Below are 56025 nucleotides of genomic sequence, written 5' to 3'. Positions count from 1 at the left end.
ATCCCGCAAAACTCGATCTTCACTGGACAGATAGTTGGCGAAGAATTGTATACGTTCGGACGTTCCACCTATGCCTGGTTTCCAGTGAACACCGTGACTTTGCAGGATTTCAACGAACTGTGACCGTTCCGCCGACATCAGGAACAGCTTTCTCCAGCCTTTGGACAGTTTACGCCCGGCCTGATCCTGACTTTCAGCACCGTAGACAAACAAGACTGTCCGATCTGGATCTGACAGAAACATCTTTCGCGTTGTTGAATCGACCAGAAACGGGATCTCGGGCAAGTTCTCTACCTGCTCTTTCGTCCCTTTGAGAACCTCGGCAAGTATGTATCTGAATGCGTTGTCAGGCGACGGGCGCGCCAGAACAATTACATCTGCTGAAAGCAGACGATCCCCAAGCGATGCTTCAGGCAACGAGATACAAACGACACAGGCATCAGCGGGGCGCGGATCCAGAATTCGCGCCAACAACATGGCTACAACAAAAATGGCCTTCAAACCGCTTTGCATCAGCGTAAGGATAGCGCGACAAAGCGTTTACGGCGACAAATTTGAATCCGAGAAGCGCTTAGGTCCGTTTTATGGAACTTCGCAACAAAACCGTGATGGTTGGCTACATCAGATCGTTTTCGACGTCCTCGGCTGAAATGCCCAGCGCATCCAGTCCGTTTTCGAGATGATCCGACAGGTGCGGTGTTCCGATCAGGTAATCGGCGCAAGGGGTCGAAGCCTCGGATTTAGCCGTTGCTATGGCCTCGGCCAAATCTTCGGCGAAAAAGCTCTCGCGGCCGATCCACATGATCGCCACCAGTTCGGCCTGTTCGTCTTCGCTCATCCGGTCGACAAAGGCTCGAAGTTCACCTTCGGCCCGATTTAATTCGCGCCCCATCATGGCGACCTGGGCAACTTTTCTTGCCGAGATTTCCAACATGCGTTCAAACTCCTCTGTCCGCGATTTCAGTTTATCACAAACAGCTAAGCAGATGCGCGTCTTTGATCTCACTCAAACAAATCGGGGCATCGCATACATCTTAACGATGGGATCGTGAAACAGGCTGTTTGGGAACCGGGGCCTTCCTGAAAGGCCGAAACTTCGCCTTTTTCATCCAAAGCCGCAGGCCCTGCCACAAGATCAAAGCAAATGCGCGCCTGGCTCCAAAAGGACGACGTATAAGCGACCAGAGAATTGTGCGGTTTGAAAGTTCGGACCTCGATCCTGTCAGGGTTGCGATCAGCCCCCCCCGCGCACGACCGTAGTCGATCCACACACCGATGCGGTCGGAGCGATAGTCAAAGCGGAACGTATATGTGCCCTCGATCTTCTGAAACGGGGATACATGCATCAGTTTATCGGCGATGATGCGGTCTGTTGGCAAAATGGGCGACATGTCGGGATTACAGCAAAGATAGCTATGTCGCGTTCCGTAGGTGTTGGTGACCTCAGCAAGCACTGCGTAAAGCTGATCATCACTGTCAAAGCAGAACCAGAAACTGACCGGATTGAAAACGTATCCAAATACACGGGGCTGCGTCAGCAACTCGATACGGTCAGGTTGGGGAAATGCGAGTTCATCAAAACACTCACGCAACCATTTTGCAGCGCGCCCATGCTTTGGATCGCCTCCGTGATCCCGGGTCCGCCATCCCATGATGTTTGCGCGATCCAGTGAAAACAGAGACGGGGTTGCAGGTCGATCCTCCGGATCCAGCAGGATGTAGTCGATGGAATAGCGAAATGCGTTTTCGATATTGCCTTTGCGTCCATGGTAGGTATGCGCCGCGATATGCTGGACGCGGTCCAGTCGCGAACCATAGTCATGAAAGCGTTTGGGGTTGCCGATGACGGCACCCTCTGCATGTGTGCTTTCAAACTGTTCAAATGGCATTCTTTTCTCCGCAACACCTTACGGTGCACTACGAAGAATATCGCAATCCGGATTAAAATTCGCATTCAAAGTGATCCGGCTTGGGCAAGGCCCCGTAATGCGGTTATGTTTACCGAGATTGACATCGCGACCATGGATGAACCTGCGGCGGATTCAGTGCCTCCGCAACCTTGGCGCACAAATAAACGCATCAAGGGTAAACCGGTGAACGGAACAAAAAAGAGTTGCGACACCAGAGCCGAGTGGGTGAACCACATCAAACGCATAAGGGACGCTCAGGATCAGGCGGCCTTTGCCGAGCTGTTTCAGCACTTCGCCCCACGCGTCAAGGCGTTTCTGATCCGGTCCGGATCTGACGCGACAACGGCTGAGGAATGTGCGCAAGAGGTCATGGCCACACTGTGGCACAAGGCGCACTTATTCGACCCAAGCCGTGCAACGGTCGCCACCTGGGTGTTCACGATTGCGCGGAACAAACGAATAGACGTGATCCGAAAACAAAGACGCCCGGAACCGGAAGAACTGGACTGGGGTCCGGAAGCGGAACCGGAACAGGATGACGTAATCGCATTGCAGCAGGAAACTGCACAGCTTCGAACGGCCATTCTGGCTTTGCCCGAAGCGCAAAGAGAACTGATCGAAAAGGCATATTTCGGAGACCTGAGTCACCGGGAAATTGCCTCTCAGACGGGGCTACCGCTGGGAACGATCAAATCACGAATTAGGCTGGCGCTGGATCGCTTGCGCCACGCGATGAACTGAGATGACGACGATGAGCAAGAGTATAAAACATCACCTCACAGATGACCTGTTGATGGCCTACGCTGCCGGCAATCTGCCCGAGGCGTTTGACCTGATGGTTGCCACGCATCTGTCGCTCTGCGACCACTGCCGCGCACGGGCTGAAAGCTTTGAGGCCGTGGGTGGACAGGTTCTGGAAGATCAGGCCCAGACGGCGCAGATGGGATCGGACGCGCTTGCGGCAACGATGGCTTTGATCTCGCAAGGTGCTCCAACACCCAAACCTGCGCATAAGAAATGTGCAGTGCTGCCCGCTCCATTGCAGGACTATGTCGGCGGAGATGTGAACGACATTCGGTGGCGACCGGTTGGTATGGGCGTCAAACAAGCGATCCTGCCAACGACCAATGAGGCAACTGCCCGGTTGCTGTTCATACCTGCGGGCGCAGCCGTACCGGATCACAGTCATCGCGGGATCGAGATGACCATGGTTCTGCAGGGCGCGTTCTCGGATGAGGTTGATCATTTCGCACGAGGTGATGTCGAGATTGCGGATCAGGATCTGGAGCATATGCCCGTCGCTGATATCTCAGAAGACTGCATCTGTCTGGCAGTGACTGACGCGCCGTTGAAGTTCACCAAACTCATGCCGCGTTTGTTCCAGCCATTCCTTCGGATCTGAGTTTCTCGGAAATTTGAATAAACGCCCGAAAACCGGCGTCGCAATGGCGTCGGATTCGGGTAACCTCCGGGCATGAGATTTGATCTGCCCGATGACGATACGCTTTACTCTGCCCTGATGACGCGCGATCCCTCGTGGGATGGGCGCGCTTACGTGGGCGTTACCTCGACCGGTGTGTTTTGCCGACTGACCTGTCCGGCCCGCAAACCGAAACGTGAGAACTGCCAGTTCTTTGCGAACATCGCAGACTGCCTGAATGCGGGGTTTAGAGCCTGCAAACGCTGCTGCCCGATGGCACCTGCCGCTCAGTCTGACCCGGCCATTTCATCGCTTCTGGCGAAACTCGAGTCCGATCCTACCCGTCGCTGGCGCGAAGCTGACATCGTTGCAATGGGTCATGACCCTTCTACCATCCGCCGTGCCTTTAAACGCCATTTCGGCACCACCTTCCTGGACATGGCACGACAAGCTCGGTTGCAGGCAGGTTTGACCACTCTGGCACAGGGTGGAAAAGTCATCGATGCGCAGCTTGAGGCGGGATTTGACTCTCCGGCAGCCTTTCGCGTGGCTTTCGCAAAGCTGCTGGGTTTGCCGCCCGGTGCTTTCAAAGCCAATGCGATGCTGCGGGCTGATTGGTTCGACACGCCTTTGGGTGCGATGATTGCGATCAGCGATCCGGGTCACCTTCACCTGCTTGAATTTGCCGATCGCAAAGCGCTGCCTTCCGAGCTGAAACGGATCCACGAGGCCTGCAAAGGGTCACTGGGTTTTGGCCGTTTCGCACCAACCGACCAGGCCGAAGCGCAGCTAGAGGCGTTTTTTCAGGGCCGCTCAGCCCAGTTCGATCTACCACTTGCACTGCACGGCACTGAATTCACCAAAGCGGTATGGCGCATTCTGCAAACACTGCCTGCTGGGACCACGCAGTCTTATTCGGATATCGCGCGCCGCCTTGGACGACCTGATGCGGTTCGGGCTGTCGCGCGCGCAAACGGGGCAAATCAGATTGCGATCATTATCCCCTGTCACCGTGTTCTGGGGGCTGACGGTACGCTGACCGGGTATGGCGGCGGCCTTTGGCGCAAACAAAAACTCATCGAACTGGAACGGCACTACGCCCCGAAAGAAAGGCATCCTGCATGACTCAATCCGACAAGGCGCGCAATTTCGCAGCGCTGCATCAGCCTGGAAAACCGCTGATCCTTTACAACGCTTGGGATGCAGGCAGTGCGCAAGCCATCAGCAAAGCCGGCGCTTTGGCTATTGCAACGGGCAGTTGGTCACTGGCAGCGGCACAGGGTTACAAGGATGGCCAGGACATGCCGCTTTCTTTTGCCACGCAAATCCTCGAACGCATGGTTGGTTCGGTAGATCTGCCCGTCAGCTTTGACTTTGAGGCTGGTTTTGCAGAGGACCTCGACACGCTGGCTAACAATATTGAACAGGTCATTTCCGCGGGCGCGATTGGGGTCAATTTCGAGGACCGTTTGATTGGTGAAGTCGGATTGCGCTCTGCATCAGATCAGGCCGATCGCATTGCAACCTTGCGTCGTGTGGCCGACGCTAAGGGCATCCCACTATTCATCAATGCCCGAACCGATGTTTTCTTCCAGGGCAGCAAACCCGAAGAGCATGCTGATCTAATGAAGGAGGCACAGACCCGCGCCCAGTCCTATGCGGATGCAGGAGCAAACGGGATATTCGTCCCCGGACTGATCACACCCGAACTGATCGGCAATTTCTGTGCAGAAGCCCCATTGCCGGTCAATATCATGCAGATCGGGCAGGCTCCGGATCACGCCACTCTTGCTGATCTCGGCGTCGCGCGGATCAGCCATGGACCTGCGCCTTATCTGGCAGCCATGGCAAATGTCACCAATGCGGCGACCGCTGCACTAAAGGTCTAATCCGGGCATTTAGTTCGAAATCAGCCCTCGGTTTTACCCAGCGGAACCACGTTCGGGTGTTCATCCGGGGCAAGCTCTTCGAAATCGAAATTGTCCAGACGCTGAGCGCGGCGGCCAGCTTTTTCCGCGCTGATCTTGATCTCTGAAATATCCTTGGCCGCCTGTCCAAAGTGCCGATCAAGATTGCTGACACGATCACCGAGACGGTCAACATCCTTGTGCAACATCCCCAACTCCTTGCGGATTGCACCCGCCTGCTCCCGCATTCTTGCATCCTTGAGGATCGCGCGCATCGTATTCAGGGTTGCCATGCAAGTGGTGGGTGAAACGATCCAGACGCGTTTGGCAAAGCTCTCCTGAACCAGTTCCGGAAACTTGGCATGCAGCTCGGCATAGACCGCCTCGGATGGCAAAAACATCAACGCACCATCGGCTGTTTCCCCATCAAGGATATATTTCTCCGAGATATCGGTGATGTGCTTGCGAACGGTGCTGCGAAACATCTGAACCGCTGCTTTCAGCTCCATGTCATTTGTGGACCCGATCAGTGCTTCATACGCCTCAAGCGGGAACTTACTGTCGATCACGATAGGCCCGGGCGGGTTTGGAAGATGGATCAGACAGTCGGCGCGACGGCCATTTGACAGTGTCGCCTGAAGCGAGAAACTGTCTGTCGGCAAAGCCTTGGACACGATGTCGTTCAGCTGGATTTCGCCAAACGCACCACGGGTCTGTTTGTTGGACAGGATATCCTGCAGGGACAACACGTCGCCTGACAGCTTGGTGATGTTGTCCTGCGCTTTGTCGATGGCGGCCAGTCGCTCCTGCAACTGCGTCAAAGAAGTAGCGGTCTGCTTCGAGGATCCATGCAGGGATTCCTTCATCCGTTCCTGCATCTCGGCCAGCGCGCGCGCCGATTTCATCGCGTTGTCTGCCAAACGATCATTCATCTGCTGCTGCACCGAGGACAGCCGCGACTCGACGGTCTGGATCACCTGCACATGTGCATTGGCTTGTGTATCTGAAACCTGCTGCAACCCACCGCGCAACTGATCTTGTCCCTGACCCAATTGCTGAACGTGCTGTCCCAGATGTGCCATCTGCCGTGCCAGAGGCTCGGCCATTCGCGCAGACCTGTTGGCCGCGCGCAGGGATAGAAACAACAACATCAGAATCAGCAGCAGCGCACCGGCCCCGATCAGAACCGCCATGACCACCGGGTCATTCAAACTATACTGGTTGCCTGCAATCTCGATCATGTCAGCTCATTTGTTCTTGTTTTGTTTTACCCTTCATACCCGGGTAAGGAAATTGGATCAACTACGCCCGAACAGCCGTTCGATATCGCTCAGTTTCAATTCCACATATGTAGGTCGTCCGTGGTTGCATTGACCGGAATGGGGCGTTGCCTCCATTTCGCGCAACAGGGCGTTCATTTCTTCGGCTCGCATCCGGCGACCCGAACGTACCGAGCCATGGCAAGCCACCCGGCTGAGGATCGCCTCGATCCGGGCCTGCACCGTCTGGCTTTCACCCTGATCGGCAAGTTCATCGAGGATATCCAGAACCATTGCGCGCGCATCAACTTCGCCCAGGATGGCAGGAGTTTCGCGCACTGCCACCGCGCCGCCTCCAAATGGTTCGATGGTCAATCCTAGGCGGGTCAGGTCAGCCGTGACTGCCATCAGCCGCGCGCAATCGCCTTCGGACAGCTCGACAATTTCTGGGATCAGCAACGCCTGCGCTGCGACTCCATTCTCAGCCATCTGAGTTTTGAGCTTTTCATAGACCAGCCGTTCATGGGCTGCGTGCTGATCAACGATCACCATGCCGTCTGCGGTCTGGGCAATGATATAGTTTTCATGAACCTGCCCACGTGCTGCACCAAGCGGCAGATCGCTGGCCGTAGGTTCGTGCACCTCAGCGATCGGGTCGGGGGCAGGAACCGGTTCGATCACTCTGCCGCTGTAGTCATTCGACAATTCGGCAAATCCCGGAGACTGCGCCTGAAACGCGACCTGTCGAGCTGCGGGCGAAGGGCGATCCATCTGATACACCCGCGCCGGACCGGGGGAGGCTGGTTCGGGCCGCATCGCCCCGAGCGTTGCATTGGCGACGGTCGAAGACGCGCGGTGGCCCGCATCCGCCAATGCGTGCCGCAGGGCTGAAACGATCAATCCACGCGCAAGCCCGGGATCGCGAAATCTGACCTCGGATTTGGCAGGATGGACATTCACATCTACCAGAGTCGGATCACAATCGATGAACAAGGCGGCAGCCGGATGGCGGTCCCGGCTGAGGAAATCGAAATAGGCCGCGCGCAAAGCTCCGGTCAGCATTTTGTCCCGGACAGGCCGCCCGTTCACAAACAGGTACTGTGCCACTGCCGCGCCACGCGAATAGGTTGGCAATGCAGCATAGCCATAGAGGCGAATGCCCTCGCGCGTGGCGTCGATCTGCAAGGCATTCTCGGCGAATTCGCGGCCCAGCACACGGGCTAGCCGGGCGTGCAGCGCATCAAACAGGTCTCCATTCTCGCGATCGGCCCGAAAGACGACGCGCCCTTCTCCTCCGCCCGAGACATCGCGCAGGGTAAAGGTGACAGAGGGTTCCGCCATGGCCAGACGCTTGACTGTATCCGAAATCGCCTGCGCTTCGGCCCGATCCGTACGCATGAATTTCAAACGGGCGGGTGTGGCAAAGAACAGATCGCGCAGCTCAACCACCGTTCCGCTGCGAAGGGCGGCTGGTTTCACCGCTTCCATCTTGCCACCTGCCACGCGGATTGAGGCGGCTTCGCCCCCAGCAGCGCGACTTGTGATCGTTAGTCGACCGACGGCACCCAGCGATGGCAAGGCCTCACCACGAAATCCGAAAGTGTGAATGTTCAGAAGGTCCGAGCCATCGATCTTGGAGGTTGCATGACGCGACAAGGCCAGCGGCAAATCTGCTGCTGAGATCCCACATCCATCATCGGTTACGCGGATCAGGGTTTTGCCGCCATCGGCGATATCGATGGCGATTCTGGTCGCGCCGGCATCTATGGCATTTTCCACCAGTTCCTTGACGGCGGATGCCGGGCGCTCCACGACTTCACCGGCAGCGATACGGTTGATTGCCGCATCGTCGAGTTGCCGGATTACCGGTCGATTTTCGCTGATATTGGGGTTCGCCTGCACCATACCGCTAGACCTAGCACGACCCGACGCGATTCTGCCACCGGTTTGAGGATTGTATTTTAGCGGGAGGGGGGCGTCCGGATGATTGCGGCAGGCTAACAAATCGTAGGCTCACAGTTCCGCAATCATCCGAACGATCCGAAGTGAGTGGTGGTCGTTCATTAACAATTGAACTAGTTATAACACGAGCAGATCGACAAATCTCGTTAAGCTTTCACCGCAGTTCAAACTTGGCAATTATCGGCCTATCTCCGCAGAGACGGGGTGGCAAGAAAGCGCCACGTCAAGCCCCGGATGGGGCGCCAGCGCGGGTTCGACACGGACCAAATACCGCCGCTGTTGCCAGAATAAGCCCGGACATCGTAGCGATCATTCCCGCAGCGCTCACTGCATCGGCCCCGCCCAGCCACAAGGGTCCATAGCCCGCCAGTACATAACCCGACACGGCCGAGACAATGGCAAACACAACGCTCCACGCAATCTGCGCCTCAAGCCTGTTGGTCATCATGCGCGCAGCCGCAGGCGGACAAATGAACATGGCGATCACGATGATCGAGCCCACAGCATCAAAGGCGGCAACTGCAGCAATGGCCGCGACGATAACCAAAGCCATGCCCAACGCTCCCGTCCGGATCCCGATGGTGCGGGCAAAGCCCTCGTCAAAGGTTGATATCTTGAGTGGTCGCCAGAACAGCCAAGTGAATAGGATTACCCCTGCAAGCGTCAACGCAATTCGGGGCAGTTCTGGCGGAAGGCCCGCCAGCGCCTCTAGGTCCCATAAAGAGGGCCAGCCCGTTGCATCCAGCCAGATCAGGCTTTCGAGGTTACCGTATAACGCATGTTCCACGTCCAGATGGACGGTCGAGGTATCGGTTTGCTCCAGCAGCAGGACCCCTGCCGCAAACATTGTGGTGAATACAACACCCATCGCCGCCCCCGGTTCGATCTGACCCAGCCTTCGAATGGCTTCGATCAGAACGACGGCAACCACAGCGGCCCCTGCAGCGCCCAGCATCATGGGCCAGGTTGAAATTGCGCCGGTCAGCAGGAACGCAACGACAATACCAGGTAGCACCACATGACTGATCGCATCCCCGATCAGCGCCTGCTTGCGCAGCACCAGAAAGTTGCCGGGCAAAGCGCAGGCAATTGCCGCAAATGTCCCGATCAGCATCGGCGTGAGAGACAGCGGGACAAATTCTTCTCCGCTCATGGCCGAACCTCCTGCGGGCCACCAATGCGGCGGTCGATTTCCGTGATCTGGTCTTGGGTCAGAACAGTCTCGATATCGCGTAGACCGTCATAGAGCGCAGCGGTGGCTTCATGGGCCTGATCAGCGCGCACGATCTCCCAGCGTTTTTCGTCGCGCAGCGCTTTGGCCGCGCGCGCTTTTCCGGTATCGGTCGCAACACCATCGGCGCGAACCATCCCCTCACGCCGCAAAAGGCGCAGGGTCAAAGGCTCATAGATCTTCTGGCCTTGTGCGAGTGCCAACAACCCTTGCCGGATATGAACCCGGCGTTGAAACCGCAAATGGCGCAGAACCGCAGCCAATACGCCACGAACGGGGGCAAAGAACAGCGACAGGGCAAAGAAGGCAAAACTGACCAGAACGATGATCGGGCCGGTCGGCAAATTCGGTGCCGAAGCCGACAACGCCGCCCCAATATATCCAGCAAGGCCGCCAGCCAGACCAGAAAGCAGCACAACGCGATCCGCGCGCTGGGTCCAGAAGCGTGCCGTCACGGGTGGAATGATCAAAAGCGCCACGATCAGGATCAGACCTACAATCTTCAGGCCAACCACCGTCACAGCCATGACCAGCCCCATCATGGCAAGGTCGATGCGATGCACGGGCAAACCGCGAGCGGCAGCATATTCTGGATCAAAGGCCACCATCATCATGGGGCGTCGGATGATCATCACCAAAACCAGCGTAGCTGCGCCACCAAATGCGATGATCAGTGCATCAGCCCAAAGCATGCCCGCAGTCGATCCCAACAGGAAACCTTCTAGGCCGGCCTGACGGCCCACGCCCATTGTCTGGATCACTGTCAGAAGCACGATACCTAAACCAAAGAACACCGACAGGATCGCGCCTATCGCGGCATCTTCTGCCAAACGCGTATGGCGGGTGAGCCAGTTCATCGCAACCAGACCAATCCAGGCCGAGATTGCAGAGCCAGCCAGCAACCCGAGCAGATTGCGCCCGTCACCCCCCAGTGCGACCAGGATCATGAAGGCGATACACACACCCGGCAACGTCGCGTGGCTGATGGCATCGCTGACCAGAGCCCGCTTGCGCAGGAAAAGAAATGTACCCGTCACGCCAGCAGAAATACCAAGCAACGTGGCACCAACCGCCACCAGCGTGGCGTTATAGCCAAGCTGCAGCGTCAGAGCATCCCAAAGCATGATTTACCCCAATGCGCGTGAAATCTGATCGATCTGCGCCGTAGCCAGACGACCACCATAGGCAGCTTGCAGGGTCTCGGCAGTAAAGGCCTCGGCCACCGGACCTTCGGCTACCTTACGGGTATTGATCAGGAATACATGGTCAAAATAGTCGGTAACGGTTGCCAGGTCGTGATGTACGACGACCACGGTTTTACCCGCCTCTTTAAGCGACTTCAGAACAGCAATAATGGCTTTTTCGGTTGCCGCATCAACACCGGCAAACGGTTCATCCAGCAGGTACAGGTCCGCATCCTGTGCCAATGCACGCGCCAGAAAGACACGCTGCTGCTGACCACCTGAGAGTTGGCCGATCTGACGATCAGCAAAATCGCGCATTCCGACCCGGTTCAGGCAATCCATTGCCCGCGACATGTGGCGCGCGCGGATACGGCCCAACAAGCCCAACTCTCGCGACAATCCCATCAACACCACGTCAATAACACGGGTTGGGAAATCCCAGTCGACACTGGCGCGTTGTGGAACATAGGCAATACGGGCGCGCTGATCATTCAACGGCTTTCCGTAGACTGTCACCTGTCCGGACAACGGCGCGACTACTCCCAATGCTGCCTTGAGCATGGTTGACTTACCCGCCCCATTCGGGCCGATGATTGCGGTCATCGCACCGGGCTCTACAGTCATATCAACCGAGAACACCGCCGGTTTTTGCCCATATGAAACGGTCAGGCCGCGAATGGCGAGCGGGCTGCTTTCCACGCTCCGCTCTTCCACCGACACACCCTGATCAGCCGCAAGCTCCAACATGGTCTCAGAACCCCGCCGACAATTTGCCGTTCATGCCGCGCTCTGGCACATCTGCGCCCAGCGCACCTGCAATCACGGTAATGTTGTGATCCAGCATGCCTACGTAAGTGCCTTCGTATGATCCCGGCTCGCCCATGGCATCTGAATACAGCTCTCCACCGACGCCGACCTCATGACCTTTGGACGCAGCCCCTTCGATCAGGGCGCGCATTGAGCGGTCAGAGACAGAGCTTTCGACAAACACAGCTGTCAGTTGCTGGTCCACCAGCGTATCGACCAACTCGCCGATCCGGTTCAGGCCAGCCTCGGACTGGGTTGAAATACCCTGAATACCCAGAACCTCATAACCGTATTCCTCGCCAAAATATCCAAACGCATCGTGCGCGGTGACCAGTACACGGCTGTTTTCCGGCACCGCAGCCAGAACTTGTTTTCCGTAGGCATCCAATTGATCGATTTCTGCGAGAAATGCCTCGGTATTGGCGGCAAAGGTTTCGGCTGCTTCGGGGCGGGCTTCGGTTAGTGCTTCCTGTACCTGAACCACCACATCTTTCCACAAAACCGGGCTCATCCACAGGTGCGGATCGTATTTGTCTGCGTAATCGTCATGCGCACGCAACTTGGATTTATCGACACCGTCTGCCACGGCGACCACGTTCCGTTTGCGATCAAGATCATGAAAGAACTCTTCCATCTGCGCTTCCAGATATAGACCATGCCACAGCACCAGATCGGCGCGGGTCATCGCCACGATATCGCTGCGGGTCTGACGATAGGCGTGCGGATCGACACCTGGCCCCATCAGGCCTTTGACCTCAACTTGATCACCACCCACCTGACGCGCGGCATCAGCGATCATACCCGTTGTGGCAACTACCTTCAGAGGTGCTTCAGCCCACGCCGCCAAAGGCATAGCCGCGGCAAACGCGATTACTGCAAGAAAACTGCGACGAATCATTTCCGACCCCATTTTGGTATCCACTTGAGAATGAATATGCGAACCATTCGCAACTAAGTCAACGCTATTGAGAATTATTCGCAAGAAAACCTATTATATTTGTCCAAATGGTCAAAAAATGTGACCTGAAGAATGTTACACATCTTCCATTTGGCCGCGTCCCGTGCGATTTTGGCGCAAACCTCCCAAAGGATGTGAAGATGGAAACGCAGAGCTCAGAAAGCCCCGTGCGCACCGCGCATCTGCCGCAAGTGACCGAGCCCAGAAACCCCGGCATGGACCTCGATCTGGACTGGGTACGCGCAGTGCAGGTCAATACCTCGGCCATAGAACGGCGCGCCGCGACCTTGCCCGGCCGTCGGTCGGTGAAGAAAGAGTATCAGGCCGCGTGGCTGCTGAAGGCGATCACGATGATCGACCTGACCACACTGTCAGGTGACGACACGGTTGGCCGCGTTCGCCGCCTTTGCGCCAAAGCCCGGCAACCCGTGGCGCTTTCGGTTCTGCAGGCGCTGGACATGCCGCCGATCACCACAGGGGCCGTTTGCGTCTATCACGACATGATCGAAACCGCCGTGGGCGCCTTGCACGGCACCGGCATTCCGGTTGCGGCCGTGTCGACGGGCTTTCCGGCAGGCCTGTCTCCGTTCCACCTGCGCGTGGCAGAGATCGAAGAAAGCGTTAAGGCCGGGGCCGAAGAGATCGACATCGTCATATCGCGCCGTCACGTCCTGTCAGGCGACTGGCAGGCTTTGTATGAAGAAATGAAGGCCTTCCGCGTCGCCTGCGGCGATGCCCATGTCAAAGCCATCCTCGCCACCGGAGAACTGGGCAGCCTGCGTAATGTCGCGCGTGCTTCACTGGTTTGCATGATGGCGGGCGCTGATTTCATCAAGACTTCGACCGGTAAGGAAAGCGTCAACGCCACCCTGCCCGTATCGCTGGTGATGATCCGCGCGATCCGCGACTACTATGACCGCACTGGCTATCGGGTCGGTTACAAGCCCGCAGGCGGTATCTCGAAGGCCAAAGATGCGCTTGTCTACCTGTCGCTGATCAAGGACGAACTGGGCGATCGCTGGTTGGAACCGGACCTGTTCCGCTTTGGCGCGTCGTCGTTGCTGGGCGATATCGAACGGCAGTTGGAACACTATGTCACCGGGTCCTACTCGGCTGGCTACCGTCACTCCATGGGCTGAATAGTTTCAATGTTCAAACTAGCCACAACCACTTCGTTGCTTCTATTGCAATTTGGCCCTGTCTATTCTGAGGCAGTGGAATGCAGTCCGTGGATCGTTGATGGCAAAAGCAACGGCAACACCGTGAGTATCGACATAACCGATCAACAACTCACTTGGACCGACGGACACATCGAGTTCAAAGCTCCAATGGTCGATGAAACGCCACTTGGTCAAATCTTTGCGGGACACGGCGAAGTCTACTTCGCTTACTTGAATCGTACAAACTCCACAGAAAACGTGAAATCCAAACCACTTAAAGTTGTACGCATTCCCCAAGATCAAGCCACAGTTCGATTCCTCACCCTCAACTGCGGGGAAAACTAAAATGACAGTCAAAGAGATTTTTGAAACCATGGACTATGGCCCTGCCCCCGAAAGCGCCGCGGAAGCGCTTGCTTGGTTGGTCGATCAGGGCGACAAGTTCGGTCACTATATCGACGGTGCCTTCACTAAACCTGGCAAAGGGTTCGAAAGCCGTAACCCGGCTAACGGCGAGGTTCTGGCTAAGCTAACGCAAGCCAAACAAGCCGACGTGGACGCCGCAGTCGCTGCCGCGCGCAAGGCGCAGCCGAAGTGGGAGAAGTTGGGCGGCGCAGGTCGTGCGCGGTACCTCTATGCCATCGCGCGCCTATTGCAGAAGCACTCGCGTCTGTTTGCCGTGCTGGAAAGCCTCGACAACGGCAAACCGATCCGGGAGTCACGTGATATCGACATCCCGCTGGCGCAGCGGCATTTTTACTATCACGCGGGCATGGCGCAGTTGATGGACAGCGAACTGCCCGATGCTGAGGCGTTGGGTGTCTGCGGGCAGATCATCCCGTGGAACTTCCCGTTGCTGATGCTGGCGTGGAAAATTGCCCCGGCTCTTGCGATGGGCAACACCGTGGTTCTGAAACCAGCCGAATACACTTCGCTGACCGCACTTCTGTTTGCTGACATTTGCACACAGGCCGGGCTGCCCAAAGGCGTTGTCAACATCGTCACTGGTGACGGCGCAGTGGGCGAGATGATCGTGAACTCGGACGTGGATAAGATCGCCTTTACCGGCTCGACCGTTGTGGGCCGCCGCATCCGTGAAGCAACCGCGGGTTCCGGCAAGGAACTGACATTGGAGTTGGGCGGCAAGTCCGCCTACATCGTCTTTGACGACGCGGATATTGATTCAGCCATCGAAGGCTTGGTCGACGCGATCTGGTTCAATCAGGGCCAGGTCTGCTGTGCGGGCTCGCGCCTCTTGGTGCAAGAGGGCATCGCGGACCGCTTCCATGACAAGCTGTGTGCCCGTATGGACAAGCTGCGCATCGGCGATCCGTTGGACAAGTGCATCGACGTCGGTGCGGTTGTGGACCCCGTGCAACTGCAGACCATCAAGAGCATGGTCGAAAGCAACACGGTTGGGCATGTTCATCAGGCGGCTTGCGATCTGCCTGCGAACGGCTGTTATTACCCACCGACGCTGATCTCGGGCCTCGAGACATCCGATCCGCTGATGCAGGAAGAGATCTTTGGCCCGGTGCTCGTTTCCTCTACCTTCCGCACACCGGAAGAGGCGGTCGAACTGGCCAACAACACCCGTTACGGGCTGGCCGCGACGGTGTGGACCGAAAACGTGAACCTCGCGCTGGATATTGCCCCCAAGCTGGTCGCTGGCGTGGTCTGGGTGAATGCCACCAACCTGTTCGACGCCGCCGCTGGTTTCGGCGGAGTGCGCGAAAGCGGCTTTGGCCGTGAAGGCGGTTGGGAAGGTCTTGCGGCCTATACCAAGCCCAAGGGCAAGGCCAAGCCGCTGGCGAAGGTCGAAGCCATCATGGGCGAAGGTGCACCAGTCGATCTCATCGACCGCACCGCCAAGATGTTTGTCGGCGGCAAGCAGGCACGGCCCGATAGCGGCTATTCGAAACCCGTTTGGGGCAAGTCCGGGCTATTGGGCCACGTGGGCCTCGCCAATCGCAAGGACGTCCGCAACGCGGTTGAGGCTGCGGCGGGGGCCAAAGGATGGTCCAATACCACCGGCCACCTGAGGGCGCAAATCCTGTATTACATCGGCGAAAACCTCTCGGCCCGCGCCGACGAGTTTGCCGCTCGCATCGACGCGATGACCGGCAAAAAGGACGGCGCGAAGGAGGTTGAGGCTTCGATACAGCGTCTGTTCACAGCCGCCGCATGGGCCGACAAGTATGACGGTCAGGTACATGGTGTTCCGATCCGCGGCGTGGCGATCGCCATGAAAGAGTCGGTCGGCGTGATCGGCGCGCTATGTGCGGATGAGGCGCCTTTGCTGGGTCTGGTCTCGGCCATGGCGCCTGCGATTGCGATGGGCAACCGGGTGGTGCTGACCGCAAGCGAACCCTATCCGCTGGCGGCGACCGACTTCTACCAGATCCTTGAAACCTCGGACGTGCCTGCTGGCGTGGTCAACATCCTGACCGGCAGCCATGCGGAATTGGCGAAACCGCTGGCCTCGCACCTGAACGTCGATGCGGTCTGGTCCTTCTCGTCCACCGACCTGTCAAAAGAGATCGAGGTCGTCTCGGCCGGGAACCTGAAACGGACCTGGGTGAATAACGCGACGGCATTCGATTGGGGCATGGACCATTCCCGCCGGTTCCTTCAGGCTTCGACCGAGATCAAGAACATCTGGGTGCCCTACGGCGAGTAGGGCTCCCCTCCAAGGGAGGCCTACATGGATTTTTCAGGTAAGACCGTCATTGTCATTGGCGGAACTAGCGGTATCAATCGCGGCATCGCCGAGGCCTTTGCGGCCTCGGGTGCCAAACTGGCCGTCGCCAGCCGTTCACAGGAAAAGGTCGATGACACCGTTGCCGCACTGAAAGCTGCGGGCGCACAGGATGCAATCGGTGCGGCGTTTGACGTGCGTGACCCTGAGGCGGTAGCCGAGGGCCTTAAGCAATTCCACGACGCATTCGGTGACTTCGACGTTCTGGTGTCTGGCGCGGCAGGCAATTTCCCGGCATTGGCGGCGGAAATGTCGGTCAATGCGTTCAAGACCGTGATCGATATCGACCTGATGGGCACCATCCACGTGATGAAGGGGGCGTATCCCTATCTGAAGCGCCCCGGCGCCAGCATCATCAACATCTCGGCCCCACAGTCCTATCTGCCTTACGAAGGTCAGGCTCATGTCTGCGCCGCCAAGGCAGGCGTCGATCAGATCACCCGCACATTGTCGATGGAATGGGGCGTCGAGGGTATCCGAGTGAACTCCGTGGTGCCGGGCTTTATCGAGGGCACTGAGGGCGCCAAACGTCTGGCGCCAACTCCGGATGCCGGAGAAGCCTTGCGCAAGGATGTTCCGTTAGGCCGCTGGGGTCAGCCGCAGGACGTGGCGAACGCCTGCCTGTTTCTCAGCTCCGATCTGGCCAGTTACATCAGCGGCACTGTTCTGGCCGTTGATGGCGCGCTTTATCAGCGCGGGTCGGGCAAGTTCGGCCAGATGATGGGGCAAATGCTGCGCAGCATGAAAAAGGGCTGAGCAGCGCTCAGCCCCAATTTCTTAGTTCGTGGTGTCCAGACCCACAGGTTTGCCGACCACGGTAAAGTGCAGCCCCTCCGGGTCGAGCAATTCTGCAGCGACCCGGTTGACCTCTTCCAGCGTTATCGCGTTCACCTTGTCATTACGGGTGGCGATGTAGTCGATGGGCAGGTCTTCCATCTGCATCCCGACCATAATTCCCGCAATCTGCCCGTTTCCATCAAATCGCAACGGATAGGCACCGGTCAGGTAGGTCTTGGCATCGTCCAGCTCTTTCTGGGTCACGCCTTCGGTCGCGGCGCGGGTCCATTCATCGCGGATCACTTCAACCGCTTGGGCGATACGGTCGTTGGCTGACGAAACCGACCCCAGATAAACCGAAGCGAGATCCTTGGGCACAAGGTAAGTTCCCACACCATAGGTCAGGCCACGCTTTTCCCGGACTTCGTGCATCAGACGGCTTTCAAAACCACCACCGCCGAGAATGTGGTTCAGGATGTATGCAGCGAAGAAATCCGGATCGTCACGATCGATGCCTTTCTGCCCAAACAATGCAACGGATTGAGGCGTGTCAAACTCCACAACATTAACGCCACCAGAGATCGTCACATCGGCCCGATCAGGTATCGGCTTGCCGGTTTCCGGCAGCTCTGCAAGCAGTTCATCCAGCAGAACACCCAGTTCTTCTGCAGTGATATCCCCGACCGCACCAACATAAAGGCGATCTTTGGCAAACACGCCGTCATAGGCCGCGATCACGTCATCGCGGGTCAAAGCCGACACGCTTTCGATTGTACCCTTGCCTTCTGACCCGTATGGGTGATCACCAAATGCCATTTCGGCAAAATTTCGGCCTGCAATATCATTCGGGTCGGTCTGGTCAGATTTCAGACCAGACAGTACCTGAGCGCGTACTCGATCTACCGCATCCTGATCGAACCGGGGTTCGTGAATTGTGGTACGCAAAAGATCGATAACCTCATCCCTGTTTTCTGTCAGGAACTGAGCGGAAATCGAAACTGTATCATCAGTAGCATTATACCTGAACGAGGCGGCCAGTTCTTCCAGTTCACGGGCATAGGTGCGGGCATCCATATCACCCGCACCTTCCTCGATCAGGCCGCTCATAAGGTAGACTGCTCCGCGTTTGTCAGGATCATCCAGTGAGGTGCCTCCGCGAAAACGCAACTCCAGCGCGGTAAAGGGGATCGAGTGGTCTTCGACCAGCCAGGCCTTGATGCCGCTTGGAGAGGTGACCTCTTCAATCTCGATCTCGGCCCAAGCAGGCAGTGCGATGACAAACGCAATCAGCGTCGCAAAAATCCGTTTCATTGCGTCACCTCATCGTCGCGCATCAGCCATCCGGTCACCGACGTTTCGGGTTGTATCACCTCACGCGCGGCGGCGATGATCTCATCCGCCGTCACAGCCTGAAGGATATCAGGCCAGGCCTGCACATCCTCGACTGTCAGGCCACTGGTCAGAGCCCGCCCATAACGGTTTCCGATCCCATCCACATTGTCGCGCGCATAGGTCTGGGCCGCACGCAACTGCATCTTGATCCGGTCCAGATCTTCCTGATTCACGCCTTCGGCGATGAAATCCGCGACTGCCTGATCCATTGCATCCTCAGCTTCCTGCAGAGATACGCCTTCGGCCGGAACAACGATCAGGTCAAAGGTGGTGTCATCTAGGGACACACCCCGGTAGAACGCTCCGGTATAGACGACCTTCTGCTGTTCGAACTGCAGCTTCTCATTCAGGTATGAGGTCGTGCTGCCACCCAGCAGTTCCGCCAGCAGATAGAGGGCGGCGGCTTTCTCCTGTGCACCGGCGTCCCGTTCCGGGGCCAGATAACTGCGCTGAACATATGGCTGTGCGACACGCGGATCTTTAAAGGTCAGGCGACGTTCTGCCGTTTGCGGCGGCTCTTGCGAACGCACACGTTCTGGCAGGTCCGGGTTGGCGGGGATCACACCATAATACTCTTCAGCCAGCGCTTTGACTTCATCCGGCTCCACATCACCGGTAACGACCAGAATGGCGTTATTGGGGGCATAATGGGTCTGGTAGAAGGACAGCGCGTCTTCCATGTCCAGCGTTTCCATCTCGTGCCTCCAGCCAATGATCGGCACACCGTAACGGTGATTGAGGTACTGGGCCGCGCTCATTTGTTCCCCGAACAAGGATCGCGGATTGTTTTCAGTGCGCTGATTGCGTTCTTCGAGAATCACATCACGCTCTGTGGCGATATCATTTTCAGTCAGACGGATGTTGCGCATCCGGTCCGCTTCCATCCGCATCATCAGCTCGAGGCGGTCTGCGGCGACCCTCTGGAAATAGGCGGTGTAGTCATACGAGGTGAAGGCGTTATCATTGCCTCCGTTCGCAGCAACAGTTGCCGATAGTTCACCTGGCGCCATGGTATCAGTGCCCTTGAACAGCAAATGTTCCAGAAAATGGGCGACACCTGACGATCCAACAGGTTCATCGGCTGATCCGGCGCGATACCAGACCATGTGCTGGACAACCGGTGCGCGATGGTCTTCGACCACGACAATATCCATGCCGTTATCCAAAGTAAATGTAGTGACTGCTTCGTGCCCGTCTTCAGCCAAAAGCGGGGTCGCAGAAAATAAGGCGGCCGACAAGGCCAGAGCCCGAACCATAGGGCATCCTCCGTTTCGTTACAGTGTTCAAACTACGGTGGCGCCCGCCGGGTTCAAGAGAGATGACGGAAAGTTAAATATTATTCATCCGGCGGGGAGGACGGTGTTTCATACCCGCGGCGACGGAACGCTTCGGTCTGTTGATAGGGGTCGATCGCGTCACGTTTGTAGACTTCTGCGTAACGGTCGATCTTGAACAAACGCAGGCGTGTCCAACGGCTCTGACGGTCGCGGAAATCAGCATCTTCCTGATTGACGGTCTGACGGGTATTTGCCGGAACGCCATATCTGCTGGATGCTGTAACCAGCGCCGCATCCGAGGATGGGACAGAGGTGTTTGGATTCAGAGCTGCAGCGTTTCCACCCAGGGCCACCACAGCGTCTGCTTTCGGATTAGGATCCGTCAGGTTAGCGCCGCCTGGCGTCGGAGCCGGCAAAAACTGATAATCTTTGGGCTCTGTCAGCGGTTTGACTGGCAGAACCGAGAATTCATCCGGTCCCGCGCCAGGCGGTTCCAGATTGCGCAAGCCGATATCAGAACATCCCGCAACCAAAGCAGCGAGTGTCAGAGCAAATAGGGCACGCGGCATCCGCATTATCGTCTCCAGCCTGTTTCAGGCGCTTTTATCGCATATCATCGGGCGCGTCACGAGGCCTTTTTGCTGTCAAATAACACCAGACCGAGAGCGCCTGCAAATATGAAGACATCCGCCAGATTGAACACAAACGGGTTGTTGATCCCGCAGCAGGACATGTTCAGGAAATCCAGAACATATCCATATAACAGGCGGTCCACCACGTTGCCCAATGCGCCACCGATCAACAATCCGCCACAGATCAGCATAAACTTGGACGCCGCTACACGGCGGAGCCAGATCAATACTGCCAGGCTGATGGCTATCGAGATACCGATCAATACCCAACGCGCGGCTTCGCTATTGCCCTGGAATAAGCCGAAATTGATACCGCGATTCTCTCCGTATTTGAAAACGACCAGCGGTGGCAGAACGTCGATACCACCGGGTTGTTCAGCAACGCGCATCACGTGAACGACCAGATACTTGCTGATCTGGTCGATCAGAAACGCGGCCAACCCGGCCCAGAACAGAAACCGATACCGCATCAGTGACGGAAGTGCCGCATGCCGGTGAAGACCATGGCCAATCCGGCCTCATCCGCGGCCGCGATCACCTCGTCATCACGCATCGACCCACCCGGCTGGATAACACAGGTCGCACCAGCCTCGGCGGCTTCCATCAGCCCGTCAGGGAAGGGGAAGAAGGCATCAGACGCAACGGCCGAGCCGATGGTGAGCGGTTGCGGCAAGCCGAGCGCGTCGGCCATGCGTTCGGCCTTCTTGGCGGCAATCATGGCAGAGTCCAAGCGGCTCATCTGACCCGCGCCGACGCCAACGGTCGCACCATCCTTCACGTAAACGATTGCGTTGGATTTAACGTGTTTCGCCACTTTCCAGGCAAACAGCAGGTCGCGCATCTGCTCTTCGGTCGGTGCCTTCTTAGTGACGACCTTCAGATCGTCCATGCCGACAAAACCATTATCCTTGTCCTGCACAAGCAGACCACCCGCTACCTGACGAACGGTCTTACCGCCTGCGGTCACGTCCGGCAGAGCTTCAGTGGTCAGCAGGCGCAGGTTCTTCTTGGCCGCGAAGATCGCCTTTGCTTCATCCGATGCACCCGGAGCGATCACGACTTCGGTGAAAATCCCGGTGATTTCCTGTGCAGTTTCGGCGTCAAGCGGTTGGTTCAGTGCCACGATCCCACCAAAGGCCGAAGTCCGGTCGCAGTCGAAGGCTGACTTATACGCTTCCAGCAAGGTCGCGCCTGTGGCAACGCCGCAAGGGTTGGCATGCTTGATGATGGCACAGGCCGCACCTTTTGCAGGATCGAACTCGGCCACCAGTTCAAACGCTGCGTCTGTGTCGTTGATGTTGTTATAGCTCAGCTCCTTGCCCTGGTGCTGAATGGCGGTCGCCACACCCGGACGGTTGGTTCCATCAGTGTAGAAAGCCGCTTGTTGATGACTGTTCTCACCATAGCGCAGGGTCTGTTTCAGCTCACCAGCAAAAGAGCGTCGCTTTGGAGCCTCAAGCTGCAGTGCGTCGGCCATCCAATTCGAAACTGCAGTGTCGTACGCTGCGGTTCGGGCGTACGCCTTTTGCGCCAGCCACTGGCGGAAACCATAAGAGGTTTTGCCGTAATTCTCTTCCAACTGATCCAGAAGCGAAGAGTAATCTTCGACATCCACAACCACGTTCACAAAGGCATGGTTCTTCGAGGCCGCACGGATCATTGCGGGTCCGCCGATATCGATGTTCTCGATGCATTCGTCGTAGCCCGCGCCTTTGGCCACGGTCGCCTCGAACGGATAGAGATTCACGACCAGCAGGTCGATTGCGCCGATGCCATGTTCATTCATCGCAGCGACATGGGTGTCGTTGTCGCGTAGTGCCAGCAGACCGCCATGCACCATCGGGTGCAGGGTTTTCACACGGCCGTCCATCATCTCGGGGAAGCCAGTAATCTCACTGACATCCTTCACCTCAAGCCCCGCATCACGCAGCGCCTTGGCGGTGCCGCCGGTCGACAGCAGCTCGACCCCGCGCTCGGCCAGCGCCTTTCCCAGCTCGATCAGCCCGGTCTTGTCGGAAACGGAAAGCAACGCGCGGCGCACGGGGTGAAGATCGGTCATGGGTCCAAAGGTCCTTTTGGCGTCAGTCAAACTCGGGCTCGTCCCGGTGCAGATCGCGTACGGCATAGGCTGTATCCTGAGCCTTGCTCAGCGTCCACCGGATGCGGGTCGCATACTCCATTGCGCGCCCGGATAGAACGATCTGTTTTGTCGCGCGGGGCTTTAATCTGCCTTTTTCAAGATAAACACTTGGTTCAACGGACAATTTTCCCACACCATCATGGCGGAAAACCCATATCTCACCGCTTTTGAGCGCCATCGACACGGCCGCACCACCCAGATCGATGGCCGCATCCACGTCCGGATGCAGGTGAAAGCGGATGTCAAAGGCGATGCCTTTCAGGCCCGAGCTGTCCATTGCCCGGTCAAATTGCCGCTTCGCCTTGTCAGTGGCGGTCAGCAAAATGTCCTCGCCCGCCAGTTCGCGCCCATCAAAACGCAACTCGAATGTGCGGGCATGAGTCAGGCCAAAGACCTTGGTATATCCATCATGCCCCACCATAAAGCGGGTGCCCTCAAAGGCTTCCTCAAACTCATGGGGTATATCTTGCGGCGCATCCACAAGCGCCTCATGCGCCGAACCTTTGAGCGGCTCGGTCAAACGAGCGCTCGAATAGCCATCAAGACATAGTGTCGAATGCGAGGGCGTGGCCCGACCAGCACGACGCCAGTCCAGCCCGAAACTCTCGCCTGATCCGCAATTCACGATCAGCGGGCGGCGTCCCGACGTCAGTTCGAAAGCCAAAGTCGAAGCATGCGCATTGTACGAGGCTGCCCCTTTCGGCGGTATGCTGGCATCGACAATCACCGTTGTGCGCGCGGCGGATAATCGGGCATACCCCATCGACAGCCCTGTCGACAGTTGCGGTTTCACGCCACTTTGCGCCAATGCCTGATCTAACCGTCCCTCGACACCTCGGCCGCCGCCATGAAACCGAGCCAGTGCGCCATCCGCATGACGCAGGCTGCGCAAAGTTGGGGCGATCCGTTTGATCGCTCGGGTCTGGGCTGCGGGCGTTCCCCGACCCACCTCGTGCAAAGCCGCAGAGGTCCAGGCCAGCAAGGTGAATACTTCAAGCAACTCCTCGGGGTTCCGCGTCGGTATCCCCCCTTGTTCATCCACCTGCCGGTCACATTCCCGGGCCAGTGCGCGCAAGGCCGGATCTGACATCGCCTCGAGCCCTTCGAGCGCAAGTCCCGCCTGTACCAGCCCGGTCAAGGCTTCAAACCGGGGCAGCCCCGGTGTCGCCGCATTCCAGCGTTTGGATAAAAACCAGGTCTGTTGCGCAAGTGAACGAAAGAACAGCTTGCTTTGCGTATCATTCGCCCCGCGCAATAGGAAAAGGGCGTGATTGATCCAGCGGATCAACCGCCGGCCTGTCAGATCGGGCGCCCAGCCAGGGCCCTGCCCTCGCCCATGCGTCTCAATCCAGCCCCAAACCCAGCGCTGCGCCTTTTCCCTCGCACGCATGTCTCCAACAGCGGCCAGATCATCCAACCAGGCAAAACCGTGCCGTTCATCATCAAAAGGGGCGTTTGGGGCTATGACATCCCAAAGATCGGTATCCTGAGCCTCGACCAGATACCCCGCAAACAGCAAGTTTCCTGCAACCAGCTGCCGTCCTCGGGCATAGGAACCAATTGTGCGCGGTTCGGGTTGTCCAACGAACCCCGTCACCGCCTTTCGGCGCTGACTAAGCCGCGCATAAAGACGGTTCTGAAACCGTATCCACCGGCTGGCCATGGTGTCCGTATTCGACATGACGCTCGTTACTCTGCCCCTAACGCTCTGCTGGCGCTTGAACCAACGATAGCGAGCGACGAAGGTCAAGTCACCGAAAAGCGGCCTGCTCAGACCGATTTGTTGAGACAGGCGACATAGAACCCATCCATTCCACCGCGTTCTGGCCAATAGTCCGGCCGCAGACGCAGGCCTCCTTCGTCGGTGATCCAGTCACTTTCGACACCCGGAACATCCAGAGCTTCACGGTTTATCCGCATGTCCGGATACATCTCCAGCGCCTCTTCGATCTGCACTTCGCCTTCATCCGGCAGCAGTGAGCAGGTGCAATAAACCAGCCTCCCGCCGGGTTTTAACAGGGACCATGCGTGGGCGAGCATCCGGGCCTGCAACTCGATCAATCCACCAAACTCGGACCCGTCCTTGGCAAAAGGTAGATCCGGGTGCCTGCGAATTGTGCCCGTGGCAGAACAAGGCGCATCCAGAAGGATGGCGTCGTATTGCCCCTGATGCTCCAGCGCATCGCCAGTGACTACATTCGCCTTCAAGCCGGTACGCTTGAGGTTTTCCTGCACCCGGGCGATTCGGGCCTCGGAAACATCCAGTGCTGTTACATCGGCACCTGCAGCGGCCAATTGCAGCGTCTTGCCACCCGGCGCTGCGCATAGATCCAAAATCTGCTCGCCTTGTTGTGGCCCAAGAATGCGAACCGGCAAGGCGGCCGCTGCATCCTGCACCCACCAATCGCCAGCTTTGTATCCGGGCAAGGCAGAAACCTGGCCTGCGTCCTGCAACCGGACCGAACCTGTTGGTAGGGCGTCTCCTCCCGGCGCCTTGGCGCCCGGCTTCAGAGTGACATCCAATGGTGCGCCTGTGAAATGCGCCTGTTCCATCCCTTTGATGGCATCCTGACCCCATGCGGCGATCAAAGGCTCTCGCAACCATTCCGGCAAGCGGGGAACACGCATTTTGGGCCAGGCGTCCGGGCCTTCGTCAGCCACTTTGCGCAGCACGGCATTCACCAGCCCTTTAAGCCGACCGTGTTTGCGCGACCTTCCAACGATCTCGACCATCGAATTCACTACGCCATGCGCAGCCTCACCATGGCATAGCTCAACAGTGCCAAGGCGCAGCGCGTTATGAACAGTCAATGCCGGGGTACGCTTCAGGTGGCTTTCAAGCAGCCGGTCCGCACGTTCCAGACCGCGCAGGGTTTCCAAGGTCAGGCGTTGTGCCCGGGCACGATCCTCGGGTGTCAGTCGATCCAGCGCACCCGCAGCAAGACATTCGGACAACAGTCGCCCCTCGCTCAGAATCTGATCCAGCAGATATACTGTGCTGCGCCGTGCTGCTGTTGCGTTATTGGACATGAAACCGCCTTTGTGACTTGTGCCCGCATTGCGTTTGGCGGACGGGGGCGTATATCAAGGCTGTGCACGGAAAGGAACCCGAAGTCATGAGTGACGACCGCAAAGACCTGCCACTTGCCGCACAGCGCGCACTTGCCGAAGCGGAAGAACGTCGTCGCAAGGCCGAAGCGGATGCAAAGGCGTTACCCAAAGAACTCGGCGGTCGCGATGGCCCGGATCCAGCACGCTTTGGCGATTGGGAAAAAAAGGGAATCGCGATCGATTTCTGACCTGTCAGGCAACCTCTCGCAGGGCCTTTAAAAAATCCGTTAAAAGGGCGTGTTGTCTCTTTGACTGCGCGCGTTCCTCGGGCCAGGTCAGCCAATATCCGTCCTTCGTTTTCAGCTCCGGTAGATCCAGCCTGCGTAATCTGCCCGCCTGCAAATCACCTGCAGCCAGCGGGATAGACCCCAGAACAATACCCAGCCCTTGCCGCGCCGCAGTGATCGCGTGCTCCATCGAGTCAAAACTGAATTTGGTGAAAGGTGGTTCGCCTTCGCCCGCCTGACGCGCCCACTCGCGCCAGCCTGGCCGCTCACCACGCAGGTCAATCACGGGCGTCCCCCATTCGATACCGGGGGCAGCCATCGGCACCAGAACCTCAGGCGCGATCAGGGCCGAATCCCGGCCCGGCCACGCCCCGCGACCATACCGTAGCTGCAACCATGTGCGTTCCTCATCCAATGACGTCCGGCGGGCGACCGAATCCGTTGTCACCTGCACCTTTGGCCTTTCCGCGTGAAACGCCGCAAGGTACGGAAGAACAAGCGCGTGGATATGCGAAGACAAACCCGCCACTCGCAACTCACGTGGCGACTTTCCGAACAGATCCTCGGTATTTCGCTCCAGCGCCTGCAGACTGTCCTGAACCAGCGGCAGATAGCTTTCGCCCTCGACCGTCAGCGACACACCACGCGCCTCGCGGACAAACAGCGACCGGCCCAGCCAGACCTCGAGGTTTCCAATTCGCTGACTGACCGCCGCCTGTGTCAGACCAAACTCGCGCGCGGCCGCGGAAAAGCCCCCCAGCCTTCCAGCGGCTTCAAATACGCGCAACCAATCCAGCGGGGGCAGTCCGACCTTTTTCTTAGCCATTAGATTTTCCAAGCCTCAGCAGAAAGAAGGATTAATTGTCGTAATGCCACAACCAGCGTATCTCCTCAATCAAAGCTCGCGCTGAACAGGAGAATCCCCATGCTGCGCCTCGCCACCCTTGACTCGTCGGTCGTCACCGTAGACTTCAGCGACGGCACGAAGGCTCGTTTCCATGCAATCTGGTTGCGCGATAACGCGCTGGACCCCGAAACCCGCGCAACGGGGAACGGACAACGCCTGATCACCATCGGCGACATTCCTGCAGATATCTCGGTCAGCGCTGCTGAGGTCGTGAATGGCGATCTGCAGATTACCTTCGCACCCGAAGACAAAACCGTCACCTTCCCGGCCGATTGGCTGGCGGGTCACGTCTATGATCGCGATCACACCCAGCAGGCCGGCAGGCTTGCACCCGGTATCACTTCATGGGAGCGCGGCATCGATGCCCCAAGCGGTGACTGGACACAGGTTCATGAAAATCCAGCCGCCAAACGCGATTGGCTGGCTGCTGTCGCAGAGTTTGGCTTTGCCAAGCTTACCAATGGCCCAACCGAGCCGGAGTCTTTGCTGAAGGTGGCTGATCTGTTCGGTTATGTCCGCCAGACAAATTACGGCCCCTACTTTGAGGTTCGGACCGAAGTTAACCCCACCAACCTCGCCTATACCGGCCTTGGCCTGCAGGCGCATACTGACAATCCCTATCGCGATCCGGTGCCAACGCTGCAAATCCTCTATTGCCTGGAAAACAGTGCCGAAGGTGGTGACTCGATCGTAGTGGATGGCTTCCGAGCCGCTGAAAAGCTACGTGATCAGAACCCAGAGGGTTTTGCCCTTCTGGCAGGTTATCCCGCACGTTTCGAATACAAAGGCTCGGATGGCGTATGCCTGCGCTCGCGCCGCCCGATGATCGAACTGTCGCCGGATGGTGAGCTGATTGGCATCCGTTTCAACAACCGCTCTTCCGCACCCTTCGTCGATGTGCCCTTTGACCAGATGGAGGCGTATTATGCCGCCTACCGCCAGCTTGGCGAGATCATCGATGATCCGGCCATGGGCGTGTCGTTCAAGCTGGAACCGGGCGAAAGCTTCATCGTCGACAACACCCGCGTTCTGCATGCGCGCCTAGGCTATTCCGGCGCAGGTTCACGCTGGTTGCAGGGTTGCTATGCCGACAAAGACGGGTTGCTATCCACATTGGCCGCGATGGAAATGGCCCAGCCGGAGGCGGCGGAATGAAACCCGATTTCTCGACCCTGAACCGAGACAATATAGTTGCCTTCATCGGAGATATCTTCGACCGCCGTGGCGGTGAAGAATACCTGGGGGAACCCGTCACCATGGCCGAGCACATGCTGCAAGGCGCCACCATTGCCGAGCAGAACGGTCAGTCCGAAGAGATCATTGTTGGTGCCCTGCTGCATGACATCGGTCATTTCACATCCGAGTTTGGGACGTATCACCCGGATGACACCGAAGATCGTCATCATGAAGACGCGGGCGCGGAAGTGCTGGAGCAGTTCTTCCCGTCGGTCATCACCGACTGCTGCCGATATCACGTGGCAGCCAAACGCTATCTCTGCGCCACCAAGCCCGAATACTTCAACCGCCTGTCCACCGCTTCAGTCCATACACTGGAACTGCAAGGCGGCCCGATGAACGCCGAAGAAGTCGCTGAGTTCGAAAGCAACCCGAACCTGAAAGAGATCATTCAGGTCCGCTATCTGGACGAGGCAGGCAAACGCGCGGACATGGAAACCCCGGACTTCGCCCATTTCGCACCAATGGTACAGCGTATGGTGGACAAGCATCTGGGGTCGGCATGAGCGCGCCTGAGTATATATTCGAGGCCAGCTCGAAACCCTCCCTGCCTTGGCACGAAGTTCCACTGATCCGAGCCACCGACGAATCCGTCAAAGGCTATGGCTGCCTGGTCGATGATCCTGACAGCTTTGAAATCGAAATCGTCCGTTGGCCCCAACAGGGCTGGCGGCCGATTGACGAAGGCACCGGCGACGAGGCGGGCTGGGTCGAGGGTACGTTCAAATGCGACTGGCATGGTGACGTGCTTTATGGAGAGAATGAAGCAGTCAAAGGCCACTATGTGCTGGGCTGGTCCGCCGATCCGCAAAAGGCACAGACAGAAAGGCAATCTGCACCGCGCGATCAGGTGCTGCTGTGGCATATGAACTACCACCCCGACGGTGGACAAATGTTTTGGCCGCTGGACAACAAACCGTTCATCGTGCCCGCTGCACTGCCCGGCGACAACCTGACCCCGGACAAGGTTGTGGCGTTCTGGTGTGATGGCTCACGCGGTCTCTATATCCATCCCGGCATCTGGCATGAGGGGATTTTCCCCGTCGAGGACAATCAACGTTTCCTTGATCGCCAAGGCAGGGTCCATGCCCGAGTCAGCGCCGATATCGGCAAGGAATTCGGAGTTTACCTCGCCTGTCCGCTGCGCGCGGACAAGGTTCGGGATCTTTGACAACACAAAGTCTTGGCAGGGCCGACTCCACTTGGAACCGGCCCTGCAAACGATCGGATATCCACTGACCGATTATTATTCCTGCTTAGCGGACAACCCGGCATAGATCAGCACAGTCACAAGAATGATTGCACCCCCGATAAAGCTTGCGACAGGCGGAATTTCTCCAAAGAACCCGAAGGCAAATAACGGCGCAAAGACCACTTCGGTCATCAGGATCATGCCGACTTCCGGCGCGGTGATATAACGTGTCGCAACCGCTGACATCACACGGCCAAACGGCGCGGTGAACAGTCCCATGACCCCCATGATGAGCCATGTGCTGAGGCTGTACCCCGAAGGTTCCGCCACTGTCGCCATCGCAAGTGCAAGGAACAACCCGCCCAGCCCGACGCTCGCCATGCGGCTGACGTCCTGATATTTGCGCAACAGAGTTTGGTTCAGCGACAGGCAGATCACCGCAAAGAACGCGAGCAAGTCGCCCTTGAGGTTCCCCGAGCCAAAAGACCCCGACACCACAATTGCGATCCCCAGCATAACGAACACGATCGAAATCCAGGTAGACCGTTTTGTGATTTCTTTCAGGAAGAACCAGCTGAACAGAGCAGCCAGCGCGGGCGAGGTGCTGAGGATCACAAAGGTATTGGCGACCGATGTGTTCTTGATGCTCAAAACAAGGGCCGAGGCGCTGCCCAGCATCAACAGGCCCGACAGCAAGATTGGCCAGCCGCCGGCCTTAAGGACTTCGATCAATCCACGCTCATCCCGCAATTGAATGAACGCCGCCATCGAGATCGCCGTGAACAATCCAAACAGAAAGGCGGTGTCAAATCCACCGACACCCGAGAGGCGGATAAAAATGGGATCAAAGCTCATCAGCAAAGCGCCAAGAAGGGCAATCGCAATGCCGGCCATGCGTGGGTTTTGGGATCGCAGAGCGAGGGCAGAGGAAGGTTTCATGTCAGCCACCAAATAGAATCATACTGATCGGTATGATTATTACTCACTTGCGTAGATTTCAAGATTATCATACCAAGTAGTATGATTTTAGGGTGCAAGCATGAGCAAGCAGGAAACACGCAAAGAAAAGACCCGCCAAGCAATCCTGAATGCCTCGAAATCTGTCTTTCTGACAGAAGGTTACGTTCTGGCCAGCATGGACACGATCGCAGCTCGGGCGCAGGTCACGAAACAGACGGTCTATCGGTACTTTCCATCAAAGCTGGAGCTGTTTGAAGCAACGCTCAGGCACATGGGCCCAGGACCCAAGGCGGATTTTCTGGAGAGTCTGGAGGTGCCAGACACGCGTGAAGCCCTTATCGGATTCGCCACCGGTTTCATGCGATCGCACCTGAGACAAGAGCATCTGGATACAATCCGCCTGCTGATCGCCGAGGCACCAAAAGCACCAGAAATCGTACGTTCATTCTTTGCGATGGGACCGAGCGACACCAAGGAACGCCTGCACGAATTCTTCAATAACCGGCTTGGTGTAGACCAACCGGAAATCCCGATGCGCCTGTGGACGGCCATGTTGTTTGCTCATCAAGAAGCCGCAATGCTGGGGCGCGGCATCCCGACTGAAGAGGAACTGGCAATCTACGCTGAAACGGCAACTGACTACCTGCTCGCTGGGCTGGCCGCGCGGACTTAAGAATCCCTTAACCCCTGACCGGTTCTTCTGTGTTATTCTCGGCATATCGTTCGCGAACGTCATGTCAGGGAGGCATCTTATGGGCTTGAACAGGCGCAAAGTTGTGCAACTTGGAACCGCTGCCACGGTTGGGGCAATGCTGCCCCGGATTGCAATCGCAGCAACAGATCAACATGAGGCGTTTGAACTGGAGTTCAGAAAAACGTTGGACCGTCTGAAATCCGCATTTTCCGAACTTGGGCTACAAGAAGCCACGCCGCTTCCGATTGCGACCGGTACCGACGACTATAACGGAGGCCTGCGACACGATTTCGATCAAGACGCGCTCCCCGCCAATGCCTTCGTGATCCAGCCGCTGGCCCGAGTGGGAGATGTCGGTGAAAAATCCCGAGCAGATGTTTTACCACTGTTTCATGAAGTTGGCTGCCATCCGGAGGGTGCCGCCAATGGTCAAACCACAACCCGCCTGATGATACGGCTTTTGACCGAAAGCTTTGCCCTCGATCCATCCCGCATCGCCTTTGTCAGCGTTCCGCAAGCCGACAATATGCGTCCGGTGCTGGACGAGATGGGCCTGCCTTTTGCAGAAAAGGTCCTGTTGCGGGATGAGGCCGAGGCTTTGGCCGCCCGCGACGCCTCGGGCTATTTCTTTCCTGATCCGTTTGGCGACGACTACATCGTAACGATGGGCGTCTATTACCGCGTCGGCGATACGGAAGAACCGGCCCCTTCCGCCTATCCCCCAACGGCCAATTGGACCGAGATCGGTGAGATCGTAATCGACGGCACCGCCGCGCCTCTTGGCATCTCAATCGGGGCCGAGCGCCTGACCTTTGCGGTGACCGGCAAGTTTCCGACTTGGGACCAGCGGTTAGGGCTGCTCTTTTCGACGGCGGGAGAAAACGGCGCAGAGCCGCCTGGCCTGGCCGCGTTCCGGTAGCAGGGACTACAGACTACAGCCCCAGCACATCCACCATGTCATACTGACCGGGCGCTTTACCCTGTCCCCACAGCGCTGCCTTCAGCGCGCCGCGGGCAAAGATGGCGCGATCTGTGGCCAGGTGGCGCAACACAATACGTTCTCCGGGGGCAGCGAACAGGACGTCGTGTTCACCCACAATGTCGCCGCCACGAATAGCATGGAAACCGATATTGCCACGTTGGCGCGCACCCGTGATGCCGTCGCGGCCCCGGTCAGACACATCTTCCAGCTTCACGCCGCGTCCTTCGGCAGCGGCCTCACCCAGCATCAATGCGGTGCCCGACGGAGCATCGACCTTGTGGTGGTGATGGCCTTCGACGACCTCGATGTCGAAATCCTCATCCAGCGCAGCGGCAACCTTTTTGGTCAGTTGCACCAGCAGGTTCACGCCGAGGCTCATGTTGCCTGCCCGCACGATGACAGCGTGTCGCGAAGCCGGTTCCAGCGCGGCGATCTGTTCGTCAGTCATGCCGGTGGTGCCGATCACATGAACACAACGCGCCTGCGCAGCCAGAGCGGCAAATTCCAACGTCGCTTCTGGCGCGGTAAAATCGATAACGGCTTGCGCCTGCGAAAACGCCTCAAGCGGATCATCGGTGACTTTCACGCCCAGCGCCTGACCGCCCACCGCTTCGCCGACATCCTGCCCGACCCAGTCGTGGCCCTTGCGCTCGACGACGCCCACCAGACGTGCCTGATCGCTGTCCGTGACGGTCTTGATCAGCATCTGGCCCATGCGGCCCGAAGCCCCTGTAATGACGATCCCCGGAATATGGGTCATTGCGCTGGTCCTTCATGTTTAAGTCGGCTCAAAGCCTCCTACCCCGTTCGGGGCCGCTTGGCAAAGCCCTGCTTTGGGCTTAGATCGGGGATATGGCAAAGAACAAATTCCACGATGGCCCCGGCCCGTCCCAACGACAGCTGCGCGTCGGCGAACTGATCCGCCGCACCCTGTCCGAGGTTCTGGCGCGCGGAGATGTCCACGACCCCGACCTGAACCGTATGTCGATCACCGTGGGTGAGGTGCGCACCTCGCCCGATCTGAAAATCGCCACCGCCTATGTGCTGCCGCTGGGCGGCAAAGGGCAGGAGGACGTGATCGAACTGCTGGCCCGAAACAAGAGCGAGTTGCGACGCATGGTTGGTAAGAAGGTCGGTCTGAAGTTTTCACCCGATCTGCGATTCCGTCTGGATGACACGTTTGACCGCCTGGACGACACACGCCGCATGTTCAATCAGGACGCGGTGCGCCGCGATCTGGACGAGTGATCCGAGCATTTGTCATCTTGGGCGCGGTCTTCTGGGCTGCGCAAGCTTCTGCGGTCACCTGTGAAAAGCTGACCCATGAGGACAAGCGGTACACTGTCTGCGAGGTGGATGCCGCCAACGAAGACCTGCAGCTGTTTCTCAACGACGAAAACGGTGACCTGCTAGGACATTTCTCTTCGGTAAACGAGGCGCTTGAACCTGGAAATAAACGTCTGGCGTTTGCGATGAACGCGGGAATGTACCACGACGACCGCTCGCCTGTGGGCCACTACGTTGAGAATGGTCAGGAGGTCATGCGAGTGATCCCGAATCCTGGCCCCGGCAATTTCGGCCTGTTGCCGAACGGGGTGTTCTGCATCCGGGAAGGTCGCGCTGACGTCTTCGAAACGCTGGATTTTGTCGACCAGACGCCCGAATGCCGCTTTGCCACCCAATCTGGCCCGATGCTGGTCATTGATGGTGAACTGCATCCGCGCTTTCTGCCCGATTCGACATCGCGCTATGTCCGCAACGGGGTAGGCACCAGCAACGACGGCACCCGCGCCGTGTTCGCGATCTCAGAGGACTACGTCACATTCCACGAGTTCGGCAGCCTTTTCCGCGACGTGCTCAACACTCCGAATGCGCTGTTCTTTGATGGCAATATCTCTCGCATGTATGACCGTGCGAGCAATCGATCAGATGTCGGGTTTTCGCTGGGACCAATCGTGGGCGTGGTTGAAGACGCACCCTGAAATTGACAGGGCGAAGGTGATCCGCTAACTCGCGCGCCTCAGCAAAGAGCAAGGTGCAAGATGGGACGCAAACGCAAGGGTCGTGACATTTCAGGCTGGCTGGTAGTGGACAAGCCCGCGGGCATGACCTCGACCGCTGTGGTCAACAAGGTGCGTTGGGCTATGGACGCCAAGAAAGCAGGCCATGCAGGCACGCTGGACCCCGAGGCGACCGGTGTTTTGGCCGTGGCTTTGGGTGAGGCGACCAAGACCGTTCCGTACATCACTGACGCCCTGAAAGCCTATACCTTCACCGTGCGTCTGGGTCAGGCAACCAACACCGACGACGCCGAAGGTGAAGTGATTGCGGAAAGCAATGCGCGCCCATCGGACGACGATATCAAACAGGCGCTCACCCCGTTTCTGGGCGACATCATGCAGGTCCCGCCCAAGTTCTCGGCCGTGAAGATCGATGGGCAGCGCGCCTATAAGCTGGCCCGCGATGGCGAGGATATTGAGCTATCCGCCCGGCCCTTGTGGGTTGAAGAGCTGATCCTCGTTGACCGCCCCGACGAAGATCACGTGATGCTGGAAATGACCTGCGGTAAAGGCGGTTATGTGCGATCTATCGCCCGCGATCTGGGCGCGGCGCTGGGGTGCCACGGCCATGTCAAGGAACTGCGCCGTATCTGGTCCGGCCCGTTCGAAGTCGAAAACGGGTTGAGCATCGAACAGATCGACGAGATGGCCAAGACCACTGCTCTGGACGAATATCTGCACCCGCTGGAAACCGGGCTTGCAGATTTGCCGGAACTGAAATGCACACCCGAAGGTGCCACCCGTCTGCGTAATGGCAATCCCGGTATGGTACTGGCTTCGGACGTGGAATACGGCGACGAGGCCTGGGCTTCGCTGGACGGCAAGGCCGTTGCTGTAGGGATCTACAAATCCGGCGAATTGCATCCCAACCGGGTGTTCGTCGATTAAACGGCGTGTTAGGCGAAGGGCATGATCACCCGAACGCATACCAAGGGCGACGCGCCCTCGACCGCCATTTATTCCGATTGCGAGAACTATCGCTATAGCCTGACCCGCATCTGGGACCCGGCCGGGCGCAAGGCGTTATTCGTCATGCTGAACCCCTCCACCGCGACCGAGGTGCAGAACGACCCCACGGTCGAACGCTGCGAACGCCGCGCGCGTGCGCTGGGATTTGGTGCGTTTCAGGTAACCAACATCTTTGCATGGCGCGACACCGACCCCCGCAAGATGCGTGCCGCCGATGATCCGGTTGGACCGGAGAATGATGCAGCCATTCTGGACGGTGTCGAATGGGCTGATCAGGTCATCGCAGCATGGGGCACCCACGGTGCGCATCTGGATCGCGGTCCTGCCGTAGAGCATCTGTTGCGAAAAACGGGGCACCCGCTCTATCACCTTGGACTGACCAAGGATGGCCACCCCAAGCACCCCCTCTATATCGCTTACACTCAGCAACCTGAACGCTGGGACGGGTGACAAAGGGTTAACCACAGAGTCAAGTTGGCTTTGACCAACTCACTGAACACATGGGACATTTTACCCAAGAAGCACTGTGCTTTCGGAGGGGTTTCATGTTTCTTATCGGGTTTCTTGGTCTGGCCGCTGTTGGTGGCGCGGCCTACGCACTCAGCGACGTCTTCATCACCGATGAAAGCGATTCTGACGACGTAGACGACGATGCGCCGGAGGATGGTTTTTCAAACGGTCAGTTTCTCGAGATTGACGAGAATGTCGATGAACCTACAGCCGATGACACCGGGCAGGTGATCTCGGAATGTGACGGAAATCTCGTCATGGTCGGGCAGGATGCAGCAGACAATCTGACAGGACAGGACGGGAACGATCAAATCAATGGATATGGCGGTGACGATATCATCGATGGCGCCGCTGGGGATGACATCCTGCATGGCGGAGATGGAGAGGACACACTGACCGGTGGCACCGGCAATGACTTGTTGCACGGAGAGGCAGGTGACGACCTGCTGGCGGGCGAAACCGGGGATGATCAACTGTTCGGCCATTCTGGCGACGACAAATTGAACGGTGATGACGGCGAAGACGAGCTGTTTGGCGGACAGGGCAACGATACCTTGCTAGGAGGCGGTGATGACGATGCCCTGCAAGGGGGCGCAGGTAACGACATTCTGGCAGGTGGTGAGGGCGCGGACTCACTGTTCGGCGGTGATGGCAATGACACGTTGTCGGGTGACGACGGCGACGGAACCGAGACGAGAGATTTCCTGAATGGGGGTTCCGGCGATGACACTATAATTGCTAGTGGCGGAGATGTAGCCACGGGCGGTGCGGGCGCTGACGACATTATTCTGGATACCGACACCGACGACGAAGAGGTCACCGTCATGGGTTTCCAGCCGGGTGAAGACAAACTGCTGATCACTTGGGAGGAAGAGGCCGACCCGGAAATCAGCATCCAACGGGACGACGAGAACGAAACCCTCACCCGTGTGACGGTCAATGGTCATGAAGTGGCGCATCTTTTCGGGGCCGAGGGCATGACGCTCGACGACATCCAACTCATCACTCAGGCAGAACTTGCGCGATTTAGCGTGTAGGGTCAGGGACACAGAATCCCTTTGCCATTTACCCGAAATACGCTTATACGCGCGCATCCGCATCGGAATCGGTGCGGTTTTCTCCATGGGCCTGTGCTGGACGACATCCCGGCCTGCGCCATCAACTCTAACCTTTAAAGGAGACCCCGATGTCGATCACTGCCGCTGAAAAAGCACGCGTCATGAAAGAATTCGCAACCAAAGACGGCGACACCGGTTCGCCTGAAGTACAGGTTGCAATCCTAACCTCGCGCATCACCACCCTGACCGAGCACTTCAAGACCCACAAAAAAGACAACCACGGTCGTCGTGGTCTGCTGAAGATGGTTGCCCAGCGTCGTAAGCTGCTGGACTACCTGAAGGGCAAAGAAGAAGCGCGTTACCAGGACCTGATCAAAAAACTGGGCATCCGCCGCTAATCGCCCTTGTGTGATTTGTACCGGGTTTGAAACCCAGTTTGTACAATTAGTACGTCTTTGTACGCCCGCCATTTTGGTGGGCGTATTTATTTGCAGTTCACTAACAACCGTATCTCGCGATCGATCCGGGTTGTCGACGGCTTCTGACAGCGTTCACCTATTTTGAGTACAGGCTTTGTATTGCCGTTCATACAAACAGCAGCGCAACTTCGCAGGTGGCAAATATCCGGCAAAGCTCTCCAGATCGTACTTCCGACTCTAGAGAAGAGCGTATCGGCCTGTCTGGGTGTTTCAATTCTGCGCGACAAACGGTCGATTGTTCTTTCCGAGTCGAGCAATGAAGTTCTTCTGGCGACGCCCAGGCGGGGTATAGCGCGCCAGATCTTGTGAATTGCCACGCTCGGCCAATTCCGGGAACAGCATCAGAACTTCTTCTATCGCGTCCGATGAAAGCGTCTTGAGGGCTTCCGGACCCGTATGCAAGCTTTCGGTTGGTGTCCCTTCGGCATAGATGATCTCATGATCATCAAACAAAAGATGGTAATAGGTAACTGGCTCTTCCGCGGTTTCAATCTCGATATCAGGTAGCGCGGTCAGTTTGTGAGCGGGAACCAGAACCTCCGAACTTCCGAACATGCGTTTGGCCACATCGGAAACGGCGAGCATCCTGTGCTGACGGGAAACAACCAGATCACGATGCGGCAACCCAGATGCCAGTGCCCCGGCCTTGATCCGGACGGGGCGCAGTTTCTCATTTTCGCCGAGACGTGCGGCCGATACCTTTTTCTTCCCGATCCATCGGAGCGGCTGGTAGCCGTTATCGCGGGTCAAAATCAGATCTCCCGACGCAAGATCTTCTACCGCTTTCAACCCGGTTTCCGTTTCAATCTGCGTGCCACTGACGAAACAGACGACATCGCCGATATCACCGGTTGTCAGGAACAGCCAGCCGTGTTGCCGGTCCGGGTCGAAATTCGTCAGTGTGATTTGGTTGAAGGGCCCTGTCACCGTAACGGTTTCGGTGACATTGGTGTTAAAGGGCGCTTCATATTCTGCCGTGGTGCCGCTGGTCCCGAAGTTCAGGTTGGTGACGACTGGTGTCCCATTAAGCGTGGATTCAACCACAATGCGGTCATTGAACCCGCCCGCAAATCCATTGGAATTGACGTCACCGACCGTAAATGTGAAGTCCTCGACAGGCTTTGAAAACGATAGGGTAAATGAGTCTGCACTCGTATCTACAGCATTGTCGGATTGAACGGCACCGGACCCGTTGACGAAAAAATCGCTTGTGAAAGTTGCGGTGACAACAACCGTGTCACCATCCGCGTCAACAACAGTTTGCGAGCCATTTTGCAGCAGTGTAACGAAGTTTATTGCGACCATTTATCCATCCAATCACTAATATACTTGCGACCGCTGCGAACAGAACCAACTGGTTCGTACAGATCAATTTCATTTTGCGTAAACCGAGTTTTTTCCTGTTTCAATATCTACTTAGGCTCTGCTCTTACAGAACGTGAAAAGCAGGGGCCTAGTGTTGCGGGAGAAGCTCAAAACCGCACGATATTCATTGTGTAACCAAGGTTTCGGGTGGTGGTCTGCTGCTTGTCTGCAGATTCAAACAATCAAAGGCCAGAAAACTCATAAGCATAGAAACACCCGCCCGAAGGCGGGTGTTTCGCATTTCTCTGCCGCTAAGTTACATCTTCGATCGCTCCGACCGCAGCGCCAGCCACAGGCAGTAGCACATGATCAGAACGACCAGCGTGAACGGAATTCCGGTCGAGACCGCAGCACCCTGTAGCGCGCTAAGCCCGCCGCCCAGCAGCAAGGCGATGGCCACCAGACCTTCGAGGGTGCACCAGAACACGCGTTGCACGACCGGGGCGTCCATCTTGCCACCTGCTGTGATTGTATCGATGACCAGCGAGCCCGAGTCTGACGACGTCACAAAGAACACCACGATCAGGATCAGCGCGATTGGGGCGACGATGCCATAGAGCGGCAGCTCTTTCAGGAAACCGAACAAAGCACCTTCGGGAGCATAGCTATCGATGACCGTTGCGCGGACGCCTTCGGCACCGCCAGCGTTCAACATGTCGATCGCCGCGCCACCGAATGTCGACATCCACAGGGCGCAGACAGCGGTTGGTGCCAGCAGCGCACAGATGATGAACTCGCGCACCGTACGACCGCGCGAGATACGCGCAATAAACATGCCCACAAAGGGCGACCATGCAATCCACCATGCCCAGTAGAACGTCGTCCAGCCGTGGAAGAAACTGGTGTCTTCACGACCGAACGGGTTGGACAGAGCTGGCAGGTGGCGCACATAATCAGCCATTACGCTGAAATAGCGACTCACTGCTGTTCCAATTCCTGTCACTGCAATGACGAAGATAAACAGCCCCACCGCCATGATCATGTTGATCTCGCTCAGTCGCTTGACGCCTGCATCCATCCCCATCAGTACCGATCCCAAGGCAATCATGGTGATGCCGATGATCAGCAGAACAACAACCGTCGGGCTGGGTTCGATACCAAACACCTCATAAAGCCCTGCCGCAACTTGCTGAGCACCCAGCCCCAGTGAGGTTGTCAGACCAAACAGCGTGGCAAATACGGCCAGCGTGTCGATGATATGGCCCCACCAGCCCCAGACCCGCTCGCCGAGGATTGGATAGAAAGCCGAGCGCAATGTCAGGGGAAGATCAAGGTTGTAGGCGAATATCGCAAGGCTCAGACCGACTGCGGCATAGACCGCCCATGCCTCAAGACCCCAGTGGTGGATGGTACCGACAACACCCACATATTCATTGCCGGGCACCGCTATATCCAGACCCAGAGGCCGCGCACCGCCATCTTCGGCAAAGTTGTAATAGACAGGCTCCATCACGCCGAAAAACAGCAGACCGATACCGATACCGGCTGCGAACATCATCGCGATCCATCCGGGATAGGAATAGTCCGGTGTAGCGTCTTTGCCGCCGATCCGGACGCTGCCGACCGGCAGCACGATCAGGACCAGGCAAAACAGGGTGATTGCATTCACCGAGAGCACCAGAAACCAGTCGAAAGTACTGGTTAGCCAAGGCCTTAGCCATCCAAAGAATGTGGCCGCTGCTTCCTGATTTGCAAGCGCGATAAGCACAAATGCAAAGATCACGATACTCGAGATCAGGAAAACCGGATTGTGAATGTCCAAGCCAAAAGGCCGGACGTTATCCTGCCCCAGCTCATATTCCGTTTCGAAGTCATAGATCCGTGGGTCCGGATCCAGCATTTTCTTTGATTCCGCCATTCGTTTGCCCTTCTGTTCGCCAAGTGCAAACGCCAAGGTATTCGGTCAGCGGACGGTTATGAGTGTGTTACCCCCTTGGCGCGTTACCGTCATATCGACCGCGGGCTTTGTGGTAACAGCTTACACTGACAGCATAATTTCACCAAATGCATTCATTTTACAGAATAAGTAAGGCAAAAACGCCCATCTTTCGACAGGCGCTTTCTACTTCTTAGGTTCGACGTCAACCGTTACTGAGACATCCCGCCTTCGCTGTTGACCTGTTCCTGAACATGCGTTTCGTTACCAACAGTCGCGCCACGCGGTGGGAACTCGGCAAATGTGCCCAGATGCGCCTGAACCAGACGGGCTGCGGGGCCAAATGCCCACATCTTGTTGCCCATCCAGCGCGTGTACATGCCGGATTCCTCGGCTGCCTTTTCGTAGGGGTCGCGGCGCAGGTTGAACAGAAGCGGCGCATTCAGTTCTTCTTTGGGGCCGGCCCAGCCTTTTTCCTGAATGGTGAAATGTGCCTTCCAGTCGTTGTAGCGCACTGCCTGCAGATCCGTGCCTTCGTAATAGACAATTTCCTTGCGGTTGCTTGGCGTGTCTCCGGTCAGATAGGAAAGCTGATTGTAGCCATCCAGATGAACCTTGTAGCCTTCGAACCCGTCCAGCAGATCAGCAGGCAAATCCTGCGGGCCACCGGCTGCGGCGACCAGTGTGGGCATCCAGTCCATGCCGTCGAAGATACCGTTCAAAACCTGGCCTTCCGCAATCTTGCCGGGCCAGCGAATGATGGCCGGCACGCGAAATCCGCCTTCCCACGTCGTGCCCTTTTCGCCGTGGAACGGCGTGGTACCGCCATCGGGCCATGTCATCGTTTCGGGACCATTATCCGAAGTGAAAATGACGATGGTGTTGTCTGCGATCCCCAGTTCTTCGAGATGAGCGGTGACCTTGCCAACATTGTCGTCCAACTCTTTCATCACGACGTCCTGCAGGCCGCGACCATCGCCCAGCATCGCCTCGTATTCGGGGCTGAGATGGGTCCAGACATGCGCGCGCGCCGGGGCCATCCAGACAAAAAACGGTGTTTCGCTGTCGACGGCACGGTTGATGAAGTCGATGGTATGGGCCGTGACCTCGTCATCCAGCGTTTTCTGGCGCTCCGGTGGGGCGGGACCATCGTCAACGATGCGCTGTTTGCCAACCACGCCCCAACGGGGATCGACGGTTTCGTCCACGGTGTCTGTCGCAAAAGAATGAATGATGTTGCGCGGACCGAATTGCTGTTCAAATTCCGGGTCCTTGGGCCAATCCGGGTCTGACGTGTATTCCATTGCATTGAGGTGATAGAGCCAGCCCCAGTATTCATCGAAGCCTTTGACCGTTGGCAGGAACTTGTTGAGGTCGCCCAGATGGTTCTTGCCAAATTGTCCGGTCGTATAACCCAAAGATTTCAGAATATTGGCCAGTGTCGGATCCTCGTCGCTCAGACCCACCGGATCACCCGGCAGACCAACGGTGTGCATGCCGGTCCGTACCGGATATTGGCCGGTGATGAAGGCTGACCGGCCCGCCGTACAACTGGGTTGCGCATAGTAATCTGTCAGACGCGCACCCTGAGCCGCAAGCTGATCAAGATTGGGGGTCTGGATGCTTTTGATGCCCTGATGATAACTGCTAAGACTGGCCCAGCCGACATCATCGGCCATGATGACGAGAATGTTTGGTTTTTCGGTTTCTGCAACGGCTGCCGACGCGAGCGCACAGAATGCGGCAGCAGCGGTATACGCTATCGATTTGATCTGAAGCACCGGGTTAAACTCCTGAGAACGATGAAAAATGACCAAACGGCCAGATTAGATATTTCCTAGCGGCAGGCTCGTTCATCTCGCAATGCGGGTTTACATTTTTGCAAATTCTGAAACGTAATACGCGAAATCTGAAATTTTCGAGACCGCGATGCTGAATGAGAAATCCCTGTCCGCCTTCTTGAATCTTGCCGATACCGGTAACTTTCAGGACGCTGCCAAACGCATGGGCGTGTCGAACGCGTCTTTGTCACGCTATGTCGCAATGGCGGAAGACCAAGTGGGGTTTCCCCTGTTTCACCGAAAGCGTGGCAACAGTGGTCTGACACGCAAGGGGCAGGAATTTCTGCCCATTGCCCGAAAACTGCAGTCGGAACTTCAGACCTGCGAGCTGCAGATTGCGAATATTCGATCAGATGCGGGACAAGCCGTGCGGATAGGGTGCGGGCCGCTGACACCCCGGACCCTGATCAAACCTGCGATGCAAGCAGCGCTGCAGGTCTCTCCGGGATTACGGGTCAGTGTGTCGGTCAGTGCCCGGCAAGCGCCGATCGAGATGCTGGAGAACCGCGAAATCGATATCTATGTGGGCGATCTGACCCATACGCCGGAAACCGAAAACATCGAGTTGATGATGTTCGAAAAACGCGCCGTGGTATTTGCTGCGCATGTCAGTCATCCGCTGCACGACGCCCCCGTTTGCAAATTGCGTGACGTGTTTGAGTATCCCTTTGCCTCACCACATTTGCACAAACATTGGCGCGCGGCACTGACCAAGGCACTGGGTGGGAACGAAGAGGCGGCACAAAAGGTCAGAACTCTGCCCCAGATCGAAAGTGACGACTATGCCTTTCTGGCCTCGCTGCTGGATGACAGTGCTTTCGTGGTTGGTGGAATGCCTGAGACGTTCAGCGAACTGGCCTCTTCCGGTTCGGTAAAACTGATCGAAACCGAGCCGCAGATTACATGGAATATTTGCGCTGCCCGAAAAACCGATCTGGATCAGCCGGCCGTAGATTTGTTGTGGCAGCAATTACGCAAGCTGGCGATGTGAGAGGCAGGCTCAGAACACGATCCGGGTCCGCAATCCGAACAGGGCGATACTGTCCTGATCGGGGTTGAGCAGCGGGTTTGAGATGAGTTGTACCGACGGCGTGATCTGCAAGCCGGGCGAAATCGAGAACCGGTAAAACGCCTCGAGCGTAAACTGATCCCCATCGACCCCGCGTGCCTCTGCCCAGTTCAGGCCCAGCCCGGCAAGATCGGTATTGCGCCCGTAATATCCCAAACCGGCCGAAACCGAGCGCTGATACAGAGCAGCCGTTCCCTTGGCTGCGCCTGCACGAATGAAGGGCATCCATTTGTTGTCCACGAACCACGCGGCAGAAAATGCACCACCATAGTCTTCGGGACGACTGCCATCATCGGCAGCATCTGCATGCCAGAGCGTCAGGTGCACGTTGTCGAAATAGATGCGATCAAATCCCGAGGTGTATCCGATTTCGAGTGACTTGAAGAGGTTTCCGTCGCTGAAGACATCGAAATTCGGGTCCGAAGGATCTGCATTGGCATCCGCGACGCTGGCCACAGCGTAGAAATTACTGCTGAGCTTGAGACCCCCCGCAATCCCCAGCCCCGGATTCGGAGCGTTGATAGTTGGGTTGGTGTTGAATGCGAGGTTCTGAAACCCGCTATAGGGACTGACCAGACCGTAAACATCGACAAAGTCTGTCACGTCGATCTGACCAAACTGCAACGTCCAGGATCCGTCTGCAGCCCGCTGGGTCCAGAACAGGTTGGTCAGCAGCAACCCGTTGTCATTAAAAGCCGTTCCGGTGATCGATTGTGCGCCACCGTTCAGACCCAGAAATTGCGGTGCGACCTCGGTATAGCTGTGTCGGTTCTCGATCTTGAAGGTCAAAGAACCCCTCTCGGTGGCCTGCCAACTGCCGTAGAGCCGGGCGATACCGCTGGCAGCCTCACCAGTGCCAATATCTGCATTTGTAGCCTGGCCCAGCGCCAGATAGTCGATGTTGAAACGGAACCCACTTTCAGCCAGCCGATCTTTCCAAGCGAACCAGCCGGGGGCGATATTACGCGGAAAATCGGAACGGTATTGCGGATCGGTAAGCCCATCGCCGGGTTCAAGTTCGGCTTCGACCGAGGATGGGCCGGATAAACCTTGCGCAACCGCTTTGTCGAGAAACAACAACGACAGCAGTGCAAGGGCCAGAGACCGGATCATTCAGAAACCTTAGGGCCGCCGGTTTTACGATTGCCCGCAGCGCGAAGGCGGTCGGCGACGCTTTGTGTCCACTCGAGCTGATCACCACGGGTTTCAAGTGTCTCGACGCTGTCTGCATTCAGTTGAAATGTCGCGCGCATCGGCATCAGCCCGTCAACGACGACCATTTTCAGATCCGTGGGATCGATGGTAAGCAGCCCAGTAAGACGCACGGGTTCGTGAAAGTATGCGGGCGCCCAGTCACCGTTCAGACGCACCCGGATCATCTGGTTGGGTGGTGGGGGTGGCATATGGCTGCACATGCCACGTTCGGGCACCAGATAGGCGACCGGTTGACCATCCGGATCAGGCGGGGCGGGAATGGCAAATCCCGCAAGCGTAATGGTCTGACCATCAAATTCCGGGTTACCTGCGGTTCCGGCTTTCTTGCGGCGCTCGGTCACCTCCTGCCGCTGGTCCAACAGCCAGTCGACATCGATATCATCCGCCGCCAGCGCCTCTTCGGTCTCAGTCAGCAACTCCTGCCACTTCTGCCGCTCTTCCGCGCTGCCGATATCCTGAGCCAACCTGCCCCGCAGCCGGACGACAAACAGCAGATCATCAAACTGTTCCGGACTGAGGTCGCGATACGGATCCTCAAAGACCTGCACAGACGGGTCGGGCAGATCGGACCAGTCCAGCGCGACACCTGGCGCGGCAAAAGAGGCCTGCCCCGCCAAAAGCAGCGCAGCCATCGTGATCAGCCGAAACAGGGTTTTCATCTGCGTTCTCCGTCGCATCGCGTATTGCGGCAGTTCCACCTTAGATCATTGCAGCGTGTTCTTGTAGATCACGCCATCCTTCATGATCAGTCGGATCGTTTCCGGGCTTTCGGGTCTTGGATCGGCACCAAACCACTGATCGCCTGTTCCCACGACCGAGAAATCCTCGAGCGGGTTGCCGTCAATCAGCAGGATATCCGCATAAGCCCCCTCTTCGATCACGCCGAGCTTGCCTGCGGGATAAGGGTTCATGAAGTCACCGGACAGTGCAACGATTTCACCCCCTGTTGAGGTCAAAGTGACCATCGAAGTGAGAGGCCCGAAGAAATCATTGTTGAGCTTCTTTTCATAGGCAATCTGAATATTGCACGCCTCGACCGAGCCGACGCAATCCGTCTGGAAACCGCGTTTGACGGGGCATTCGCGCATGTTGTCGATATACCCGGCAAAGGTTTCGGACGCGGACTTGGCCTTGGCAAGGCTCGAAGGAACGCTTGCTACTGCGGGGATTTCCAGAAGACCGGGATCAAAGGCCGTCAGATTAGTTGTGATATAAGCCCCTTTCTCATTCATCAGTGCCGCGATTTCACAGTCGAAAGAGAACCCGTGTTCGATACTTTTGACGCCCGCATTCAGGGCATTCATGATCGCTTCTTTCCGATAGGAATGGGCCATCACGTAGCTGCCATACTCATTCGCAACCTGCACGGCGGCCTCGATTTCCTCGGGGGAACCGGCCAGCAGTTGCCACGGATCAAAGGCCGAAACCACACCACCTGACTGCATGTATTTTAATTGGGTTGCACCCATGCGGAAATTGTTTCGACCAAACTTCTGAACATCCGCAACGCTGTCCACCTCCTGCGCCATGTTCAGGCGTCCGAAATTGGTCGAGGCACCGGGTGGCGAGGTGAAGCTGGCGAAATCTGCGTGACCACCACGCGTGCCCAGAAATGCGCCAGAGGGATAATAGCGTGGGCCGAGAATCTGGCCTGCATCAATTGCCCGTCGCAATCCGCCGTTTGCACCACCGGCATCCCGCACGGTCGTGAAACCCTGCATCAGATACATCTCGGCCATGCGGGTACCGTGGATGCCAAAGTCTTCCCAAGTGGCATTTGCCTCCATCGCGGGAATGCTTGGCCCCATCAGCATCAGATGAGCGTGTGTTTCGATAAAACCCGGTGACAGGGTGCGCCCACCACCATCAATCACCGTGGCATCCGGCGCATCGATCGCATCTGTCGAAACGGTCTTGATCAGGTTGCCTTCGACCAGAACGCTTGCATTCTCAATCCGTTGTTCATTTAAACCGTCAAAAACATGGACATTGGTGAACAGCGTTTGTTCAGGCGCATCCTGTGCCGCAGCGGCGGATGCCAAAAGGCCAAACGCAAGTCCGATTGCACGTGCTTTCATCTCACTCCCTCCGATCCCTGATCGGATGGTAGATCATATTTTCAAAATTCCATATGTTAATTTTACTGTTGAGAAGGGTAGCGCTTCACCAACTTCGGGTTTGGTTGATCTTGCAAACAAATCTCCTTTAGGTAGATTCCCGCAAAACAAGAATTCGATCATTCAGGCTATTGCTCAAAACTTATAAAACCGTCGGCCGGACCGGATTGCCGTCTGGCGTGCGTACCACCCTTCTTTCAAAGGCGCCTACCAATGACCCTTATATTCAGTTCGTTACTTCTGTCATTTGGCGTTTTTGCGCGAATGGTTGTTCCCGTGATCCTGATCAGCGCCGCTTCGTTTGTGGTTTGGGCTGTACTGGGTATCGTTACACTCGGCTTCGCAAGCTACGTCAGCGGACCAGTCACAGCCATGTTCATCAGCCTGTTCGGCATTCGCGTGGCGTTGGCAGTAAAGGGTGATTTACGCCAGACTGACTTCAAGATTCTGGCACTGAACTCGTTTATGTACGGGGTCTTCTTTTTTGTCGTGGTGGGCGGTTTGGTCTTGCTTGCTAACGCCATCGCTGTTCTGGTCGCCATGTGGCAGGTCGGCGTACCCATTTCGTTGGATGCGTTCAAGAACACACCGCAATCCACCCAAGTTGCCTTTGCCTTGATCGCGGTGAGCATCAAGATAGCCGTCGTCGTCGTGGTTCTGACGGTTACTTACGCCATCATGGCGGTGCCGCTGGCAAATGCTGCCAGAGAAGCGGGCCACAGAACGCCAAGCAATGGTTTCTTTTATGGCCTCGGACGCAGCTTTCTGCCGCTGTTCTGCATCTTTTTCGTGTCTTTCTTCCTGCAGTTTTATTTTGAACTGTTAACGCTTCTGTTCGCGGTTCTACCACTCGTCGTATCCATAATTTCCATCGTTACGGGGCAGGCTTTGCCGGATTTTGACCTGGATATCATACTCCAAGGCATAGCCGCCTTAGCCGGGCTTTTGTGGCTGAATTCGTGGATCTGGTCGGCATCGGCTCTGGCCCTGTTGAAGTTTGACGGAAGCCCCGAGGCCCAGAGGAAACCAGTGCAACCCACAGACCCTGAAACTGAGACTGACATTCGCGCGCTGCGCAAATCTCGCGAGCGGTCGTTTTGAGTTTGGGCAGGTGTTCGGCTGATTTTCGATCTGTCGAGGCTGATGATCGCCCACGAAAGTGAGACCTCTTTTAATTCGGCCCATTCTCATGTATGCGCGCGGTATCTGAGACGTTGTGCCCTGACCCCGGCACTCGAATGGAAGATAAATTGGGGTCGGCGGCAATGGGGCCGCCATGCAAACGGGAGACCCGGAGGGCCGGGAGTGCTCCCATCTAGGATACGCATATGTTTGATGTAACTAAGAAATCGATGCAGTGGGGCGAAGAGACGCTCACACTGGAAACTGGCAAAGTTGCGCGCCAGGCCGACGGCACCGTGATTGCCACGCTGGGCGAAACCAGCGTCATGGCGAACGTAACCTTTGCCAAGCAACAAAAGCCCGGTCAGGATTTTTTCCCGCTGACCGTGCATTATCAAGAGAAATACTATGCCGCCGGTAAGGTTCCGGGTGGCTTCTTCAAGCGCGAGGCGCGCCCGACCGAGAAAGAGACGCTGACCGCGCGTCTGATCGACCGTCCGATCCGCCCGCTGTTCGTTGACGGCTTCAAAAACGAAGTTCTGGTGATGTGCACCGTGCTGAGCCACGATCTGGTCAACGACCCTGACATCGTTGCGATGATCGCCGCTTCGGCTGCCCTGACCATCTCGGGCGCACCGTTCCGTGGTCCGATCGCAGGTGCCCGCGTTGGTTTCGTGGATGGCGAATATGTCCTGAACCCGACCGTGGACGACATGCAGGACCTGCGCCTGAACCCGGAACAGCGTCTGGACCTGGTTGTTGCTGGCACCAAGAACGCCGTGATGATGGTTGAATCCGAAGCTTACGAGCTGTCCGAGGCTGAAATGCTGGGCGCCGTGAACTTCGCGCATGAGCAGATCCAGCCGGTTCTGGACCTGATCATCGATCTGGCCGAAGAAACCGCCAAAGAGCCGTTTGAATTCGAAGCGCCCGATTATTCGGAACTGTACGCTGCCGTTGCAGCCGCCGGTGAAGAGCAGATGCGCGCCGCCTTCGCGATCACCGACAAGCAAGAGCGCACCGCCGCTGTTGCCGCTGCCCGGGAAGCGATCAAGGAAGCGCTGACCGAGGAACAGCTGGAAGACGGCAACCTGGGTTCGGCGATGAAAAAGCTGGAAGCAGGCATCCTGCGCGGCGACGTTGTCAAAGGCGGCAAGCGCATCGACGGTCGCTCGACCACCGATGTCCGTGCCATCGATGCTGAAACCTCACTGCTGCCGCGTACGCACGGTTCTGCCCTGTTCACCCGTGGTGAAACACAGGCGCTGGCAGTGACCACGCTGGGCACCGGTGACGACGAACAGTTCATCGACGCACTGCACGGCAACTTCAAATCGAACTTCCTGCTACACTACAACTTCCCTCCGTATTCGGTTGGTGAAGTTGGCCGCGTTGGTTCGCCCGGTCGCCGCGAAATCGGTCACGGCAAGCTGGCATGGCGCGCGCTGCAGGCTGTTCTGCCCGCACCGACCGACTTCCCCTATACCATCCGTGTGGTGTCGGAGATCACTGAATCCAACGGCTCGTCCTCGATGGCTTCTGTCTGCGGCGGTTCGCTGTCGATGATGGATGCGGGTGTTCCGCTGAAAGCTCCGGTTGCCGGTGTTGCCATGGGTCTGATCCTTGAAGATGACGGTGATTACGCTGTTCTGACCGACATCCTGGGTGACGAAGACCACTTGGGTGACATGGACTTCAAAGTGGCAGGTACCGAGAACGGCATCACCTCGCTGCAGATGGACATCAAGGTCGCAGGCATCACGCCGCAGATCATGGAAACCGCTCTGGCACAGGCCAAAGAAGGCCGGATGCACATTCTGGGCGAGATGGGCAAAGCCCTGTCCGAGACCAACGAATTCTCGGTCCACGCCCCGCGCATCGAGACCATGAACATCCCGACCGACAAGATCCGTGAAGTGATCGGCTCGGGCGGTAAGGTCATCCGCGAGATCGTGGAAACCTCGGGTGCCAAGGTCGACATCAACGACGACGGCGTCATCAAGATCGCCTCGCCCGACGGTGAATCGATCAAGAAGGCCTATGACATGATCTATTCGATCGTGGCCGAGCCAGAAGAAGGTCAGGTCTACACCGGCAAAGTGGTCAAGATCGTCGACTTCGGTGCCTTCGTGAACTTCTTTGGCAAGCGCGATGGTCTGGTACACGTGTCCCAGATCGAAAACCGCCGCCTGAACCACCCGTCGGATGTTCTGAAGGAAGGTCAGGAAGTAAAGGTCAAGCTGCTGGGCTTTGACGACCGCGGCAAGGTGCGCCTGTCGATGAAAGTTGTCGATCAGGAAACCGGCGAAGAGATCGTTCCCGAGAAGAAAGAAAAGAAAGAGGAAGGCGCAGAATAATCTGCCCACCTTTTGACTGATGAAGGCCCCGGTGGATACACCGGGGCCTTTTTTGTGCCAGCACGACCTTTCGCGACTTAGCTGTACTGCACGTCTGCAGATCACGCTGCACTCAACAAGCGGTGAAAGTCCCTATGAAGACACACGCAAAAAGTGTATCATTTCATTATAGATTTAACCTCTTGTTGTGATTGGATGACTTTCAGCCATGGAATTTATCACAATTTACGAGATCAACAGCGATCCTCTGAGTAACACCAATGTCGTAGTGCTGAACGCTTATCAGGTCGAAATCATCGATACTGATGACAGCCTCGAAGACCCGGATGCGGATGGAAATCCGCAGCTTGATGTCAGCGGTGTACCCGGGTTCATCGGCAACTCTACGAACTTTCAGGTGTTTGAGACTTACAGCGGCAACGTCGGCGGGAATCCGGTCACCTTTACGCTGCTTCAGTTCTCAAATCCCCAATATGTCGTCGTCACTTCTGGCGAAGTGTCGGTTGGGGACACGATTGCGAATACCAACAACTCGATCGTTACTGCGCCGCCAACCGAATACGACACCATACCCACCTTCGTATGTTTCACTGCTGGCTCAAGAATCCTAACCCCGACAGGTCTGCGCCGGATAGAAACACTGAAACCCGGTGACCACGTGGTAACCGCTGATGGCAGTTGCAAACCCCTGCGCTGGGTCGGCAAACGCCGCTTGTCAGCACATGAGTTGAAGATCGACTCTCATCTTTGCCCCATTCGCATTCGGGCAAACAGTTTTTCCAAAGGCTGCCCCCAGCGCGACTTGCTTGTCTCGCCTCAACATCGGATCGCGGTCACATCCGCGTCGATGGAGTTGTACTATGCCGACAGCATGATGCTGGCCCCTGCAAAGGGCATGGTCGATGGCCGGGATATCACGCAGATGCCACCCGATCAGGATGTCATATACATCCATCTGCTGTTCGACAGTCACGAGCTGGTCAAAGTTGAAGGCGTCTGGTCTGAGTCATTCTATCCCGGTGACACCACGATGAGTGCGGTTTCACCTGCAACCAGGCGCGAGCTTTTCGAGCTTTTCCCCGAATTGACGTTGAATGCAAAGAGTTACGGTCCGACTGTGCTGCCGGTCCTGAAACCCTATGAGGTACGCGCGCTGCAATCCGAGCTGTCGGTTCCAGTGGGGCTGTCAGCTGATTGCACCGCGCCAGAGGCTGTCAGGCTTTCATAGCCGTACAAAGCGACCTTAGTAGGAAGCATTTGCCACTGTGGCACCTTTGTCTGGATCATAAAGTCCGCCACCCAAATGCGCATGACCCCAGCGCATGATCTGCAACAAGGCAGGCTCCAACTCTCGTCCCCGGGGTGTGAGTTGATATCGATAGCGAACAGGCCGGTCCTGATAGGCCTCGCGCTCGACCAATCCCCATTCCATCAGTCGTTTCAAACGTTGGGACAACAAGTTCGGCGGCAAATGTTCTTCGCTGTTTTGGAGTTCCTGAAACGTATGTTTTCCGTGCCACATCAGATCGCGCACCACCAGAAGGGTCCATTTATCTCCCAGGATTTCAAGACTGCGCGCAATGGAGCAGCGGGAGCGAAATTCATGATCGGCTTGAGTCATGTCATCCTCTGGTCAGGCAATGCACACATCGGTTTACTCTAGTAACTTAAAAAATGGAAGCTTGATGTAAATAGTAACTTAATTTATGGAAGTTACTACTCTCACCTTCGAAAGACCTGATCATGCTCGCCATCGGAAACACACCTCTCATCAAGCTGACCCGTCTGACCGGACCGGATCACGCCGACATCTATGTTAAGTGGGAGGGGGCAAACCCGACGGGCAGCATGAAAGACCGTATGGCCTTGTCGATGATCGAAGGCGCAGAACGGCGCGGTGAACTGAAACCCGGAGGGCGCGTCGTCGAATATACGGGCGGTAGCACCGGAAGTTCGCTTGCAATGGTTTGCGCAACGCGCGGTTATGAGGCGCATTTTGTATCCTCGAACGGGTTTTCCGAAGAAAAGCTACAGACGATGCGGGCCTTTGGCGCCGGAGTCGAGATTGTTCATGCAGAAGGCGGTGTGCTGACTGCCGATGTGATCAACCGGATGATCGCACGGGCCAAGGAACTGACCGGCGAACCCGGTACATTCTGGCCGGATCAGGTCAACAACATGGACAATAAGCTGGGTTACCACGGCATGGCGCAGGAGATTCTGACACAGGCCAGCCGCCCAATCGATGCCTTTGTCATGGCTGCCGGAGGGGGTGGCTGTATCTCTGGCAATGCCGAGGTTCTGAAAGCCCACAATCCGGGGACCGAAATCGTTGCGATCGAACCCTACCATGTCCGCAACATCTCGGGCGGGGATACGGGCGGTACGCACAAGCTTGAAGGGATCGGGCTTTCCTTTGTGCCTGCGATACTACGCCGGGACCTTATCGACTCGGTTATCCCGGTGAAGGATGAAGACGCTTATTGGGGCGCCCGAACGCTGGCCCATAGCGAGGGTCTGCTTGGCGGGGTTACGTCCGGTGCGAACATTTGGGCAGCCCTACAAAAAGCCCGGGAACTTGGACCGGGTAAAACCGTGGTGACCGTGATCATCGACACCGGTCTGCGTTACTTGAAAGACAATTTGCACGGCTAGTCAGCCATGATGCTGAACCGGGCAGCGTCTGGCCCGTCGACATGCGATGATTTCACTTGAGAGGTATCGAGCCAAAGCCCGTGGTTGCCCCGACTCGCGATTGAGCCGGGGCATCCTGATCAGTAAGTGCGTTTCAGATCGCTGTAGGCACCGCGCAGTTTCACGGTCACCGTGATGTCCTGCTTGTCCCGGTTGCGCCAAAACCAGCCGTGATTGCCATCAAAGGCTGCAACCAGATCGCCGCGGTCGTCGGTCTTGCCCCTGCCCTTTTCATAGCTGATCGACTGATCCGAATTGTCGCCATGCAGATCAAAGTTGATGCGCCCACCTTCGGCGACCCACTCATATTCTGCGACGGCACCTTCTTCCATGACCAACTTCCACTCGATCCCTTCGCCCGGTGTCAGGGTGAATGAAAATTCGTCTGACCAGGGCTCAGTGCTTTCTTGTGCATAGGCGGCCCCAACAAAGGCCCCCATGATATCCAGCAGCAGATTCGATTGCTCGTCACTTGCCGCCTGTGCATCCCGGGCGGCCTCATCCGCCAGTTCGGTCTTGATCTCACCCATTTCGGTCAGCCCTAGAACCCGGCCAATCCGCGTGGGATCAATACCGTACTCTGCTGGCAAAACGATGGTGATCAGAATGGCCACGGCCGCAATCGCGGCGATAATGGTGGACCGAATGAGTTGCTGCGAGCTTGGCAGCTCCTCAGGGGAAGGTTTTTCAGAGTTGTACATGTGTTTCTCCGCGAATTCAGGTTGTGGTGAAAAGGCCGGTGAGCTGATAGCCAATCAGGACAAAGCCGGCTGACATCATCATCACGTTGACCGTGTAGGCGTGTTTCCAGAAGAACGGGGACTTTCGCCAAAAACCCATGACGATCAGGATCATCGCCAGGGCCAGCATCTGGCCAATCTCGACCCCGACATTGAAGGCCAGAAGGTTGGGCAGCAGCCCGTCCTGCGGAATGTCATAATCAAGGATTTTGGTCGCCAGACCGAGGCCGTGGAAAAACCCAAAGATCAGCGTCGCCAGCTTGGTATTTGGCTGAAACCCGAACCAGCGCTGATAAGCGCCCAGATTGTCCAACGCCTTGTAGACGACGGACAGGCCGATGATCGCGTCAACGATATAGGCGTTGACGTTCCAACCGAAGTAAACCCCTGCCAGCATGGTCGTGGAATGCCCAAGGGCAAATATGCTGACATAGGTGGCGACGTGTTTGGCCCTGTACAGGAAAAACACGACTCCGAACAGGAACAGGATATGGTCATATCCCGTCACCATGTGCTTGGCGCCAAGATAGGCAAAGGGGATCAGTTTGACGCCCCAGATCTGCTGGATATAGCCGGCATCACCGGCGGTTACATTATGCGCGGCGGCATAGGTTGCACTGAACCCGAGCGCCGCAAGGATAAGGGTTGCCAGAAGCAGGGATTGGCGCATCGCCAACCCGCCCCAGCCCCTTTGGACTGCGTGCATGAGAATATCTCCGCTTTTTTGTAGGAATGATCTTTGAGCCCGCCATAGGGCGGGACAGATCAGACGCGCGGAGGTCGTTCGAGCCGATAAACCGGATTGGGTGGGTCGACGAACGGGTCCAGAACCCCGGCCAGCCGGTACTCCGTAACCGGCAGGGCCGAACCATTGCGGATCAGAATGGCCGAGCTGTGGTCGTGATCGGCCACATCATGACTGTGACCGTGCAACGACCAGTAACGATCGACGCTGTCGCCATGTGAATGCCCGTGATCGTCGTGAATAGCCTCAGCACGGGCTTCGGTCAGCAGAAAATCTGTTGGGTGCGAAAACGACGGGGCCAGCGACCAGACGAGCAGTGACAGGGCCATAACCGAAACGAAGACCCGTCTCGTCCAATTCCTGATATCTTTGCCCGGTTCCAGTTGCACTTTAAGCTCTTACATCGGCCTTGCTGAGACCCCTGCCCTCAACCTGACCTACCCCCGTTTGGAATTTCAGAGCAATCCCTAAATTGGCATCAACCACCATGCCGCACTGCAGGTGGCGAATGACTGCCGGTTGGCGGCAAAGCAAAGGACAATTCACGAGCAGAATTTATTCGCTCACGCAGCGCCAACTAAGAGTGACCCGGCGTGAAGGCCCGGAGCCTTCCTTTTGCTGCCCTCTCTCCCACATGTGCGCCATGCACCATTCGGAACAAAGGACACAGTTATGGTTACTCGTCTTCTCCTGACATCGGCCGCCCTGACGCTGAGCGCATCGGCATTGGCCGCCCAAAGCCTGTCGGACGGCGCCTATATTCAGGGCTTTATTGGATACAGCCAACTGCAGGACAGCGACTTCTCGGGCACAATCGGCGCTGCGACTCAGTCGGTCGATACGGATTTTGATGGTGGATACGGGCTTGGCCTGGCCATAGGTAAGGAAATACCACAATGGTCGAACGACAATGTCGGCACACGGATCGAGCTGGAACTGTCCTATCGAGACAATGATGTGGATGGTGTGAATTTCTCGGGCAACGGCCCGGCGCCCGAAGGCAACGTGTCGGGCGATGTCAGCCAGACCTCGTTGTTTGCCAACGTGCTGTTTGACTTCAAACAGAGCGGCAAGGTCACTCCATTTGCCGGGTTTGGTCTGGGCGCCACCTATTCTGATCTGAACTTTGTCTATGGACCCGGCGTAGCACTGGATGACAGCGACACCAATTTTGCGGCACAGCTGATTGCGGGTGTGGCCTATGAAATCAACAGCTCAACCGCGTTTACCGTCGATGCCCGCTATTCCCGTGCCTTCGATGTGTCCTCGCAACGGCTGGCACCAAACGGAGCGTCGACCGGCACGGTTGAGGATGATCTGGATACGTTCAGCGTGAACTTCGGTCTGCGCTACAGCTTCTGAACGCAGCACAGGGGAAACGTCTCGGTTCCGTTTCCTCTACCCGCGTGCCCTGTATCTGAAGGATCAGGGCACGCGGAATTTCAGAAGGGTTTAACCCTTACTCAGGCGCTTTGGTCTTGCGCAGGTAGGGGAAGATTGTCTCAAACTCGCCAAATTTCTCTTTGGCGTCTTCGTTCGAGACGGTCGGCGGGATGATTACATCCTCACCCGGAACCCAGTTTGCCGGCGTCGCGACACCTTTGGCGCTCATCTGCAGACCATCCAGCGCGCGCAGGATTTCGGCAAAGTTCCGACCAACAGTCATTGGATAGGTCATCGACAGTTTCAGTTGCTTGTCCGGGCCAATGATAAAGACCGAGCGCA

56 protein-coding genes (2 of these 56 cut by a window edge) are annotated in these 56025 nt (G+C 57.0%); 26 read left to right on the top strand and 30 right to left on the bottom strand.

What is annotated here, in order from left to right; translation table 11 throughout:
* From GOX61_RS19675 to GOX61_RS19665, 3 genes are all read right to left on the bottom strand, one after another.
* On the bottom strand, positions 1 to 513 hold the 5' portion of the coding sequence (locus tag GOX61_RS19675; RefSeq protein WP_217353935.1) for a hypothetical protein. It extends 561 nt beyond the left edge of the window; 513 of the gene's 1074 nt are visible here — the first part of the coding sequence; its start codon is at positions 511 to 513; its stop codon lies off the left edge, out of view.
* A gap of 103 nt (positions 514 to 616) precedes the next feature.
* On the bottom strand, positions 617 to 934 hold the full coding sequence (locus tag GOX61_RS19670) for a DUF3775 domain-containing protein (RefSeq protein ID WP_155146279.1): 318 nt from the start codon (positions 932 to 934) through the stop codon (positions 617 to 619).
* A gap of 100 nt (positions 935 to 1034) precedes the next feature.
* The gene (locus tag GOX61_RS19665) at positions 1035 to 1805 is read right to left on the bottom strand and encodes a DUF1365 domain-containing protein (protein WP_254436929.1); all 771 of its coding nucleotides are present in this window, start codon (positions 1803 to 1805) and stop codon (positions 1035 to 1037) included.
* Between the two features lie 330 nt (positions 1806 to 2135).
* On the opposite strand from GOX61_RS19665, the gene GOX61_RS19660 reads away from it, so the two are divergent.
* The 4 genes from GOX61_RS19660 to GOX61_RS19645 all read left to right on the top strand — a co-directional run bounded on the left by GOX61_RS19660 (position 2136) and on the right by GOX61_RS19645 (position 5219).
* A complete protein-coding gene (locus GOX61_RS19660; protein WP_437436578.1) occupies positions 2136 to 2651 on the top strand; it encodes a sigma-70 family RNA polymerase sigma factor in 516 nt (171 codons plus the stop codon).
* Positions 2652 to 2661: 10 nt separating this feature from the next.
* On the top strand, positions 2662 to 3312 hold the full coding sequence (locus tag GOX61_RS19655) for a ChrR family anti-sigma-E factor (protein ID WP_170336485.1): 651 nt from the start codon (positions 2662 to 2664) through the stop codon (positions 3310 to 3312).
* Between the two features lie 72 nt (positions 3313 to 3384).
* Positions 3385 to 4455, top strand: a complete 1071-nt coding sequence (locus GOX61_RS19650) for a bifunctional transcriptional activator/DNA repair enzyme AdaA (RefSeq protein WP_170336483.1) — start codon at positions 3385 to 3387, stop codon at positions 4453 to 4455.
* On the top strand, positions 4452 to 5219 hold the full coding sequence (locus tag GOX61_RS19645; RefSeq protein ID WP_170336481.1) for an isocitrate lyase/PEP mutase family protein: 768 nt from the start codon (positions 4452 to 4454) through the stop codon (positions 5217 to 5219). The genes GOX61_RS19650 and GOX61_RS19645 overlap by 4 nt, the downstream gene beginning before the upstream one ends.
* Positions 5220 to 5239: 20 nt before the next feature.
* On the opposite strand, the gene GOX61_RS19640 is transcribed toward GOX61_RS19645, so the two are convergent.
* The 6 genes from GOX61_RS19640 to GOX61_RS19615 form a co-directional block, all read right to left on the bottom strand.
* Complete coding sequence (locus tag GOX61_RS19640) at positions 5240 to 6478, bottom strand: DNA recombination protein RmuC (protein ID WP_170336479.1); 1239 nt, start codon at positions 6476 to 6478, stop codon at positions 5240 to 5242.
* Positions 6479 to 6535: 57 nt separating this feature from the next.
* Entirely contained in the window at positions 6536 to 8401 is a 1866-nt protein-coding gene (mutL, locus tag GOX61_RS19635; protein ID WP_170336478.1) for a DNA mismatch repair endonuclease MutL, read from the bottom strand.
* A 280-nt stretch (positions 8402 to 8681) separates the two neighbouring features.
* Entirely contained in the window at positions 8682 to 9611 is a 930-nt protein-coding gene (locus GOX61_RS19630) for a metal ABC transporter permease (RefSeq protein WP_155146295.1), read from the bottom strand.
* Entirely contained in the window at positions 9608 to 10813 is a 1206-nt protein-coding gene (locus GOX61_RS19625) for a metal ABC transporter permease (RefSeq protein ID WP_170336476.1), read from the bottom strand. Before GOX61_RS19625 ends, GOX61_RS19630 begins: the two co-directional genes overlap by 4 nt.
* 3 nt (positions 10814 to 10816) lie before the next feature.
* Complete coding sequence (locus GOX61_RS19620) at positions 10817 to 11620, bottom strand: metal ABC transporter ATP-binding protein (RefSeq protein ID WP_170336474.1); 804 nt, start codon at positions 11618 to 11620, stop codon at positions 10817 to 10819.
* 4 nt (positions 11621 to 11624) lie between these two features.
* Positions 11625 to 12578 carry a metal ABC transporter solute-binding protein, Zn/Mn family gene (locus GOX61_RS19615; protein WP_170336506.1) on the bottom strand — a complete coding sequence of 318 codons (954 nt, stop codon included), beginning with the start codon at positions 12576 to 12578 and terminating at the stop codon, positions 11625 to 11627.
* Positions 12579 to 12778: 200 nt separating this feature from the next.
* On the opposite strand from GOX61_RS19615, the gene deoC reads away from it, so the two are divergent.
* From deoC to GOX61_RS19595, 4 genes are read left to right on the top strand one after another with little or no spacing between them, the layout of a single operon-like run.
* Positions 12779 to 13777, top strand: coding sequence for a deoxyribose-phosphate aldolase (gene deoC / locus GOX61_RS19610; RefSeq protein ID WP_170336473.1), 999 nt, complete (start codon positions 12779 to 12781; stop codon positions 13775 to 13777).
* A gap of 9 nt (positions 13778 to 13786) precedes the next feature.
* Positions 13787 to 14143 carry a hypothetical protein gene (locus tag GOX61_RS19605; protein WP_170336471.1) on the top strand — a complete coding sequence of 119 codons (357 nt, stop codon included), beginning with the start codon at positions 13787 to 13789 and terminating at the stop codon, positions 14141 to 14143.
* Between the two features lies 1 nt (position 14144).
* Positions 14145 to 16478 carry an aldehyde dehydrogenase family protein gene (locus GOX61_RS19600; protein WP_170336469.1) on the top strand — a complete coding sequence of 778 codons (2334 nt, stop codon included), beginning with the start codon at positions 14145 to 14147 and terminating at the stop codon, positions 16476 to 16478.
* Positions 16479 to 16502: 24 nt separating this feature from the next.
* Positions 16503 to 17312, top strand: coding sequence for an SDR family oxidoreductase (locus GOX61_RS19595; protein ID WP_170336468.1), 810 nt, complete (start codon positions 16503 to 16505; stop codon positions 17310 to 17312).
* A gap of 21 nt (positions 17313 to 17333) precedes the next feature.
* Here GOX61_RS19595 and GOX61_RS19590 read toward each other — a convergent pair whose 3' ends face one another.
* From GOX61_RS19590 to GOX61_RS19560, 7 genes are all read right to left on the bottom strand, one after another.
* Positions 17334 to 18644 (bottom strand): M16 family metallopeptidase, encoded by a 1311-nt coding sequence (locus tag GOX61_RS19590; RefSeq protein ID WP_170336466.1) that lies wholly within the window; start codon positions 18642 to 18644, stop codon positions 17334 to 17336.
* Positions 18641 to 19981, bottom strand: a complete 1341-nt coding sequence (locus GOX61_RS19585) for a M16 family metallopeptidase (protein WP_170336463.1) — start codon at positions 19979 to 19981, stop codon at positions 18641 to 18643. The genes GOX61_RS19590 and GOX61_RS19585 overlap by 4 nt, the downstream gene beginning before the upstream one ends.
* Positions 19982 to 20061: 80 nt before the next feature.
* Positions 20062 to 20577 carry a DUF3035 domain-containing protein gene (locus GOX61_RS19580; RefSeq protein WP_155146312.1) on the bottom strand — a complete coding sequence of 172 codons (516 nt, stop codon included), beginning with the start codon at positions 20575 to 20577 and terminating at the stop codon, positions 20062 to 20064.
* Positions 20578 to 20627: 50 nt separating this feature from the next.
* Positions 20628 to 21104 carry a signal peptidase II gene (gene lspA, locus GOX61_RS19575; RefSeq protein WP_170336462.1) on the bottom strand — a complete coding sequence of 159 codons (477 nt, stop codon included), beginning with the start codon at positions 21102 to 21104 and terminating at the stop codon, positions 20628 to 20630.
* The gene (purH, locus tag GOX61_RS19570) at positions 21104 to 22693 is read right to left on the bottom strand and encodes a bifunctional phosphoribosylaminoimidazolecarboxamide formyltransferase/IMP cyclohydrolase (protein ID WP_170336461.1); all 1590 of its coding nucleotides are present in this window, start codon (positions 22691 to 22693) and stop codon (positions 21104 to 21106) included. The genes lspA and purH overlap by 1 nt, the downstream gene beginning before the upstream one ends.
* Positions 22694 to 22715: 22 nt before the next feature.
* Entirely contained in the window at positions 22716 to 24455 is a 1740-nt protein-coding gene (locus tag GOX61_RS19565; RefSeq protein ID WP_170336459.1) for a heparinase II/III family protein, read from the bottom strand.
* Between the two features lie 89 nt (positions 24456 to 24544).
* Complete coding sequence (locus GOX61_RS19560) at positions 24545 to 25804, bottom strand: RsmB/NOP family class I SAM-dependent RNA methyltransferase (RefSeq protein WP_170336457.1); 1260 nt, start codon at positions 25802 to 25804, stop codon at positions 24545 to 24547.
* Between the two features lie 86 nt (positions 25805 to 25890).
* Here GOX61_RS19560 and GOX61_RS19555 point away from each other — a divergent pair, with 86 nt between their 5' ends.
* Positions 25891 to 26073 carry a DUF1674 domain-containing protein gene (locus tag GOX61_RS19555; RefSeq protein ID WP_170336455.1) on the top strand — a complete coding sequence of 61 codons (183 nt, stop codon included), beginning with the start codon at positions 25891 to 25893 and terminating at the stop codon, positions 26071 to 26073.
* A gap of 4 nt (positions 26074 to 26077) precedes the next feature.
* Here the strand turns inward: GOX61_RS19555 and GOX61_RS19550 are convergent, their stop codons facing one another.
* Positions 26078 to 26938, bottom strand: a complete 861-nt coding sequence (locus GOX61_RS19550) for a LysR family transcriptional regulator (RefSeq protein WP_170336453.1) — start codon at positions 26936 to 26938, stop codon at positions 26078 to 26080.
* Positions 26939 to 27037: 99 nt separating this feature from the next.
* On the opposite strand from GOX61_RS19550, the gene tmpA reads away from it, so the two are divergent.
* Genes tmpA through GOX61_RS19535 form a run of 3 tightly spaced genes read left to right on the top strand, consistent with a single transcriptional unit; the run spans position 27038 to position 29426 of the window.
* A complete protein-coding gene (gene tmpA, locus GOX61_RS19545) occupies positions 27038 to 28174 on the top strand; it encodes a 2-trimethylaminoethylphosphonate dioxygenase (protein WP_170336451.1) in 1137 nt (378 codons plus the stop codon).
* A complete protein-coding gene (tmpB, locus tag GOX61_RS19540) occupies positions 28171 to 28761 on the top strand; it encodes a (R)-1-hydroxy-2-trimethylaminoethylphosphonate oxygenase (protein WP_155146326.1) in 591 nt (196 codons plus the stop codon). The genes tmpA and tmpB overlap by 4 nt, the downstream gene beginning before the upstream one ends.
* On the top strand, positions 28758 to 29426 hold the full coding sequence (locus tag GOX61_RS19535) for an ureidoglycolate lyase (protein ID WP_170336449.1): 669 nt from the start codon (positions 28758 to 28760) through the stop codon (positions 29424 to 29426). Before tmpB ends, GOX61_RS19535 begins: the two co-directional genes overlap by 4 nt.
* Positions 29427 to 29501: 75 nt before the next feature.
* Here GOX61_RS19535 and GOX61_RS19530 read toward each other — a convergent pair whose 3' ends face one another.
* Entirely contained in the window at positions 29502 to 30386 is an 885-nt protein-coding gene (locus tag GOX61_RS19530) for a DMT family transporter (RefSeq protein ID WP_170336447.1), read from the bottom strand.
* Between the two features lie 100 nt (positions 30387 to 30486).
* Here GOX61_RS19530 and GOX61_RS19525 point away from each other — a divergent pair, with 100 nt between their 5' ends.
* Together GOX61_RS19525 and GOX61_RS19520 are read left to right on the top strand one after the other, a co-directional pair.
* Entirely contained in the window at positions 30487 to 31080 is a 594-nt protein-coding gene (locus GOX61_RS19525; protein WP_170336445.1) for a TetR/AcrR family transcriptional regulator, read from the top strand.
* Between the two features lie 79 nt (positions 31081 to 31159).
* Positions 31160 to 32020 (top strand): hypothetical protein, encoded by an 861-nt coding sequence (locus GOX61_RS19520; protein ID WP_170336443.1) that lies wholly within the window; start codon positions 31160 to 31162, stop codon positions 32018 to 32020.
* A 13-nt stretch (positions 32021 to 32033) separates the two neighbouring features.
* Here the strand turns inward: GOX61_RS19520 and dapB are convergent, their stop codons facing one another.
* Entirely contained in the window at positions 32034 to 32843 is an 810-nt protein-coding gene (gene dapB / locus GOX61_RS19515; RefSeq protein WP_170336441.1) for a 4-hydroxy-tetrahydrodipicolinate reductase, read from the bottom strand.
* Between the two features lie 92 nt (positions 32844 to 32935).
* Between dapB and rbfA the strand changes: the two genes are divergently transcribed.
* The 6 genes from rbfA (at position 32936) to rpsO (ending at position 37078) form a co-directional block, all read left to right on the top strand.
* Positions 32936 to 33331, top strand: a complete 396-nt coding sequence (rbfA, locus tag GOX61_RS19510; protein ID WP_155146337.1) for a 30S ribosome-binding factor RbfA — start codon at positions 32936 to 32938, stop codon at positions 33329 to 33331.
* Entirely contained in the window at positions 33328 to 34065 is a 738-nt protein-coding gene (locus GOX61_RS19505; protein ID WP_170336439.1) for a phosphodiester glycosidase family protein, read from the top strand. The genes rbfA and GOX61_RS19505 overlap by 4 nt, the downstream gene beginning before the upstream one ends.
* 60 nt (positions 34066 to 34125) lie before the next feature.
* On the top strand, positions 34126 to 35031 hold the full coding sequence (truB, locus tag GOX61_RS19500; protein ID WP_170336437.1) for a tRNA pseudouridine(55) synthase TruB: 906 nt from the start codon (positions 34126 to 34128) through the stop codon (positions 35029 to 35031).
* 21 nt (positions 35032 to 35052) lie between these two features.
* Complete coding sequence (locus GOX61_RS19495; protein ID WP_170336435.1) at positions 35053 to 35562, top strand: DUF1643 domain-containing protein; 510 nt, start codon at positions 35053 to 35055, stop codon at positions 35560 to 35562.
* A 95-nt stretch (positions 35563 to 35657) separates the two neighbouring features.
* Complete coding sequence (locus GOX61_RS19490; RefSeq protein WP_170336433.1) at positions 35658 to 36659, top strand: calcium-binding protein; 1002 nt, start codon at positions 35658 to 35660, stop codon at positions 36657 to 36659.
* Between the two features lie 149 nt (positions 36660 to 36808).
* Entirely contained in the window at positions 36809 to 37078 is a 270-nt protein-coding gene (rpsO, locus tag GOX61_RS19485; RefSeq protein WP_008757925.1) for a 30S ribosomal protein S15, read from the top strand.
* Between the two features lie 291 nt (positions 37079 to 37369).
* Here rpsO and GOX61_RS19480 read toward each other — a convergent pair whose 3' ends face one another.
* From GOX61_RS19480 to GOX61_RS19470, 3 genes are all read right to left on the bottom strand, one after another.
* Positions 37370 to 38464: a Hint domain-containing protein gene (locus GOX61_RS19480; protein WP_170336431.1), complete on the bottom strand. Its 1095-nt coding sequence runs from the start codon at positions 38462 to 38464 to the stop codon at positions 37370 to 37372.
* 316 nt (positions 38465 to 38780) lie between these two features.
* Complete coding sequence (locus GOX61_RS19475) at positions 38781 to 40382, bottom strand: BCCT family transporter (protein WP_155146346.1); 1602 nt, start codon at positions 40380 to 40382, stop codon at positions 38781 to 38783.
* A gap of 230 nt (positions 40383 to 40612) precedes the next feature.
* A complete protein-coding gene (locus tag GOX61_RS19470; RefSeq protein ID WP_367646985.1) occupies positions 40613 to 42181 on the bottom strand; it encodes an arylsulfatase in 1569 nt (522 codons plus the stop codon).
* Positions 42182 to 42329: 148 nt separating this feature from the next.
* Between GOX61_RS19470 and GOX61_RS19465 the strand changes: the two genes are divergently transcribed.
* On the top strand, positions 42330 to 43232 hold the full coding sequence (locus GOX61_RS19465; protein ID WP_170336429.1) for a LysR family transcriptional regulator: 903 nt from the start codon (positions 42330 to 42332) through the stop codon (positions 43230 to 43232).
* Positions 43233 to 43241: 9 nt separating this feature from the next.
* On the opposite strand, the gene GOX61_RS19460 is transcribed toward GOX61_RS19465, so the two are convergent.
* Genes GOX61_RS19460 through GOX61_RS19450 form a run of 3 tightly spaced genes read right to left on the bottom strand, consistent with a single transcriptional unit; the run spans position 43242 to position 46603 of the window.
* Entirely contained in the window at positions 43242 to 44423 is a 1182-nt protein-coding gene (locus GOX61_RS19460) for a carbohydrate porin (protein ID WP_170336427.1), read from the bottom strand.
* Positions 44420 to 45184, bottom strand: a complete 765-nt coding sequence (locus tag GOX61_RS19455) for a DUF3299 domain-containing protein (RefSeq protein WP_170336425.1) — start codon at positions 45182 to 45184, stop codon at positions 44420 to 44422. Before GOX61_RS19455 ends, GOX61_RS19460 begins: the two co-directional genes overlap by 4 nt.
* Before the next feature lie 45 nt (positions 45185 to 45229).
* Positions 45230 to 46603, bottom strand: coding sequence for a metal-dependent hydrolase family protein (locus GOX61_RS19450; protein WP_170336424.1), 1374 nt, complete (start codon positions 46601 to 46603; stop codon positions 45230 to 45232).
* Between the two features lie 252 nt (positions 46604 to 46855).
* On the opposite strand from GOX61_RS19450, the gene GOX61_RS19445 reads away from it, so the two are divergent.
* From GOX61_RS19445 to GOX61_RS19435, 3 genes are all read left to right on the top strand, one after another.
* Positions 46856 to 47743, top strand: a complete 888-nt coding sequence (locus tag GOX61_RS19445; RefSeq protein ID WP_170336422.1) for a hypothetical protein — start codon at positions 46856 to 46858, stop codon at positions 47741 to 47743.
* A 227-nt stretch (positions 47744 to 47970) separates the two neighbouring features.
* The gene (pnp, locus tag GOX61_RS19440; RefSeq protein WP_170336420.1) at positions 47971 to 50121 is read left to right on the top strand and encodes a polyribonucleotide nucleotidyltransferase; all 2151 of its coding nucleotides are present in this window, start codon (positions 47971 to 47973) and stop codon (positions 50119 to 50121) included.
* 208 nt (positions 50122 to 50329) lie between these two features.
* Positions 50330 to 51349: a Hint domain-containing protein gene (locus GOX61_RS19435; protein WP_170336419.1), complete on the top strand. Its 1020-nt coding sequence runs from the start codon at positions 50330 to 50332 to the stop codon at positions 51347 to 51349.
* Between the two features lie 15 nt (positions 51350 to 51364).
* Here the strand turns inward: GOX61_RS19435 and GOX61_RS19430 are convergent, their stop codons facing one another.
* On the bottom strand, positions 51365 to 51742 hold the full coding sequence (locus GOX61_RS19430; RefSeq protein ID WP_170336417.1) for a winged helix-turn-helix transcriptional regulator: 378 nt from the start codon (positions 51740 to 51742) through the stop codon (positions 51365 to 51367).
* A 122-nt stretch (positions 51743 to 51864) separates the two neighbouring features.
* On the opposite strand from GOX61_RS19430, the gene GOX61_RS19425 reads away from it, so the two are divergent.
* Entirely contained in the window at positions 51865 to 52776 is a 912-nt protein-coding gene (locus GOX61_RS19425) for a PLP-dependent cysteine synthase family protein (RefSeq protein ID WP_170336416.1), read from the top strand.
* Positions 52777 to 52895: 119 nt separating this feature from the next.
* On the opposite strand, the gene GOX61_RS19420 is transcribed toward GOX61_RS19425, so the two are convergent.
* Genes GOX61_RS19420 through GOX61_RS19410 form a run of 3 tightly spaced genes read right to left on the bottom strand, consistent with a single transcriptional unit; the run spans position 52896 to position 54629 of the window.
* The gene (locus tag GOX61_RS19420; protein ID WP_170336414.1) at positions 52896 to 53516 is read right to left on the bottom strand and encodes a transmembrane anchor protein; all 621 of its coding nucleotides are present in this window, start codon (positions 53514 to 53516) and stop codon (positions 52896 to 52898) included.
* Positions 53517 to 53532: 16 nt separating this feature from the next.
* Complete coding sequence (locus GOX61_RS19415) at positions 53533 to 54261, bottom strand: HupE/UreJ family protein (RefSeq protein WP_170336413.1); 729 nt, start codon at positions 54259 to 54261, stop codon at positions 53533 to 53535.
* Positions 54262 to 54320: 59 nt separating this feature from the next.
* On the bottom strand, positions 54321 to 54629 hold the full coding sequence (locus GOX61_RS19410; RefSeq protein ID WP_170336411.1) for a hypothetical protein: 309 nt from the start codon (positions 54627 to 54629) through the stop codon (positions 54321 to 54323).
* A gap of 343 nt (positions 54630 to 54972) precedes the next feature.
* Between GOX61_RS19410 and GOX61_RS19405 the strand changes: the two genes are divergently transcribed.
* Positions 54973 to 55662: an outer membrane protein gene (locus GOX61_RS19405; protein WP_170336409.1), complete on the top strand. Its 690-nt coding sequence runs from the start codon at positions 54973 to 54975 to the stop codon at positions 55660 to 55662.
* A gap of 97 nt (positions 55663 to 55759) precedes the next feature.
* Here the strand turns inward: GOX61_RS19405 and GOX61_RS19400 are convergent, their stop codons facing one another.
* Positions 55760 to 56025 carry the final stretch of a peroxiredoxin gene (locus tag GOX61_RS19400; protein ID WP_155146372.1) on the bottom strand. Its footprint extends 385 nt past the window's final position, so 266 of the gene's 651 nt are visible here — the last part of the coding sequence; the start codon falls outside the window, past its right edge; it ends in the stop codon at positions 55760 to 55762.

Origin of the sequence: Ruegeria arenilitoris, assembly GCF_013030265.1 — a bacterium.
In the GTDB taxonomy this organism is placed as follows: domain Bacteria; phylum Pseudomonadota; class Alphaproteobacteria; order Rhodobacterales; family Rhodobacteraceae; genus Ruegeria; species Ruegeria arenilitoris_E.
This window is presented reverse-complemented; position numbering and strand designations above follow the sequence as displayed.

What these genes read in the sequence shown, in the direction of transcription:
- GOX61_RS19670 (WP_155146279.1), bottom strand. Translation starts at nt 934, where the DNA reads ATGTTGGAAATCTCGGCAAGAAAAGTTGCCCAGGTCGCCATGATGGGG.
- GOX61_RS19655 (WP_170336485.1), top strand. Translation starts at nt 2,662, where the DNA reads ATGAGCAAGAGTATAAAACATCACCTCACAGATGACCTGTTGATGGCC.
- GOX61_RS19650 (WP_170336483.1), top strand. Translation starts at nt 3,385, where the DNA reads ATGAGATTTGATCTGCCCGATGACGATACGCTTTACTCTGCCCTGATG.
- GOX61_RS19645 (WP_170336481.1), top strand. Translation starts at nt 4,452, where the DNA reads ATGACTCAATCCGACAAGGCGCGCAATTTCGCAGCGCTGCATCAGCCT.
- GOX61_RS19640 (WP_170336479.1), bottom strand. Translation starts at nt 6,478, where the DNA reads ATGATCGAGATTGCAGGCAACCAGTATAGTTTGAATGACCCGGTGGTC.
- mutL (WP_170336478.1), bottom strand. Translation starts at nt 8,401, where the DNA reads ATGGTGCAGGCGAACCCCAATATCAGCGAAAATCGACCGGTAATCCGG.
- GOX61_RS19630 (WP_155146295.1), bottom strand. Translation starts at nt 9,611, where the DNA reads ATGAGCGGAGAAGAATTTGTCCCGCTGTCTCTCACGCCGATGCTGATC.
- GOX61_RS19625 (WP_170336476.1), bottom strand. Translation starts at nt 10,813, where the DNA reads ATGCTTTGGGATGCTCTGACGCTGCAGCTTGGCTATAACGCCACGCTG.
- GOX61_RS19620 (WP_170336474.1), bottom strand. Translation starts at nt 11,620, where the DNA reads ATGTTGGAGCTTGCGGCTGATCAGGGTGTGTCGGTGGAAGAGCGGAGC.
- GOX61_RS19615 (WP_170336506.1), bottom strand. Translation starts at nt 12,578, where the DNA reads ATGATTCGTCGCAGTTTTCTTGCAGTAATCGCGTTTGCCGCGGCTATG.
- deoC (WP_170336473.1), top strand. Translation starts at nt 12,779, where the DNA reads ATGGAAACGCAGAGCTCAGAAAGCCCCGTGCGCACCGCGCATCTGCCG.
- GOX61_RS19605 (WP_170336471.1), top strand. Translation starts at nt 13,787, where the DNA reads ATGTTCAAACTAGCCACAACCACTTCGTTGCTTCTATTGCAATTTGGC.
- GOX61_RS19600 (WP_170336469.1), top strand. Translation starts at nt 14,145, where the DNA reads ATGACAGTCAAAGAGATTTTTGAAACCATGGACTATGGCCCTGCCCCC.
- GOX61_RS19595 (WP_170336468.1), top strand. Translation starts at nt 16,503, where the DNA reads ATGGATTTTTCAGGTAAGACCGTCATTGTCATTGGCGGAACTAGCGGT.
- GOX61_RS19590 (WP_170336466.1), bottom strand. Translation starts at nt 18,644, where the DNA reads ATGAAACGGATTTTTGCGACGCTGATTGCGTTTGTCATCGCACTGCCT.
- GOX61_RS19585 (WP_170336463.1), bottom strand. Translation starts at nt 19,981, where the DNA reads ATGGTTCGGGCTCTGGCCTTGTCGGCCGCCTTATTTTCTGCGACCCCG.
- GOX61_RS19580 (WP_155146312.1), bottom strand. Translation starts at nt 20,577, where the DNA reads ATGCGGATGCCGCGTGCCCTATTTGCTCTGACACTCGCTGCTTTGGTT.
- lspA (WP_170336462.1), bottom strand. Translation starts at nt 21,104, where the DNA reads ATGCGGTATCGGTTTCTGTTCTGGGCCGGGTTGGCCGCGTTTCTGATC.
- purH (WP_170336461.1), bottom strand. Translation starts at nt 22,693, where the DNA reads ATGACCGATCTTCACCCCGTGCGCCGCGCGTTGCTTTCCGTTTCCGAC.
- GOX61_RS19565 (WP_170336459.1), bottom strand. Translation starts at nt 24,455, where the DNA reads ATGTCGAATACGGACACCATGGCCAGCCGGTGGATACGGTTTCAGAAC.
- GOX61_RS19560 (WP_170336457.1), bottom strand. Translation starts at nt 25,804, where the DNA reads ATGTCCAATAACGCAACAGCAGCACGGCGCAGCACAGTATATCTGCTG.
- GOX61_RS19555 (WP_170336455.1), top strand. Translation starts at nt 25,891, where the DNA reads ATGAGTGACGACCGCAAAGACCTGCCACTTGCCGCACAGCGCGCACTT.
- GOX61_RS19550 (WP_170336453.1), bottom strand. Translation starts at nt 26,938, where the DNA reads ATGGCTAAGAAAAAGGTCGGACTGCCCCCGCTGGATTGGTTGCGCGTA.
- tmpA (WP_170336451.1), top strand. Translation starts at nt 27,038, where the DNA reads ATGCTGCGCCTCGCCACCCTTGACTCGTCGGTCGTCACCGTAGACTTC.
- tmpB (WP_155146326.1), top strand. Translation starts at nt 28,171, where the DNA reads ATGAAACCCGATTTCTCGACCCTGAACCGAGACAATATAGTTGCCTTC.
- GOX61_RS19535 (WP_170336449.1), top strand. Translation starts at nt 28,758, where the DNA reads ATGAGCGCGCCTGAGTATATATTCGAGGCCAGCTCGAAACCCTCCCTG.
- GOX61_RS19530 (WP_170336447.1), bottom strand. Translation starts at nt 30,386, where the DNA reads ATGAAACCTTCCTCTGCCCTCGCTCTGCGATCCCAAAACCCACGCATG.
- GOX61_RS19525 (WP_170336445.1), top strand. Translation starts at nt 30,487, where the DNA reads ATGAGCAAGCAGGAAACACGCAAAGAAAAGACCCGCCAAGCAATCCTG.
- GOX61_RS19520 (WP_170336443.1), top strand. Translation starts at nt 31,160, where the DNA reads ATGGGCTTGAACAGGCGCAAAGTTGTGCAACTTGGAACCGCTGCCACG.
- dapB (WP_170336441.1), bottom strand. Translation starts at nt 32,843, where the DNA reads ATGACCCATATTCCGGGGATCGTCATTACAGGGGCTTCGGGCCGCATG.
- rbfA (WP_155146337.1), top strand. Translation starts at nt 32,936, where the DNA reads ATGGCAAAGAACAAATTCCACGATGGCCCCGGCCCGTCCCAACGACAG.
- truB (WP_170336437.1), top strand. Translation starts at nt 34,126, where the DNA reads ATGGGACGCAAACGCAAGGGTCGTGACATTTCAGGCTGGCTGGTAGTG.
- GOX61_RS19495 (WP_170336435.1), top strand. Translation starts at nt 35,053, where the DNA reads ATGATCACCCGAACGCATACCAAGGGCGACGCGCCCTCGACCGCCATT.
- GOX61_RS19490 (WP_170336433.1), top strand. Translation starts at nt 35,658, where the DNA reads ATGTTTCTTATCGGGTTTCTTGGTCTGGCCGCTGTTGGTGGCGCGGCC.
- rpsO (WP_008757925.1), top strand. Translation starts at nt 36,809, where the DNA reads ATGTCGATCACTGCCGCTGAAAAAGCACGCGTCATGAAAGAATTCGCA.
- GOX61_RS19480 (WP_170336431.1), bottom strand. Translation starts at nt 38,464, where the DNA reads ATGGTCGCAATAAACTTCGTTACACTGCTGCAAAATGGCTCGCAAACT.
- GOX61_RS19475 (WP_155146346.1), bottom strand. Translation starts at nt 40,382, where the DNA reads ATGGCGGAATCAAAGAAAATGCTGGATCCGGACCCACGGATCTATGAC.
- GOX61_RS19465 (WP_170336429.1), top strand. Translation starts at nt 42,330, where the DNA reads ATGCTGAATGAGAAATCCCTGTCCGCCTTCTTGAATCTTGCCGATACC.
- GOX61_RS19460 (WP_170336427.1), bottom strand. Translation starts at nt 44,423, where the DNA reads ATGATCCGGTCTCTGGCCCTTGCACTGCTGTCGTTGTTGTTTCTCGAC.
- GOX61_RS19455 (WP_170336425.1), bottom strand. Translation starts at nt 45,184, where the DNA reads ATGAAAACCCTGTTTCGGCTGATCACGATGGCTGCGCTGCTTTTGGCG.
- GOX61_RS19450 (WP_170336424.1), bottom strand. Translation starts at nt 46,603, where the DNA reads ATGAAAGCACGTGCAATCGGACTTGCGTTTGGCCTTTTGGCATCCGCC.
- GOX61_RS19445 (WP_170336422.1), top strand. Translation starts at nt 46,856, where the DNA reads ATGACCCTTATATTCAGTTCGTTACTTCTGTCATTTGGCGTTTTTGCG.
- pnp (WP_170336420.1), top strand. Translation starts at nt 47,971, where the DNA reads ATGTTTGATGTAACTAAGAAATCGATGCAGTGGGGCGAAGAGACGCTC.
- GOX61_RS19435 (WP_170336419.1), top strand. Translation starts at nt 50,330, where the DNA reads ATGGAATTTATCACAATTTACGAGATCAACAGCGATCCTCTGAGTAAC.
- GOX61_RS19430 (WP_170336417.1), bottom strand. Translation starts at nt 51,742, where the DNA reads ATGACTCAAGCCGATCATGAATTTCGCTCCCGCTGCTCCATTGCGCGC.
- GOX61_RS19425 (WP_170336416.1), top strand. Translation starts at nt 51,865, where the DNA reads ATGCTCGCCATCGGAAACACACCTCTCATCAAGCTGACCCGTCTGACC.
- GOX61_RS19420 (WP_170336414.1), bottom strand. Translation starts at nt 53,516, where the DNA reads ATGTACAACTCTGAAAAACCTTCCCCTGAGGAGCTGCCAAGCTCGCAG.
- GOX61_RS19415 (WP_170336413.1), bottom strand. Translation starts at nt 54,261, where the DNA reads ATGCACGCAGTCCAAAGGGGCTGGGGCGGGTTGGCGATGCGCCAATCC.
- GOX61_RS19410 (WP_170336411.1), bottom strand. Translation starts at nt 54,629, where the DNA reads ATGGCCCTGTCACTGCTCGTCTGGTCGCTGGCCCCGTCGTTTTCGCAC.
- GOX61_RS19405 (WP_170336409.1), top strand. Translation starts at nt 54,973, where the DNA reads ATGGTTACTCGTCTTCTCCTGACATCGGCCGCCCTGACGCTGAGCGCA.